A 53786-nucleotide genomic window follows, 5' to 3' on the forward strand; every position below is an offset into this window, starting at 1 on the left:
ACCTCGTTGTTCGGACGCGCATTCAAAATCTGCAACGCCTTCGCCGGCAGGACTGTCGCTTTCAGACCGACCGGACAGGACGGTGTCTTCGACGTCTACTTCCGCCACCAGAAAATCCAAACCATCGACCTCAACGCAATCAGCCGATAGCATGGCAAACTGTTCGCGATGTCTTCGCACACCTGTTCGCGATGTCTCCGGTCCAAACACCCCCTTGAGGGGGAGATGGCCGGCAGGCCAGAGGGGGGCCTCGTAAAGCGCAACCCCTGACGACAATTCCCTTGTCACAGCCGCACCGCCTTTCCACTGCGCACGCTCTCGTCGGCGGCGAGACAGACGGCGAGCGATTTCACCGCGTCGTCCATGTGTTTGGTGAGGTCCAGATCTTCGCGGATCGCCTTCAGCACGAAGGCCTGTTCGAGGTCGCAGAGATCCTGATGCCCGGGTTCGCCTGCCATCGACAGCATTTCGTCGGCCTTGACGAATTTGCCGTCGGCGCCGGTCGCAGCGCTGTGCAGGCGGATGGTCGAGGTCTTGGTGTGGGTGTCGATATCATCCGACTTCACACCCTCTTTCATGACGATCGATACGCAGCCCTTGGGCGAAATCACATCCTTCACGAAGAAAGCGGTTTCCGAAATCATCGGCCCCCAGCCGGCTTCGTACCAGCCGACCGAACCGTCATCGAACAGCACCTGCAGGTGGCCGTAATTGTACATGGACGGCGCCACCTCGTCGGTCAGCCGCACGCCCATGCCGCGCACCTCGACCGGCCTGGCGTCGGTGATCTGCAGCATCACGTCGAGATAGTGGACGCCGCAGTCGACGATCGGCGAGGTCGTCTGCATCAACTGCTTGTGCGTCTCCCAGGTCGGCCCTGAGGATTGCTGGTTGAGGTTCATGCGGAAGACGTAGGGGCCGCCGAGCTTGCGCGCCTCGGCGATCAGCCTGATCCAGGACGGGTGATGGCGCAGGATGTAGCCGATCACCAGCTTTTTGCCGTTGGCCTTGGCGGCCGCGACGACGCGTTCGGCGTCGGCCACCGTCGTTGCCAGCGGCTTCTCGACGAAGACATGGCAGCCGGCCTCGAAGGCCTTGACCGCATAGTCGGCATGGCTGTCGGAATAGGTGGCGATGCAGGCAACATCGGGTTTTTCCTGGCGCAGCGCGTCGTCGAAGGAGCGCCTGATGCCGTAGCCCGACAAACCTTCCGGCAGCGGCACGTCGGAGCGGTTGATCAGGGCTGCGATCTCGAAGCCCGGATTGGTGTGATAGGCCAGCGCATGGCTGCGCCCCATATTGCCGAGCCCGGCGACGACGACGCGAAGGGGTTGAGCCATTTCAATCTGCCTTTTCTTGCCTGCGGGCCGCGAGAGCTACTCTCACATTCGGGCCGTTCTCACCGGCGATCTGCAGGACAGCCTCTTCGCTCTCGCAACGGGCCAGAAGCCCAAAGCCGTATGTATCGACCCCTTCTTTGATCAGAAAAGATCTCCGGTCATCCGGGATCGAATGATCCAGATTGAGCGCCGCTTCAAATGCCTTGGATTGCTCGCCAGTCATCAAAGAGTCATCTCGCCAGATGATGTGGCAATTGTATTCCTTCGGCCGGCGCTCCGGCCCAAGCCGCGTGAACCACACTGCGGCGTTCAGATAGAATTGTGGCCCCCAGGAAGACTTCTGAAGGTTCAGCACACAGATCGTTTCCGGCCGCTCGCGATAGAAATTTTTGGCGCGAACGCCCCGGAATCCATAGCGGCTCCCTGTCTCGACGAGAGCCTGCACGATGGCCTCTTGCCCCTCGCTCACTTGACGGCTCCGGACGTGATGCCGCGGATCAGCTGCCGCGAGAAGATGACGTAGAGGACCAGCACCGGCATGATCGCCAGCGAGAGTGCAGCCAGGATGGCGTTCCAGTTGGTGACGAACTGGCCAAGGAAGAGCTGCGCGCCGAGCGTCACCGTCTTGGTCTCTTCCGACGGCGCCAGGATCAGCGGGAACCACAGATCGTTCCAGATCGGGATCATGGTGAAGACGGCGACGGTGGCCATCGATGGCCGCACCAGCGGCAGCACCAGCCGGAAGAGGATGGTGTATTCCGACAGGCCGTCGATGCGGCCGGCATTCTTCAAATCGTCGGACACCTGCTTCATGAATTCCGACAGGATGAAGACGGCGAGCGGCAGGCCTTGCGCGGTGTAGACCAGGATCAGCGAGGTCAGCGTGTTGACCAGCCCGCTCGCCACCATCAGCTGCAGGATGGCGACGGTGCCGAGCCGGATCGGGATCATGATGCCGAGCGCCAGGTAAAGCCCCATCAGCGTATTGCCGCGGAAGCGGTATTCGGACAGGGCAAAGGCCGCCATGGCGCCGAACAAAAGCACGAAGAACAATGAGGCGACGGTGACGACGAGGCTGTTCTGGAAATAGTGGATGAAGTCACCCTGGCCGATGACGGTGGTGTAGCCGATCAGGTCGAAGGTCTTTGGTGTCGGCGGCGTCAGCGGTTCGCTGAAGATGCCGGCACGCGACTTGAACGAATTCATGATCACCAGGATCACCGGAAACAGCGCGATCGCCGTGTAGGTCAACAGGATCGCGTGGGCGCTGATGGTGCGGGGCAGCGAACGGGTGGCGGTGCTCATCTCTTGCCCCTCAGAACTGGTAGCGACGCAGGCGCGTCTGGACGAGGAAGAGGTAGACGCAGACGCCGCCGAGGATGATCAGGAACATCATCGTGGCGATCGCGGCACCCATATTGGGATCGCCGACCTGCAACTGGAAGCCGAAGAAGGCGCGGTAGAGGAAGGTGCCGAGGATGTCGGTTGAATAGTTCGGCCCGGCGAGCGCGCCTTGCGCGGTGTAGATCAGGTCGAAGGCGTTGAAATTACCAACGAAGGTGAGGATCGAGATGATGCCGATCGACGGCAGGATCAGCGGCAGCTTGATCTTCCAGAATTGCGACAGGCCGGTGATGCCGTCGCATTCGGCCGCCTCGATCACCTCTTCGGGGATCGACAGCAGCGCTGCATAGATCAGCATCATTGGGATGCCGACGAACTGCCACACCGAGATCAGGCTGAGCGCGGTCAGCGCGTATTGTTCCTTGCCGAGCCATGGCGTGAACAGGCTTTTCAGGCCGACCAGATCCATCAGATGCGGCGCCACGCCCCACAGCGGCGACAGGATCAGCTTCCAGGCGAAACCGACGATGACGAAGGACAGGATGGTCGGCACGAAGATCGCGGTACGGTAGAAGGCGGCAAATCTCAACCTCGGGCTGGACAGAAGTGCGGCCAGAAGAACGCCGATCGGGTTCTGCACCAGCATGTGGATCATGAAGAACCAGGTGTTGTTCTTGAGCGCGTTCCAGAACCCCACCGACCAGTTGGGGTCGCCGAACAGGGTGCGGAAGTTGGCCAGCCCGACGAAGACCTGGGATTCGTTGACGTTGCGGAACAGCGACAGCTGCAGCGTGCCGGCGAGCGGCAGGATCATGATCGCCGTGTAGACGAGCACGGCCGGCGCCAGGAAGATGCCGATATGCCAGCGAAACGGTCTTTTCGGTCGTATTTCTGCGGCCATGAGTTCGGTTCCCGCCGTCTCTCGGTTCCAGACGATGTTGATGCTAGATGATGCCTCGATGCACGGCCCGAACGCCCTTGCCCAATATGGCAAGAACAAAGGCCTGCGACTGATCAGCTAGCCTTTCCCAGGAACACAAGGGTAAGGCCGCGAGGCGGTGCCGACAATCGCTATCTGAATGGGCGCTTATGAAAGCAGGTATCCGGAACCGGCCAGGCTTGCGCCGGGCCGGCTCCGTTGCCTGAGCTCTTACTTCGCCGGCTTATACCAGCTGTCGAGACCGGTCTGCAGCTTCTTGGCGGCAGCTTCCGGCGTGTCGGTGCCGTTGATGACGTTGGCCGATTCAACCCACGTTTCGTTCTCGAGGTTCGGCGTGCCACGCGACAGGATCTGGTAGGTCGAGCGGATCGTCGACTTGCACTTGCCGCGCCAGGAGACGAATTCCTGTGCCAGCGGGTCCGCCATCTTCACCGGCGCGGAGTTCAGGCTGAAGAAGCCCGGCAGCGCGTTGGCGTAGATGGTGGCGAAATCCGGCGAGGCGACCCAGGAGAGGAAGGTCTTGGCCGCGTCGGCGTGCTTCGAACCCGCATTCAGGCCCATGCCGATATCGGTATGGTCGGAGATGTAGCAGGTGTCGCCGGCCTTCTCGACCGGAGGCGGAAAGGCGCCCATCTTGAACTGGGCCTGGGTATTGAACAGGCCGATTTCCCACGAGCCGGCCGGATAGATGGCGGCGCGGCCGAGCGTGAACAGGTTCTGGCTGTCCGGATAGGTCTGGGCCTCGAAACCGTCGCCGAGATAAGGCTTCCACTTGGCCAGTTCCTCATAGGGAGCGACCCAGTCCTTGTCGGTCAGCTTCTGATCGCCCTTGATCAGCGCCGCACGACCGTCCTCGCCCTTCCAGTAGTTGGGGCCGATGTTCTGGTAACCCATGGTCGCGGCTTCCCAGAGATCCTTGGTGCCCATGGCCATCGGGATGTAGGTGCCGTCGGCCTTGATCTTGTCGAGCGCGGCGAAGAACTCGTCGCGGGTCGTCGGGATCTTGATGCCAAGCTTTTCGAAGGCGTCCTTGTTGTAGATGAAGCCGTGGATGACGGAGGCCATCGGCACGCAGAAGCTCGCCTTGCCGTCGTCGGTCTGCCAGGCGGACTTGGCCACCGGGGAGAAGTTCTCCATGCCGGGCAGCGCCGAGAGATCGGCAAGGTTGCCCTTCTTGAACAGTTCAAGCGACTTGTCGAACGGGCGGCAGGTGATCAGGTCGCCAGCCGAGCCGGCGGCGAGCTTGGCGCCGAGTGCGGCGTCATATTCGGTCGGAGCCGATGGTGCGAACACCACCTTGATGCCGGGATTCTTGGCTTCGAAGGCCGGGATCAGCTTGTCCTTCCAGATGGCAAGGTCGTCGCCGCGCCAGCTTTCGATGTTGAGCGTTACGTCCTCGGCATGGGCAAGCCCGGCCGAGCCGAGAATGCTGGTGCCCAGAAGCAGTGCCGTCAGTAGTTTCGTTGTCATGCTCAGTCTCCCTGTTGACCTTTTTCAGGTTCGGTTTTGAGAACAGGGGCTTTTGACCCCTTGCTCCCCTCGCAAGCCCGCTTCACCCCGATGGAAATCGGGATGAAGCAAGCTTTATTTCTTTGTTCGGGCATGATCTTTTCCGGAAAGCGGTTTCTACTTTTCGGGATCATGCCCCAGCGCGGAAAGTGCCGGCCGCAGCCTTTGGCCGGCCCCTTCCAGCAGTTTCTCGGCCGCATCGGCATTGTCGGCGCCGGCGGCAAGCAGAATGGCTGTCTTGACGGCGCCGCCGGTCTTTTCGAGCAGGCGCGCCGCATCGTCAGTGCTGCGCCCGCTGACGGCGGCGACGATGCGTGCCGCGCGGTCGCGCAGCTTGATGTTGTCGGCCATGAGGTTGACCATGTAGCCGTCATGGACATGGCCGAGATGGACGGCGGTCAGCGTCGACAGCATGTTGAGCGCGATCTTCTGGGCGGTGCCGGCGCCCATGCGCGTCGAGCCGGCGATCACTTCCGGCGGCGTTTCGAGCAGGATGGCGGTTTGCGCCTGGCGCAGCAGAGCCGAGTCCCGGTTGTTGGCGATGCCGATGGTGGCAGCGCCGCGACTGGCGGCTTCCTCCATGGCACGCACCGCATAGGGCGTCGTACCGCTGGCGGAGATGGCGATCAGGCAGTCACCCCTACCGATGCCGGCATTGGCGACCGCGGCCACCGCTTCCTCGGTATCGTCCTCCGGCCCGCCGGCCAGGGTGTGGAACGCCTCGTCGCCACCGGCGATGAGGATGGCGATGCGGTCGCGCTGGATGCCAAACGTGCCGGGAAGTTCCAATGCGTCGGCCAGCGCCATCAGGCCGGAACTGCCGGCCGCGGCATAGGCAAGCTTGCCACCGCTGCTCAGCCTGCCGGCGATGATTTCGGCTGCCTTGGCGATAGAGGGGATGGCGTTGCGGACGACCTTTGCGGCCTCGACCTGCGCATCGGCCAGCGAAGCAAGGATGGTCTCCGGAGCCTGGATATCCAGCCCCTCGGCATTCCTGTGCAGCGCTTCGGTGCGCGTTTCAGCCATCCGTGTTCCTCCAATGCAGAAACAATACCAAAAAAATACCACTTGTCCACACGCATTAACGAATTCGCTGCCGGGAAATCGCTCAGCCGGCGAAATGCATAGGTTTTTCAATAAAATACGGCTTAAACTTTTTGAAACAGAAATTAAGCCTTGGCTATTGGTATTTTATTGGTATTATTCGCGCGGAGGAGAAATCGCGTGAAATTCGTGCTCGGTATCGATGGCGGCGGCACCAGCTGCAGGGCCGCTCTTGCAACGGTGGACGGCGCTGTCGTCGGCCGTGCCAAAAGCGGCGCCGCCAACATCCGCACTGACCTCACTGGCGCCCGCTCGAACATTGTCGACGCGGCGCGGCAGGCGTTCATCGCCGCCGGGCAGAATCCGGAGCTGATCCCGCAGACACCAGCCATTCTCGGCCTCGCAGGCGCCAATGTCGGAACTTACCGGCAGCAACTCGAAGCCATCCTGCCGTTCAGCATCAGCCGCGTCGAGACCGACGCCGAGATCGCGCTCGAAGGGGCCGTCGGCTCCGGTGACGGCGCCATGGCGATCCTCGGCACCGGCACCGCCTATATGGCACGCAGGAACGGCAAGTCGCGCGCCATCGGCGGCTGGGGTTTTCAGGTCGGCGACCAGGGCAGCGGCGCCCGCATCGGCCGCGACCTCTTGGAACAGACATTGCTTGCTTATGACGGCGTCCGCCAGTCTTCGCCGCTGACGCAAAGCATGCTGGCCGTCTTCCGCAACAATCCGGAGGATGTGGTCGAATTCACCACCAACGCCAAGCCCGGCGACTTCGGCGGCTTCGCGCCGAAGGTGTTCGAACATGCCGAAAAGGGCGACAGCGTCGCCAACTGGATCCTGGACAGGGTGGTCGCCGACGTCGAAGCCTCGCTCTGTGCGCTCAACCTCGCGGATGACGCGCCGCTCTGCCTGCTAGGCGGGCTGGCGCCGCTTTACGCGCCACGGCTGTCGGCACGCTACCGAGCGCTCCTGAAGCCGCCGCTCGACGACGCATTGGGCGGCGCCGTGCAGATGGCGGCTCGTCTGTTCGCCAAATCGGAGGCGGCGCGATGAATGACGCCGCCGACCAGATCTTCGCCACGCTGAAGCAATCCTCGCAAAGCGGCGCGCCGCTCTACCTGCAACTGCGCAAGAGCATCGAGGACGCGGTCAATCGCGGCCTGATCGGGCCGGGCGACGCGCTGCCCTCCGAGCGCGACATCGCCACCAAGGCCGACATTTCGCGCGTTACCGTGCGCAAGGCGGTGCAGGACCTGGTCAAGGGTGGAATTCTGGTGCAGCGCCATGGCTCCGGTACCTTCGTGGCGCCGCGCATGGAACGCGTCGAGCAATCGCTGTCGCGGCTGACCTCCTTCACCGAAGACATGGCGCGGCGCGGCATGGCGGTGCGTTCGCAATGGCTCGACCGCGGCCTCTACGCGCCCTCGCCCGACGAGATGATGGTGCTTGGCCTGTCGTCGAGCGAACTGGTGGCGCGCGTGGCGCGCCTGCGCATCGCCAACGACACGCCGCTGGCGATCGAACGCGCCTCGCTGTCGGCCAGCGTGCTGCGCGACCCGGCGGGCATCGGCTCCTCGCTCTATGCGGCGCTGGAATTGACCGGCAACCGGCCGGTGCGGGCGGTGCAGCGCATTTCGGCCGCCAATCTCGGCGACAGCGATGCGCGCCTGCTCGAAGTGCCGCCGGGCATTGCCGGCCTGCACATCGAACGCATTTCCTATCTGGCGAGCGGCAAGGTGATCGAATTCACCCGCTCCATCTACCGGGGCGACGCCTATGATTTCGTCGCCGAACTGCGGCTGACAGGGCCGAGCGAAGAGGGCCGACCATGATCCCCAACACCACACATATGCAGCGTGAGATCGAGGAGATCCCGCAAGCCGTTGCCCGCCTGCTCGATAGCTCCGGCGCCGTGCTTGCCGAAGCTGGGCGCGGCATCAGGGAACGCGACCCGCATTTCGTCGTCACCGTGGCGCGCGGCTCGTCCGACCATGCCGCCACCTACATGAAATATGCCGTCGAACTGACCGCCGGCCTTGCCGTCGCGTCGGTCGGCCCCTCGATTGCTTCGATCTATGGTCGCAAGCTGCGGCTTGAAGGCTCGGCATGTCTGGCGATCTCGCAGTCGGGCAAGAGCCCCGATATCGTCGCCATGGCCGAAACCGCACGCGCCGGTGGCGCGCTGACCATCGCCATCACCAACACCGCCGATTCGCCGCTGGCGCGCGCTTCGGACTATGCGATCGACATACTGGCCGGGCCCGAGCGCAGCGTCGCGGCGACCAAGACCTTCGTCAATTCCGCCGTTGCCGGTCTCGCGCTGATGGCGCATTCCACCGGCGATGATGCGCTTCTCGCCGCACTTGCCCGCTTGCCCGAACATTTCGGCAAGGCGATCGCCTGCGACTGGATGAGCGTGCTGGCCGAAACCATCGAGAAGCAGAAATCGCTGTTCATCCTCGGTCGCGGGCCGTCGGCGGCAATGGCCAACGAGGCGGCGCTCAAGTTCAAGGAAACCTGCGGCATGCATGCCGAGGCCTATAGTGCGGCCGAAGTCATGCACGGCCCGCTGGCGCTGATCGGCCCCGACTTTCCGGTATTGGCACTGGCCGCGCGCGATGCGTCCGAGCCGTCCGTCGCCGAAGCCGCAGACGGCCTAGCGGCCAAGGGCGCACCGGTGTTCGTCACCTCAGCTCTTGCCAACCGCGCCACGCGCCTGCCGCATGTCGCCACCGGTCATCCGCTGACCGATCCGCTGACGCTGATCGTCTCCTTCTACGTGTTCGTCGAGGCGTTCGCGCGCCACCGCGGCCTCGATCCGGACACGCCGCGCAATCTTCGCAAGGTGACGGAGACGGTATGAGCGACCGTTTTGCCCTGACTGGCGCCCGCATATTCGACGGCGACGACTGGCATGAAGGCCACGCCCTCGTCGTGCGCGACAGCCTCGTCGAGGCTATTTTGCCCATAGGCGCCATTCCCTCTGATATCAGTGTCGTCGAGACCGGCGGCGGCATCCTGGCGCCGGGCTTCGTCGACATCCAGGTCAATGGCGGCGGCGGCGTCATGCTCAACGACCACCCGGATGTCGCGTCAATCGAAACCATCTGCAAGGCGCATGCGCCGTTCGGCACGACAGCGCTGCTGGCGACGCTGATCACCGATACATCCGCGATTACCGCGTCAGCCGTCGCTGCCGGCGAAGCCGCCGCGCTGCAAAAAATGGCTGGATTCCTCGGCCTGCATCTTGAAGGCCCGCATCTGTCGATCGCACGCAAGGGTGCGCATGAGCCGGCGCTGATCCGGCCGATGACGGACGCCGACCAGGCAATGCTGATCGCGGCCCGGCAGAAGCTGCCGGTGCTGCTCACCACGATCGCGCCCGAATCCGTCGAACCGGCGCGCGTTGCGGCATTGACCAAGGCAGGCGTTATCGTCAGCCTCGGCCATTCCGATACCGGCTACGCCACGGCAGAAGCCTTCGCCGAGGCGGGTGCCAGCGTGGTCACCCATCTGTTCAATGCGATGAGCCAGATCGGCAATCGCGAGCCCGGGCTGGCCGGCGCGGCGATCGACATCGGCACCTTGTCCGCCGGGCTGATCGCCGACGGCATCCATGTCCATCCCGCCACCATCAGGATTGCGCTCGAAGCCAAAAAGGGCCCGGGCAGGATCGTTCTGGTCTCAGACGCCATGGCGACGATCGGCACCGACATGACCTCGTTCACCCTCAACGGCCGCACCATCTACCGCCGGGACGGGAGTCTCAGGCTGGCCGACGGCACGCTGGCGGGCGCCGATCTCGACATGATCTCGGCCGTGCGCTTCATGCACAATGTCGTCGGTATCGATCTGTCCGAGGCCTTGCGCATGGCCTCGCTCTACCCGGCGCAGGCGATCGGCCAATCGCATCGGCTTGGCCGCTTCGCCAACGGAACTGCCGCCGATATCGTTGCGCTATCGGACGGTCTCGGCATAAGAAGCGTCTGGATCGGCGGCGGCAAGGTGTTCGAGGCGGTCGCTCCACACTGAGAGCAAGGACATGCAGACAATCGATTGTGTCGTCGCCGGAGCGGGCGTCGTCGGTTTGGCCATTGCCCGTGCGCTTGCCTTGTCGGGCCGCGAGGTGGTGGTGATCGAGCAGACCGACGCGATCGGCACCGTCACCAGCTCACGCAATTCCGAAGTCATCCATGCCGGGCTCTATTATGCACCGGGGAGCCTGAAGGCCCGGCTCTGCGTCGAAGGGCGTCGGCTTCTCTACGCCTATTGCGCCGAGCACAATGTCGCTCATTCGCGCACCGGCAAGCTGATCGTTGCCAGCGAGGGCGGCCAGATCGACGGATTGCGGGCGATCGAGGCCAATGCGCAACGCTGCGGTGTCGATGATCTCCAGTTCCTGACGCAAAGCGAGGCCGAAAGCCTCGAATCGGCGCTGACATGCGCCGGCGCGCTGTTGTCGCCGTCGACCGGCATTGTCGACAGCCATGCGCTGATGCTGTCGTTGCGCGGCGACGCCGAGGCCGCCGGCGTGTCCTTCGCTTTCCTGACAGCTGTTGCCGGGGCGACGATCGAAGCCGACGGGATCCGGATCGACACGCGCGATGCCAATGGCGAGGCTTTCGCCCTGGAGGCCCGTGCCTTCGTCAACGCCGCGGGCCTCGATGCACAAGCCGTGGCCGGCCGGATCGACGGTTTTCCAGGGGATCTCATTCCTCGGCAGTGGTTGGCGCGCGGAAACTATTTCGCGATTTCGGGCCGCTCGCCCTTCTCGCGGCTGATCTATCCGGTTCCGGTCGAAGGCGGCCTCGGCGTCCATCTGACGCTCGACCTCAGCGGCAGTGCACGCTTTGGGCCTGATGTCGAATGGATCGACCATGTCGATTACACAGTCGATCCCGGCCGAAGCGCCGTCTTCTACGAGGCGATCCGGCGCTATTGGACCGACCTTGCCGACGGCGCGCTACAGCCTGCCTATGCCGGCATCCGGCCGAAACTGTCCGGTCCCGGCCAGCCTGCCGCCGATTTCGTGATCCAGGGTCCGGCCGATCATGGTGCCGGCCAGATCGTCAACCTGTTCGGCATAGAGAGCCCCGGCCTGACGGCAAGCCTGGCGATCGCCGACCATGTTTGCGAGCTGCTTTACCCGGAATGACAGGGGCTGTGGAGCGCTCCAGCGAACGTCATGAAACCTTTTGATTTCGAGGCCGTTGTCGGGGCGCATGACAGACGCGAAACCCAGATCGAAACCGGCCGCCAAAGATAAACCGCGCGGCGCTCCGAGCCCGCGTCAGGGAAAGCCGCGGCGATCAACACCGCCCGACGAGACGCCGCGCGACAAGGCTCTGCGCGACAAGGCTCTGCGCGAAAAGAAGCCACGCGGCAAGAAAGCATCGCCCCTCGAAGCGGCCGCTTCCGAGGTCGTAGCCGAAGCGCCGCCGCCGGAAGCCGTTGAACCCGATCCGCAACTGACGGCCGAACAGGCCGAACAGGCGCGCAAGAAATATCTGTTGCGACGGTTCTGGATCAGCGGGCGCGGCTATTGGGGCCGGCACGGCGACAAGCTCGGCTGGCCACTGACGATCGGGCTGCTGATCCTGATCGGCGTCAATGTCGGCTTCCAATACGGGATCAATGTCTGGAACCGCGCTATCTTCGACGCCATCGAGAAGCGCGACGCCCACACCGTCTACTTTCTAAGCGCCGTGTTCGTGCCACTCGTGCTTGGCAGCATGAGCCTTGTCGTCACGCAGGTCTATCTGCGCATGACGATGCAGCGCCGCTGGCGGTCGTGGCTGACGACCTCGGTCATAGCGCGCTGGCTCGCCAATGGCCGCTACTACCAGCTGAACCTCGTGAAGGGCGACCACCAGAACCCCGAGGCCCGCCTTTCGGAAGACCTGCGCGTCGCCACGGAGTCGCCCGTCGATTTCGTCGCCGGCGTCGTATCAGCCTTTCTGTCTGCCTCGACTTTCATCGTGGTGCTGTGGACGATCGGCGGGGCCTTGAGCTTTACATTGGGAGGCTCGACCTTCACCGTGCCTGGCTTCCTCGTCATCACCGCGGTGATTTATGCCGCGATCACCTCCACCTCGATGTTCCTCATCGGCCGCGATTTTGTTCAGCTCTCCGAGAAGAAGAACCAGGCGGAAGCCGAATTCCGCTACGTGCTGACGCGCGTGCGCGAAAACGGCGAGAGCATCGCCTTGCTCGGCGGTGAAGAAGAGGAACGCAGCGGCATCGACAAGACCTTTGCCGGGGTGCTCAAGCAATGGGCGCTGCTGACCGGCCAGCACATGCGCACGGCGGTGGTCTCGCAAGGGTCCAGCCTGTTTGCGCCGGTCGTGCCGGTGCTGCTGTGCGCGCCAAAGTTCCTCGAAGGCTCGATGACGCTCGGTCAGGTCATGCAGGCGGCGTCCGCCTTTGCCATCGTGCAGGGTGCCTTCGGCTGGTTGGTCGACAATTATCCGCGCCTCGCCGACTGGAACGCCTCCGCACGGCGCATCGCCTCGCTGATGATGTCGCTCGACGGGCTCGAGCGCGCCGAACAGAGCGATGAGCTCGGGCGCATCAAGCAAGGCGAGACCAAGGGGGAAGCGATGCTCTCCCTCGACAATCTCTCCGTGACACTCGACGACGGCACGTCCGTGGTCAAGGAAACCGAGGTCGTGGTCGAACCGGGCGAGCGCTTGCTGGTGTCCGGCGAATCAGGCTCGGGCAAGTCGACGCTGGTGCGAGCGATCGCAGGCCTCTGGCCATGGGGAAGCGGCAGCGTCAATTTCCATCCCGACAAGCGATTGTTCATGCTGCCGCAGCGGCCTTACATCCCTTCCGGGACGTTGCGCCGGGTGGTCGCCTACCCCGCTGCCGCCAACAACTGGAAGCTCGAACAGATCAAGGCCGCCCTCGACAAGGTCGGCCTCGGCTATCTCGCCGGCCGGATCAAGGAGGAAGCGCCCTGGGACCAGACCCTGTCGGGCGGCGAAAAGCAGCGGGTCGCTTTCGCACGCCTTTTGCTGCACCGGCCCGACATCGTCGTGCTGGACGAGGCGACCTCGGCGCTGGACGAGAAGAGCCAGGATCAGATGATGGAAACGGTGATCCGCGAACTGCCCGAGGTCACCATCGTCAGCGTGGCGCACCGCGCCGAACTGGAAGTCTATCACACCCGCAAGATCACGCTCGAGCGGCGCAAGGGTGGCGCGAAACTGGTCGGGGACATCGACCTTGCGCCACGCAACCGAAAACGCAACCTGCTCCAGCGCGCCTTGTGGGGCTCCGGTACGAAGATCGAAAAGCCGCGCAAGCTGAAGTAAGGGCGCGTCGCCAGTTGTTTTGACGCAATTCCGGACGGAAAACCGTGTCACACTTTTCCGGGAATTGCTCTACGATGCGTAGAGATCCTTGTAGGCATCGCGCAAAAGGTTCTTCTGCACCTTGCCCATCGTATTGCGCGGCAATTCGTCGACGAAGATCACCCGTTTCGGGTGCTTGTACTTGGCTACCCGTTCGGCGATGGCACCGAGGATTTCAGCTCCGGTGATTTGTGCCCCCGGCGCCCGCACGACGACCGCGATGACGCCTTCGCCGAAATCCGGATGGGCGACGCCGATGACGGCGCTTTCCAGGACCCCGGCAAGCGCATCGATCTCGCTTTCGAGTTCCCTTGGATAGATGTTGTAGCCGCCTGAGATAATCAGGTCCTTGCCGCGGCCGACGATATGGACATAGCCGTCGGCGTCCATCATGCCGAGGTCGCCTGATATGAAGAAGCCGTCGGCGCGGAACTCCGCCTTGGTCTTTTCCGGCATGCGCCAGTAGCCGGAAAAGACGTTCGGGCCTTTCACTTCGATCATGCCGACCTCGCCCTGGACCAGCGGCTTGCCATTGTCTGGGTCGGCGATGCGCAGCGAGACGCCGGGCAAGGGGAAGCCGACCGTGCCGGCGCGGCGCTCGTCATCATAGGGGTTGGACGTGTTCATGTTGGTCTCGGTCATGCCGTAGCGTTCGAGGATGGCGTGGCCGGTGCGCTCGCGCCAGGCCTTGTGCGTCTCGGCCAGCAGCGGCGCCGAGCCTGACACAAACAGGCGGATGTTTTTCGTGGCCTCGCGGTCCAGGCCCTCTTGCTGCAGCAGCCTGGTGTAGAAGGTCGGCACGCCCATCAGTGCCGTGGCGCGCGGCAGCAATGAGACGATGCGGGCCGGATCGAATTTCTGTTCGAACAGCATCGAGGCGCCGGCCATCAGGATGATGTTGGTGGCGACGAACAGCCCGTGCGTGTGGAAGATCGGCAGCGCGTGGATCAGCATATCACTTGGTGTGAAGCGCCATTGATCGACCAGCACCCGTGCGTTCGAGGCCAGGTTCTCGTGGCTGAGCATGGCGCCTTTCGAGCGGCCGGTGGTTCCCGATGTGTAGAGGATCGCGGCAAGGTCGTCCGCGCCCCGCTCGACATCATGAAATTCCGAAGATTGCCGCGATGCCTGGTCCGTAAGGGATCCCCGGCCATTGCGGTCGAGCGTGACCACGACGGCACCGGATGGCTCGACCATGCGGCCGATATCCACCGACCTTGCCGGATCGCAGACGATGACGCGAGGCGCTGCGTCCTCGAAGAAATAGCCGAGCTCGGTCAGCGTATAGGCGGTGTTGAGCGGCAGGAAGACGGCGCCGGCGCGGACGCAGGCGAGATAGAGCAGCAACGCCTCCGGACTCTTCTCGACCTGCACCGCGACCCTGTCGCCAGGCTCGACGTCCAGTTGCAGCAGCGCATGCGCGAGCTGTGCCGATCGTGCCAGCATGTCGCCATAGCTGAGCGAGCGCCCATCGTCGGTTTCCATCAACAGACGTTCGGGTACCGGCATCGGGGACCGGAACGCATCGAACAGATGATTGCTCATGAAGTCTTCCTGCGGTGGGGGCAATGGTGGCGCGCCCCGCATGCTCTTCGGGCGGCATGCGTCGGCGGCGAAGAGTTCGCGTTTCCCGGCCGTGCCGTCAAGACCGCAAACGGCGATCCAGCACGTCAGATCGGCTGAAAGGGTGGGGTGCGATTGTCGGCAGGCCCGACAATAGCAGTGAACGCTACCCCCGGATCCGTTCGGCCGAAGGGGCGATCTTTGCGGCCTCGCTCTGCTTGAAGCGTTCCATGCACATGGCCGCGGTCAGCTGGTAGTGATCGATCAATGCCTGAACGGCACCGTCGGCATTACCGTCCAGCGCGCATTCGGCGATCAGCCGGTGTTCTCCGAAAACGTCGCGCCCGATGCTTTCGCCGTCATTGGCCATTTGCCGGTAGCGGTAGGCATGGTCGGAAAGCTGATCGCAGAAACCCACCAGCCAGTGCGACCGGCAGGCCGAAATCAGCGCCCGATGGAAGGTGCGGTGCAATTTCTCCCAATCCGGATTGAGCGACGACGAGAGATTTTGCGGCGAAAGACGTGAGGCACGGCCCAGGCGATGCAGCGCCAGCACCAATTTTTCTTCCCATTCGGCGGTGCGGTGGGCGATGGATTCGCGAAGCGCCCGCTCCTCGATCCAGCAGCGGGTGCGCGTCAGCTCCTCGAGCTCCATCGCGGTGACCGGCATGATGAAGAAGCCGCGCTGGTCGTGACGACCGAGAAGCCCCTCGGAGGCAAGGCGATTGAGGGCTTCACGAACCGGAGAGGCACCAGCGCCATATTTGGAAACAACCCACTCGACCCGCAGCTTGCTTTCGGTTTCAAGGGCGCCGCCGAGAAGATCATCCCGCAGTTGATGATAGACCGTACTGGCTAGCGTGCTCTTGGATCCCGTGCCGTCGTCGTTCAGGTTGGCAGCTCCGTATGTCAAAGTTGACTCCTTGTCCCCACTTTTCTTGGGCAATTCGAGTCCGAACAGATTCCTTCCGTACATGTACCATACAGTGCTTGCGTCCGGTAGCTCAAGCACAAGATGACCTTGTTGTACTTAAGCACAAAGGAATACGCCTCATTCCGCTGTCCGATCGTACAAATTCGCGTGCTTCTACAACCAGTAGAAACTTAACGTGTTTGGTATGCACGCAGGATCATCTGCTTCCCGTGTGCCCGCGCGAGCATCTTTTCTATCGCGCGCAAAGGTCAACGGGCGGCACACCCGAATCAGGCCTCTCGACCAGGCCGATGCTTCGGCGCCGAGGCCAATCACATCCGCACGAGGACCTTAGCCGGCCTGCTGGATTCGAAGCGCGATGATGGCGGTGAGCTCATGCATGTCGCCCAAAAGTGACCTCGGTTTTGGGAAAACGACATGCATAAAGAAGACCTAAAGCGCGACGCGCTTCAGCCGGCGGCCCTGTCGGCCGCCGTCCTGATCGCCTCGATGTTGGCGCGGTAGGCCTCGACACTACCGCCCTTGAAGATTGCGGCACCGGCCACCAGCACATCGGCACCGGCGGATGTGACCAAGGGGGCTGTTTCGGGCGAGACCCCGCCGTCGATCTCGATACGGATCGGCCTGCTGCCGATCAGCGCCTTTACCCTTCTCACCTTGTCGACGATCCCCGGGATGAAAGCCTGGCCGCCGAAACCCGGGTTGACGGTCATGATCAGGATCAGGTCGAGCCGGTCGAGCACATATTCGATCGTCGTTTCCGGCGTCGCCGGATTGAGTGCCACACCGGCTCTCTTGCCAAGGTTTTTGATCGTCTGCAACGAGCGGTCGAGATGCGGGCCGGCCTCGGTATGCACCGTCATGCCGTCACAGCCGGCCTCGGCGAAAGCGGCGAGATAGGGATCGGCCGGCGCGATCATCAGATGGCAGTCGAAAAAGGCCGTGGTGCGGTTGCGGATCGCCTTGACCACCGGCGGGCCGAAAGTGATGTTGGGCACGAAATGCCCGTCCATCACATCGAGATGGATCCAGTCGGCGCCAGCCGCCGCCACCGCCTCAACCTCGTCGCCGAGCTTCGAAAAGTCCGAAGCCAGCACCGAAGGTGCGATCAAGGTCTTTTTGCTCATCGTGCGGCCTTTCCGAGCGCCTTTTTATGCGGTCACTCCGGATCGACTGCCTAATGCGCGGCGGGGAACTTGTCGAGGGTGAAGACACGACGGCTCTCGGGCTTGGGTGGCGTTGTCGATCGCGTGTAGCCAATTCCAGCCTGTCCGGGCCATGAAGAAAAAAGCCCGCCGGATTGCTCCGGCGGGCTTTGGTCTGGGTTCGGGCAGATAGCTATTGCTGCTGCAGTTTCAGGATCCTGTTTGGAACCGGATCCTGTTCCTGGTCGGTCTGCTGCCTGCGCCGTGGCAGTACCTGAAGCAGCTGTCCCGGGTTGATCTCCAGCGACGGCCGGCCGCGGATCGGCCGGCAGTTTGGAAAGCGCCCGATCGTGCCTTCCGGGCAATGCCGCCTGATGATCGGCTGGCACTGGCCATTGATCATCTGAGAGCCCGGTGCGCATTCCGTCTGTTGCCTGGGCTTGCGGCATGCGCCGTTGACCACCTCGGTCCCACGCGGACAGACACAGTCGCCACTCTGGTTGTGGACCTGGCCGCGTATATCGCACTGCTGTTGCGTCGGCTGCTTGCGCCGGCAGGCATTGCCTTGCACCTCGGTACCCCTTGGGCAAACGCAATTGCCATCCCCATCGTGGACCTGACCACGGATGGTGCACTGGTCGGGCTTCGGCCGGACCGGCCGGCAGACATTGCCCCTGACTTCCGTGCCATCCGGGCAGACGCAATCGCCATTGGCGTTGTGGACCTGGCCACGGATCGTGCACTGGTCAGGCTTGGGCCGGATCGGTCGGCAGGCATTGCCCCTGACTTCCATTCCGCTCGGGCAGACACAATCTCCGTCCGAGTTCTGGATCTGGCCGCGGATCGTGCACTGCTGGGGCTTCGGCCGAACCGGTCGGCAGGCACCATTGCGCACCTCGGTCCCTTGCGGGCAGATGCAGTCGCCGTCGGCGTTGTGGACCTGGCCACGGATGGTGCATTGCTCAGGCTGCTGCGGCCTGTCGCGGACGCAGGCATTCGCTTGCCTGTCGAGATGCGTGCCGTCAGGGCAATAGCAGCTGTTGCCGTCCGAGGTCGGGACCGAACCAGGTATGGTGCAGTTCGGCTGGTCGATCTTGACGCAGGCGCCGTTCTCCAGCTCCGTGCCGCGCGGGCAGACGCAACGTCCGTCCTCGGTCCGGATCTGGCCGTCGAGCAGCACGCAGCGCTTGGGCGGCGGCACAGGAAGCGGCAGAAGGTGGGTGCCGCCGCCGGTGCACTGACCATTGCGGAAGGTGGTGCCTTCCGGGCAGACGCAGCGGCCGGCGTCGTTCATGACGAAACCTGGCGAGCACTCGTTCTTCACCTCATGGGTGATGATGAAGGGGTGGCACGCATAGGCCTTGCCGCGATCGCCCTGCACGTTGGTCTGGTCGCCGGCGAGTACGTCGCCGCCGCCTTGCACCCGTGTGTCGGGAGACAAGACACCAACGCAGTTCTGGCCGTTGACGTTGCCCTGCAGATTGGCCAGACGTCCGTCGTCGGGAATGACCACGGTGACATGATGCGACTGGCTTTCGCCGGCGCCGAGCGTCAGGTTGGCAATGCAGGAGGCAGGCAGTGTCGTCGGTTCCGGCGAGCAGCCGAAGGGCGGATCGATCGAGGTGATCGCAACGCCATCCAGGCGACCCAGACCGTCCACGCCGATCGCATCACCGATGCGGACCGGACCGGAGAAGGGGCTCGTCCCATCATTGGTGATGGTGATGTCGAACGAGCAGGGCTGGCCGAGCTTGCATTCGCGATCGCCGGTCTTTTCGACACGGATGGTCGAGCCACCGCCGCCTTTCACGCAGGCCGGATCGATCGGATGGACGACGTCGTCTCCCGGTGCCGGTCCATACGAGCCGCGCGCGCAGTTCTCGAACGGCTTTTCCGACGAAAGCGTGACGTCGAAGTGACGGCTGGTTCCAGGCGTCATGACGGAGCCTGGAATTCCACACGATACCGCATTGGCCGGCACCGGGGCACACGACCAATCCGGACCGTCTGGCATGACGGTCTGGATCGTCACGTTGGTTCCACCACTGATAAGCGTCGCCGATTCAGTGATCCGGACCGGGCCGGTGGGTGCGGTCGTGCCGGTGCTGATGACGGTGATGCGGCACGAGACAGTCGCGGCGCCGGCGAGCGAGCCATTGCACACCTTGGTGATGCGCAAGCCCGGCTGGCCGCCATTGGGATGACGGAAGCCTTCCTTGGCGCAAGCCTTGTTGTTGGTGAGGTCGACCTCACCGGGAATGGCCTTCACCTCGGCGCAGTTCTCGACCGTATCCGACCGATAGCCTGATGGCACGACCGCCTTGACGACGATCGATGTCGAAGCCCCCGGAGGCAAAACAATGCCGGGGTCGTCGCAGCGGAACTGGCCGGGGCCGTTCGGTCCGCATTTCCAGGGCGGGCTCGGCCCGAAGGTCGAGGAGGTCGGTGCACCGCCGGGATAGGCGTCGATCACCGTCAGCGGCCCGTTATAGGTCGCTGTGCCGTTGTTGATGATGTCGATGACGAAGAAGCAGACGCCGTCGGCCGTGCAGACCTCGGTGCGGGCACGCTTCTTCAGGATCAGGTCGACCTTCTTTTCCACCGGCGGCTGGCAGTCGCGGTCACGGTCGCCACGGCGGCAGATCGGGATCGAGGCGCAGCCACGGTCGTTCGACTGGCTGCCGAACAATGGCTTGCCGCTGGCGGCATAGTTGTAGGTCGCGCAGTTGCGCAGTGCACTGCCTTGCCAGCCCGCGGCCGGCTTGAAGCCGAGCTTGAGGTCGACAAAGGCACCCGGATTGAGCGTGGTCACCGGATAGGTGCAAACCATCGGGGTGGTGCCGGGTACGCAGACCCAGGGCGGATTGGGCCCTGAACTCAGCGTCGAGCCGGCCGGCAGCGTCACCTCGTCGAGCACGATCTTGCCGTTGTAGGGCGCGGTGCCGACATTGGTGACCCTGATGGTGAAGTCGCAGCCGCCGGCCATCGTGCAGCGCGGGACATCGGCATGCTTTTCCACCTTGAGGTCCGGCTCCTTGTCCCGTGGCGGACATTTCAAGTCCGGCGGGATGACGATGTCGATCGTCTGCGTGCAGCACAGGCCCCAGCCTTCCTTCGGGCCAGCATAAGTGTTGATGCCGGTGACGATGATATGGATCGTCTCTCCGGGTGACGCGCCGACGATCTTCCAGTTGAGCACACCGCCGCCCGCCGGCACCTGTTGCGTGTCGGGGATGATGGTGATGCCTGATGTGGTGGTCGAAAGCTGAACCCACTTGCCGCCCATCTCCGGGCCGACAGGCATGTGGTAGATGAAAGCACCGCCGCCGGGCACGCAGTCGACCGTGCCGCGTTCGACCTTGAAACATTCATGGTCGGTCGGGGGCGGGGGCTGCTTGTCGCATTTGGTGACGTCGATCTTGATCGACGTTTTTTCGCCGGTCAGGATGTTGCCGTCATCCGGCTTGCCGGGGTCCTGCGACGGAATGATGGTGCCCGTACCAGTGCCGACGACGACCTTGATCAGGCCCTGGTTGTCGACCATGGCTGGCGCCGGAAACGCCGCGTGGTCGATCTTGGCCGTGATCTGGAAGGTGATGACGCGTTCATTCGGTGCGCCCGAACCGTCGAGATCGGAAGCGGAGATCCGGAAATCCGAAACCGTCGCCGTATCATTGGGACCCGCCGAATTGCTGATGACAGCACTCGGCAAAGGCCCGCCGCCCGCATCGGTGCCGTCGCCGGCGACCTGCACGTTGACGATCTGCAGGCCATGCGGAAGCTGGTCCTTGAACTCGAGTTTGGCGGCCTTCAACGCGGCGACCAGGCTCGGATTGGCAAAGCTCTGCGCATTGCCGCGCAGGCCGAAGCTCAGGAAATACTCGACATAGTCGCAGCTGCGCTGGCCACCTTTCTTGGTGAAGAAAGGCACCACGCGTCCGGGCTCCGGATTGACGATGCGCTGATTGTCGAGCTGCAGGGGTTGAACATCCGTGCCCGTCGCCTGGATGTTTTGGGCAGCAACGGCTGGCAGTGCGGGCGCGAGAGCGACCGCGATACCAGCCGCCATCAGCCAGCGCGCGCCGCGCCTGGCGTATGACAGGGGTTTCATGATCGTCTCCATGACGGTTGTTTGAGTGTTGGCCACGAGCGGGGAGAATGCGAGATTTTTCATCTTCCCCTCCTCAACGGTCGCAGCTGACGGCTGGGGTGCGGAGCGGCAAGGTCATCTTGCAGCAAGGGTAGTAACCACCCTTGTCCTTGTCGGACTTCCTGTAGAAGCAAAGTCCAACATCCACTCTGTCGCCCGGATAGTGGCCGGTGATGTTGATCGTGTACGGCTTGCCGGGCGCATGCGACATGGGTGAAGTCACCCCGACACCTGGCGTCCTGGACTGGGCCTTGATCGAATCGCCGCCGAAGCCGGCATGGTCATGGAGATAGAGATCAGCCTCGAGGCCGGAAGGCGTGCAGTAATACTGGACGTCGTCGACATCGAGACACGGAGGCAGATTGCCGGGAGGTGGGAAGTCCGGCGGGTAGAAGGGGGGCAGATAGCCGCCCGGGATTTCTTCATAATAGCCGGCGCGGCCCTCGCAAGGATGCCAGACAGCGACGTCGCCGACATGACCTTCCACTTCCGGATCTTCGAAATAGCCGTCGAAGTCGACGAACCAGGAACCGAAGGGCGGCACGTTGGCCGGCTTGACCAGGTCCTTGGGCGTGATCTGGACGCCATGCACGGCGAGCGGCCCGCCAGCGGCGAGCTGCTCGGCAAGGGCTGGATTGTCACGCAGTTTGTCGCCGGTGTTGACCAGCGTCTGGGTGCAGACCGAGGTGTCGAGATTGCCGTCGGCGTCATAGCCATATTGCAGGTCGAGGCCGCCGGCCGACTGCCGGTTGCCCTGCGGGAAGCCGACCGCATATTCCTGCGGCGCTTCCACCCAGACCGATTCCGTCGCCGGATCGTCCGGGTTCTCAAGCCAGTAGCGGATGACCTCGCCTTTGCCGGAATCGGCGAAGCGGCTGTAATCGTAGCGGTTTTCCACCGGGCCGCGCTGGGCCAGATACATGAAGCCGCTGTTGTCGAAGGCTATGTCGGTGACCGCGTAATCCTTGTCGGCCTTGACCGTCAGTTCCCAGCGCGGGTCGCCGGCAAAGGTACCGTCGCGGGCAATGCCCACCGACCAGATTTCCGACTTTTCGCCGACCGAATAGTAGAGCCGGCCGCCATGATAGGAGACTGCCCAGACACGGCGTTCATCCTGCGTGTAACCCCAGGTCTCAGGGTCTTCCGAGTCGAAGGCAGCTCCCTGTATGTCCATCACCGCGCCATCGTCGGCGACGGGAGCCAGGCCATGCGCCGGTCGCCCGGCTACGCCATGGTCGAAGGTGTCGATCAGCTTGCCGTTGGCATCGATGCGATGGATCAGGCCGGTATCGAGGTCTGAGGCGAAGAACTGGCGGTGGTTGGGGTCGAAGGTGATATTGCCGATGCCGGGACCGCTGTTGGTGTCGATGTCGGCGAATTTGGCGACCTGGCCGGTAATGCCGTCGATTTTCCAGATGGTGCCCGGTCCGCCGCCATTTTCGGTGCCGAACTGGCCGTCCATGAAGGCGGCGCCCGATGTGCCGCGGCGCTGCCGCTCCGGCCTGCCATCCTTGTCGGCGTCCGGCGTGACGATCTCGATGCCGTGCAGCGAGGTGGCGGCGGCATAAAGGTTGGGAATGCCCGACGGCACGCCATCGCGCACGCCGTCATCATAGGTGAGGCCGAACACTTCGCCGATCTGGCCTGATGTCACCTCGAAAGGCGGCGGCGTGAAGACAAGCTGGCCCGATGCCGGCCCACCCAGGTGCGAAACGTCGAAAACGCGCAAGGTGGCGCGCGTGGTGTCGATGAAGGTTTCGTTGACCGGATCGACGCCGGGCGGCAGACCCTCATCGAAATTGGGGATGACGGTACCGGGAAAGCCGGTGACCGCCATCGAACCGGGATAGATGATTTGGGTGTCCTGTGCCTGGGCAGCCCCGCCAAACCACAGGCTGGCGGTGAGTGCCAGCGCCAGCAATCCGCCGCCTGCATGGGCAGCATGGCGCAAATGGCCATAGAGAGACGATGCGAACGAGCCGCGGATGCGAGACATGACACTACCCCCGTAGTCTAGGGGAGAAACGTCCCGGGCTGCCGCGCAAATCAGGGCAAGGCGCGGCGGTCCGGCTCGTTCTTCCCTGATCGAATTGTCTGCTTTCCTCACAGGCACGATACGCCTGGTCTTCCGCAGGGTCAACGGAATCAACGGAAAGCCCAGCGCATCGACCCTGTCCCGAAGGCGGTGGTCGCGCTGAGCTCCTGTTGTTCCCGGAGACCGCGGAGCCTCTGGGTTACTGGTCATGGGGGCTTCCTTTCCGGTGCGCACCATGCGGCACCTGAGCGTTGGTCGCTGACGGAGGTGGAAAGGTTCACCCTGCGAGCCAGAAGAAAGGCATCGGCTTTTCGGCCTCGGGGTCTTCTGTTAGCGTTGACTGAACTACGGGGCGGGAACCATGGCGGACACGCGCATTCTTCTGCTGCTTACGGCGCTTTTGCTGGCGGTGCTGCCTGTGCAGCCATCTGCGTCAAAGACTCTGATCTATTGTACGGAAGCCAGCCCCGACACGTTCGATCCTGCGCTGGCGTCCGGAGGTCGCGACGCATCCGCCACCACGCTCTACAATCGCATCGTCGAGTTCGAACCCGGAACCACCAAGGTGCGCCCCGGCCTCGCCGAAAAATGGGAGATTTCCGACGACGGCCTCACCTATACTTTCCACCTCAGGCACGGCGTGAAGTTCCAAACCATCGAGGGCTTTGCGCCAAGCCGCGATTTCAATGCCGACGACGTCTTGTTCACCTTCGATCGTCAGGCAAACGCGCAGAACCCGTTCCACAACTATGCCAGCCGGCCCTATATCTATTTTGACGGCATGGGGATGCCGGGCCTTGTCGCCAATTGGCGTAAACTCGACGACTACACGGTCGTCATGACGCTCAAGGCGCCTCATTCGCCGATGCTTGCCAATCTGGCGATGGATTTCGCGTCCGTGGTCTCGAGGGAATATGCCGACAGGCTGCTGACCCAAAAGCGGCCGCTCGATCTGGCGACAAAACCGGTCGGCACGGGTCCGTTCCAGCTTGTCGACTACCAGCAGGATGCGGTTATCCGCTATAAGGCCAACCCGGACTACTGGCGCGGCAGGCCGAAGATCGACGATCTCATCTTCGCCGTCACCACCGACGCCAATGTCCGCATGGCGAAACTGCGTGCCGGCGAATGCGATCTGATGCCCTATCCCAATCCGGCCGACCTTGAGGCGATCAAGGCAACGCCGGGCATCAAAATCATGCGGCAGGAGGGCCTGAACACCGGATATCTTGCCTTCAACACGCTGCAGAAGCCGTTCGACGATCCGCGCGTCCGAAAAGCGATCGACATGGCCATCGACAAGAAGGCGCTTGTCGATGTCGTGTTCCGCGGCACCGGCGAGGTCGCACGCAATCCGCTGCCGCCGACCTCATGGGCCTATGATGGGACGGCCCCTGACGATGTCTACGATCCGGATGCCGCCAGGCAGACGCTCGCCGCGGCCGGCATCAAGGATCTGCACATGAAAATCTGGGCCATGCCGGTGCAGCGTCCGTACAACCCGAATGCGCAGCGCATGGCTGAAATGATGCAGTCCGATCTGGCAAGGATCGGCGTCACCGTGGACGTCGTCACCTATGAGTGGGCGGAATACCTCGCCCGCTCGAAGCCCCGCGATCGCGACGGCGCCATGTTGTTCGGTTTCACCGGCGACAATGGCGACCCCGACAACTTCCTTTCGGTGCCGCTTGGCTGCGCCGGCGTCGGCGCCACCAACCGCGCCAACTGGTGTTTTCCCGCCTTCGACGATTTGCTCAAGCAGGCCGCCGGGATCGTCGATCCCGACGCCCGCGCTAAACTCTACATGCAGGCGCAAAGGATATTCCGGGAACAGACACCGTGGGTGGTGATTGCCCATTCCGTGGTGTCGATACCGATGCGCGAACGGGTTCAGGGTTACGTCATGGATCCGTTCGACCATCACGACTTCTCGAACGTCGACGTCAGCGAATAGCGCCCCCGCAATGCCGGCCGATCTCGATGTCTATGTGGAGAGCCTGGGCAATTTTCGTTCGGGGCGGGAGTATTCCGTCCAGTCGCTGCTGCCGCATCTGCAACAGGCCGGGATGACGGTGCGCCTGCTCGACCGCCCGGCGCGGGAGAATTTGGCGACGGCGGCTCTGCTGCACATCGACCTGACCGAGGTGCCGCAACCCTACCACGACCTCGCCCAGCGCTACGCCCGCACCATCAACGGCCGGGCGCTGTCGATCCACCGCCACCTCTATTCATCGCTCAGGGTAAGCGCCGGCGACAGCCATTCCGGTCCGGTCATCGTCAAGACAGTTCTCAATAGCAGGGGCCGGCCCGAACTGCGCTGGCGGCAGTACCGCAATCCTTGGACGCGGGCGGCGCATTTCGCCCGCAAGACCGTTGACCCCGGCTACAAGGCGCGGCTGTGCCCGCCCTACCGCGTCTACGACAATTTGGCGCGGGTTCCGGCACAGGTCTGGCTCGACGATCGCCTGATGGTGGAGAAATTCGCCTTCGACAGCCTCGAGCTGCCCATCGTCAAGTATCGCTACATGTTCCTGCTGGGCGCCGAGGTGAACATGCGGCAGGTCTACAATGATGTGCTTTGCGCCGGATCGAAGATCCTGAGCAACGAAGAGGGCGGCGCCGTTCCAGAGGAGGTGAGGGCGGTGAGGCAGCGGCTGCATCTCGATTTCGGTGCGATCGATTATTTTATCGTCGATGGCAAGGGCATCATCGTCGACGCCAACAAGACAGTTGGCTCGAACCCGGAATGGCTGAAGAAGAACCGCTTCCGGCAGGAATTCGACGACCGCATGGCCGCGGCGCTGATTGAATTCGTGCGCGGCTGATCCGATGTAAGCGGCTTGCGCGTTCCTGGGGGCTGATCGCACCGTGACGCGGTCGATGACGCCACGTAATGCCGCCAGATTGCACCGGACAAGATTGTCCGCCTGCAACGATCGTGGAAGCCTTGCGCAGAATGCTTGCGCCCGATGCCGCCTGTTCTTATATACGCGCCAAGCCGTTCGACGCCGGAATGCCGGTTGCCGGAACGGAATTTCTTGTGAACAGGGGCTTTCGTTGGAACGCCTGTACGGGTCCTGAGAGCCTGCTTAGCGGAGAGACTAGAAAAATGGCAAAAGTAATCGGTATCGATCTCGGCACCACCAACTCCTGTATCGCCATCATGGATGGCAAGGAGCCCAAGGTGATCGAAAATGCGGAAGGCGCGCGCACGACGCCTTCCATCGTCGCCATTTCGGGCGACGACGAACGTCTCGTCGGCCAGCCGGCCAAGCGCCAGGCGGTCACCAATCCTGAAAACACCATCTTCGCGGTCAAGCGCCTGATCGGCCGCCGCTATGACGATCCGGTGACGGAGAAGGACAAGAAGCTTGTCCCCTACAAGATCGTCAAGGGCGACAATGGCGATGCCTGGGTCGAGGCCGGCGGCAGGAAGCAGTCGCCCTCGCAGATCTCGGCCATGATCCTGCAGAAGATGAAGGAAACGGCGGAAGCCTATCTCGGCGAGAAGGTCGAGAAGGCGGTCATCACCGTTCCGGCCTATTTCAACGACGCCCAGCGCCAGGCGACCAAGGATGCTGGCAAGATCGCCGGCCTCGAAGTGCTGCGCATCATCAACGAGCCGACCGCGGCGGCACTTGCCTACGGCCTCGACAAGAAAGAAGGCAAGACCATCGCTGTCTACGACCTTGGCGGCGGCACGTTCGACATTTCGGTGCTTGAGATCGGCGACGGCGTGTTCGAGGTGAAGTCGACCAATGGCGACACCTTCCTCGGCGGCGAGGATTTCGACATGCGCCTGGTCGAATATCTGGCGGCGGAGTTCAAGAAGGAACAGGGCATCGACCTGAAGAACGACAAGCTTGCCCTGCAGCGCCTCAAGGAGGCGGCTGAAAAGGCCAAGATCGAGCTGTCGTCGACGACGCAGACCGAAATCAACCTGCCTTTCATCACCGCTGACGCGACCGGCCCCAAGCACCTGACGCTGAAGCTGACGCGTGCCAAGTTCGAGCAGCTGGTCGACGACCTCGTCCAGCGCACCATCGAGCCCTGCAAGGCGGCGCTCAAGGATGCCGGCCTGAAGGCTGCCGAGATCGATGAGGTTGTCCTGGTCGGCGGCATGACCCGCATGCCCAAGATCCAGGAGATCGTGAAGCAGTTCTTCGGCAAGGAACCGCACAAGGGCGTCAACCCGGATGAGGTCGTCGCGCTCGGCGCCGCCATCCAGGCCGGCGTGCTGCAGGGCGACGTCAAGGACGTGCTGCTGCTCGACGTGACGCCGCTGTCGCTCGGCATCGAGACACTGGGTGGCGTGTTCACCCGACTGATCGAACGCAACACGACGATCCCGACCAAGAAGAGCCAGGTGTTCTCGACCGCTGAGGATAGTCAGTCGGCCGTGACCATCCGCGTCTTCCAGGGCGAGCGTGAAATGGCCGCCGACAACAAGGCGCTCGGCCAGTTCGACCTGGTCGGCATTCCGCCGGCGCCGCGCGGCGTGCCGCAGATCGAGGTCACGTTCGACATCGATGCCAACGGCATCGTCAACGTTTCGGCCAAGGACAAAGGCACCGGCAAGGAGCACCAGATACGCATCCAGGCATCGGGTGGTCTTTCGGACGCCGACATCGAAAAGATGGTGAAGGACGCCGAAGCCAATGCCGAGACCGACAAGAAGCGGCGTGGGCTGGTCGAGGCCCGCAACCAGGCCGAGGCGATGCTGCATTCTTCGGAGAAGTCGCTGAAGGAATATGGCGACAAGGTCTCGGAAGCCGACCGCAAGGCAATCGTCGATGCCATCGCCGCTCTTAAGACGGCTTCGGAAGGCGACGACGCCGCCGATATCGAGGCGAAGTCGCAGGTCCTCGCCGAAGCTTCGATGAAGCTCGGCCAGGCCATGTACGAGGCCTCGCAGAAGGAAGCGGCGGAAGCCGATGCCAAGGCGGATGCCGCCAAGGATAGCGACGTTGTCGACGCCGATTTCGAGGAAATCAACGAGGACGACGACAAGAAGAAGTCGGCCTGAGCCGCCTGAAGACAGGATAATGCAGAAAGCCCGGCGCAAAGCCGGGCTTTTTTGCAACCCTTGCTGAAAAAGTGCGGGCCTTTGTAGAAAAATCATCGAAAAACACCGACGGGACAGCCACGGCCCTAGCATCCGGGCAGCACCGCTCCTAAATCGAGAAAACGTGCCGGCAAAACGACGCCACAAACATCAAGACGTTGAGCATCCGGACTGCGGGAAAAAATGAAAGCTGATTTCTACGAAACGCTGGGCGTCCAGAAAGGCGCCGACGAGAAGGAGCTCAAGAGCGCTTTCCGCAAGCTCGCCATGCAGTTCCATCCCGACCGCAATCCCGGCGATCATTCCTGCGAGCACAAGTTCAAGGAAATCAACGAAGCCTACGAAACGCTGAAGGACCCGCAGAAGCGCGCGGCCTATGACCGCTTCGGTCACGCCGCCTTCGAACAGGGCGGCATGAATGGCGGTGCGCAAGGCTTTGGCGCCGGCGGCTTCGCCGACATCTTCGAGGACATTTTCGGCGACATGATGGGCGGCCGTCAGCGCCGCTCGTCGGGCGGCCGAGAGCGCGGAGCCGATCTGCGCTACAATATGGAAATCTTGCTGGAAGAAGCCTTCGCGGGAAAAACCGCGCAGATCCGCGTGCCGGCTTCGATCTCCTGTTCGGAATGCTCCGGCAGCGGCGCCAAGCCCGGCACCCAGCCCGTCACCTGCTCGATGTGCAACGGCCACGGCAAGGTGCGCGCCACGCAAGGCTTCTTCTCGATCGAGCGCACCTGCCCGCAATGCCAAGGCCGCGGCCAGACCATCAAGGACCCGTGCCCGAAATGCGCCGGCCAGGGCCGCGTCACCGAGGAACGTTCGCTGTCGGTCAACATTCCGGCCGGTATAGAGGACGGCACCCGCATCCGCCTTGCCAATGAGGGTGAGGCCGGCCTGCGTGGCGGACCTTCGGGCGACCTCTATATTTTCCTGGCGGTGAAGCCGCACGAATTCTTTCAGCGCGATGGTGCCGACCTCTACTGCAAGGTGCCGATCTCGATGACGACGGCAGCCCTTGGCGGCTCCTTCGAGGTGACGACGCTGGACGGCACGCAGACCAAGGTGAAGGTGACCGAAGGCACGCAGAACGGTCGCCAGTTCCGCCTCAAGGGCAAGGGCATGCCGGTGCTGCGCCAGCCCAATGTCGGCGACCTCTATATCCAGACCGCGGTCGAGACGCCGCAGAACCTTACCCGACGCCAGCGCGAATTGCTGGAAGAGTTCGAACAGCTCTCTTCACAGGACAATTCGCCCCAATCGAGCGGGTTTTTCGCCCGCATGAAGGATTTCTTCGAATCCTTTGGCGAGCGTTGATAGGGCAGGAATGGCGCGTCATCAGATGAAATGCGCCGTGTCTTGGGCCATGTCTTGGGACGCGACCAAATCTATCTTATCCACGACATCGGCAGGGTCGTGCCTTGCCTTGCGCTGCTCAGGTGTTAAGTAACTTTGGGGGAGCGCTGAGGAGAGCTTGCATGACACGTGGTCCCGGACTGCGGAAGGCGCTTGCCGAAAAGTTCGACGACGAGCTCAAGTTCTTCAAGGGCTGGATCGACAAGCCGAAGACGGTCGGCTCGATCGTTCCGACCAGCTCGATCACGGCCCGCAAAATGGCTTCGATCGTCAATCCGAAGTCAGGCCTGCCCGTGCTCGAAATCGGTCCCGGCACCGGCGTCATCACCCGCGCCATCCTGGCGCTCGGTGTGCGGCCTGAAAACCTTTACGCCCTCGAATACAACACGGATTTCGTGCGCCATTTGCGCGGACTCTATCCGGGCGTCAACGTCATCGAGGGCGATGCCTTCAACCTCAACGCTACGCTCGGCGAGAGGAGCGGGATGATCTTCGATTCCGTCGTGTCCGGCGTGCCGCTGCTCAATTTCCCCGTCGCCCAGCGCATCGCCTATATAGAGAGCCTGCTCGACCGCATCCCGGCCGGTCGGCCGATCGTGCAGCTGACCTATGGCCCGATGTCGCCGATACCGGCCGGCCGTGGCAACTACACGGTCAAGCATTTCGACTTCATCTTCCGCAACATCCCGCCGACGCAGCTGTGGATCTATCGGCGCGAAGCACATTGATTTGAGCCGCCCCTGGCTGTACCTGTCCGGGAACAAGGGTGGCCAATGGCAGTGATCCCGAAAATCCTCGTCTTCGCCGGCTCGGTGCGCAGCGGCGCTTACAGCGGCAGGGCCGCTGATGCGGCGCAGAAGGAGCTTGCGGTGCAGGGCGCCGAGGTGACCCGCATTTCGCTCGCCGACTATGTCCTGCCGATCCTCGATGAGGATCTTGAAAAGGAAAAGGGCGTTCCCGAAAACGCCGTCAAACTCGGCCGCCTGGTCATCGCCCATGACGGGCTGCTGATTGCCACGCCGGAATATAACGGCTCCATCCCGCCGCTGCTCAAGAACACGATCGACTGGGTGAGCCGGGTGCGCCGAGACGGCGGCCGGCCGGTCAGGCCGCTGGCCGGCAAGGTCGCCGGCCTGTGCTCGTCCTCCAACGGCCACTTCGCCGGCATCCGCTGCATCAATCATCTGCGCGCCGTGCTGGTGCGTTGCCAGATGGAGGTGGTGACGCCGGAATGCTGCGTGCCCGACGGCGGCGACGCCTTTGACGAAGGCGGCAATTTCCGCGACGAAAGACTGCACAAATCGATGGAGCATCTATGCCGCACGCTGATCGAAACCTCGCGCATGCTGTCGACGCGGATCGAAGCGTGATTGCCAAGACCATGCAGGACCGGTTGATCGTCGGCCTCGACGTGCCAACGGTGAAAGAGGCCGAGCAAGCGGTGCGGGAACTCGACGGCGTCGTCTCCTTCTACAAGATCGGCTATCAGCTGGCCTTTGCCGGCGGGCTCGACTTTGCCAGGGAACTGGCCAGCGGCGGGACAAAAGTCTTCCTCGACATGAAGCTGCTCGACATCGACCACACGGTGGCCAAGGGCGTCGAGAACATCGTCAAGATGGGCATGACCATGCTGACCATCCACGCCTATCCCAAGGCGATGCGGGCTGCCGTGGAGGCGGCCAGGGGCAGCGACCTTTGCCTGCTCGCCGTCAGCGTGCTGACCTCGATGGACGAGCAGGACATGATCGACGTCGGTTATGAATACGACCCGCACACGCTGGTGCTCAGGCGCTCGGAACAGGCGTTGCATGCCGGCATGGGCGGCATCGTCTGCTCGGCCGAAGAGGCCGAAGCGGTGCGCCGCATCGTCGGCCCCGACATGGCGGTGGTGACGCCGGGCATAAGGCCGGCGGGCAGCGACCATGGCGACCAGAAGCGCGTGGTGACGCCAGGCCAGGCGATCCGCAATGGCTCCAGCCACCTCGTTGTCGGCCGCCCGATCGTCGCGGCAAGCGACCGCCGCGCTGCGGCGCAAGCGATCGTCGACGAAATGCGCTCTGCTTAGAGCAATTCCAGGAAAAGTGTGAAACGGTTTTCCGTCCGGAATTGCGTCAAAACACAGAGTTTCCAAGTTCGGAGAAGAACAATGCCAAAGGGATACTGGGTCGCTCGTGTCGATGTGCGCGATGCCGAAGGCTACAAGGACTATGTGGCCGCCGCCAAACCTGCCTTCGAGCGGTTCGGCGCGAAATTCCTGGCGCGCGGCGGGGCACATGAGCTGGCCGAAGGGCCGGGCCGGGCCCGCAACGTGATCATCGAGTTCGAATCGCTGGCCACGGCGCATGACTGCTACCACTCGCCGGAATATCAGCGCGCTGTCGCCATCCGCCAGAAGGTCGCCGACGGCGAGATCGTTCTCGTCGAAGGGGCCTGAGGCGGCCTATTCGGTCGAATCCGGATAACGCAGGAAGATCCCATTCAAAGGCTCGGGTCGCTTCAGGCGCAGTCCTGCGGCTCGAACGACCGTTCAGCCGGCCTATCGCCGGTACGCGCCTATCAGGCCGTGACCGCCTATCCCAAATAGGGTTCGCCGGGGTATTTCGAGGCATGCACGGCTTCGAGTTGACATGCAGGTATTTACCTGCATATTATTGTCTCACAACAGAGTGAGGCTGATGGACGCCGACAAGGTTTTCAAAGCACTGGGCGACCCGACACGCAGAAGGCTGCTCGACCTTCTCTGTGAGAAGAACGGGCAGACGCTTGGCGAGCTTTGCGAACATCTCGACATGGCAAGGCAATCCGCCACCCAGCACATCGACCTGCTGGAGGCGGCCAATCTGGTTAGCACGGTCAAGCGTGGCCGCGAAAAGCTGCACTTCATCAACCCGGTGCCGCTGCACGAGGTCTACGAGCGCTGGGTGCGAAAATTTGAACGGCAGCGGCTCAGCCTGCTGCACGACCTGAAACAGGAACTCGAAGGAGACGACCAATGACCGCCAGAGAGACGACCAGTTTTGTCTACGTGACCTACATCCGCTCGACGCCGGAGAAGGTGTTCGAGGCCATCACCAGGCCCGATATCGCCAGGCGCTATTGGGGCCACGAAAACGTCTCCGACTGGAAGCCGGGATCGAAATGGGAACATATCCGCGCCAATGATGAGCGGACCGTCCAGATTGTCGGCAAGGTCGTCGAGGTCTCGCCGCCAACCCGTCTCGTCATCACCTGGGCGAGCCCTTCGCAGGCCTCCAATCCGGCAAGCTACAGCCGGGTGACCTTCGGCATCGAGGAATACGACGCCATGGTCCGGCTGACCGTCACCCATGACGAACTCGAAGCCGGCTCCGGCATGGCAAAAGGCATCAGCCAGGGCTGGCCGGTTGTGCTGTCCAGTCTGAAATCCTTGCTCGAAACCGGCAGCGGCATCGACGTTTTCGCCAAGCCGAAATCAGCCTGATTGCAAAGGGGATGACAATGACCAAACGCTATAAGGGCGGCTGCGCCTGCGGAGCCATCCGCTACGAATCCAGCGGCGAGCCGATCTTCCAGAACCACTGCCAGTGCCTGGATTGCCAGAAGCGCGCGGGCACCGGCCACGGATCCTACCTGACCTTCGGCCGGCGCGCCGATATGGCAATCACCGGCGAGGCGAGCACCTGGCGGGTGGCTGGCGCCAGCGGCAACGAAAAGATCCACGCCTTCTGCCCGACCTGCGGCACGCCGGTCTATTTGACATTCATCGCTATGCCGGACCTGATCGCGGTCCACGCCACCAGCCTTGACGACCCAGGCGTATTCGAGCCGCAGGTGGTCACCTATACGATATCAGGTCATGGCTGGGATACGATCGATCCCTCCCTGCAGGCATTCGAGCGAATGCCTCGGGGATAAGGCCCTGGGACCGATCCAGCGGCGGCCTATGCCGCGCCAGCGCATGGGCGAGCCGAGAGGCAAAGCTGAACGCGGTCACGACGGTGAGGTCGAATTCAGACGGCTCGTGGCGGTCTCGGCCATGGCGTCGGCAAGCTCCAGATCCCATTGCGAGCGGCAATAGGCGCGGAAGTCGAAGCAAGGCAGGCCGGGGCACACCTCGAATTCGATGAGATGAACCGTGTCGTCGGCCTCGACCCGCAGGTCGACGGAGAACACATCGCGCAGGCCAAGGCCGCTGATCAGCTGGCTGGCGATCGCCCTGATCCTAACGTCCGCGATCGGCTGCAGATCGGCAACGGCGACGAGCTCCGGCTCGACATACTGTCCCGCCGCCTTCGCCGCTTCACCGGTTTCGCCGTAGAGCGCCATGCTGTCGGCCATGGTCTGGAAATCGGCACCTGAATCGACAAAGGCCACACCAAGCGCCTCGACACCAACTTGCGGCGTCAGCCCGAGGAAGCTGGCGCGCACGTTGCGGCCGGCGACATAGGGCTGGACGACGACGTCGTCGCGATAGGCGGCGAAAACGCGCCGGCTAAGCTCCAGCGCATGGCCGAGATCCGCCACGCGCGAATCCGGCCAGATGCCGATCTTGGCGCCGAGCCGGTTGGGCTTGACGAACCAGCCGGCGGCGGAAGCCGGCGGCTCGACCAACCATTTGCCATCCCGAGCAAGGCCTGCCTGCGGCACCGGCAGGCCGAGCGCGCCAAGCACGGCGCCGGAGCGGAACTTGTCCTGGCAGAGCGCGAACAGTGAATCATCGGCGCCGATCGTCCTCAACCCCTTGAGCCGGGCCAGCGCTGGTGCCGCGCCGCCGCGGAAATAGGCGATGCCGTCAGACAGCGTCCAGACCAGCGTGTTCTCCGGATCCTCGCCTTCCAGCACGTCGGCGGCATCGTCGAGCGCCACCGGCGCAAAGGCGAGACCCCGCGCTTCACAGGCGGCGGCAAGCGCATCAAACTCGAGAGCCAGATCGGTCGACTGCGCCAGATAGGACGAGATTTCGGTGGCGCGCTGCTGAGGATAGCCGTCTGATATCAGACGGTCGAAGCAAGCCTTTTCCGGCTCGTAGACAAGGATCAGCTTTGGCTTGCGGCTCGACATGAGATGAACACTTCCCGGCAGTGGCATCGCTTAACATCGCACGGCCGACGCAAACGGCTTTCGCGAAACCGACCCGTGCCGGGCGCTTGGGTGACATCTACGCTATGGACAGGAGATGCGCCGGGGCGCCGGGCCTTGCTCAGGCGATCAGCACGCGCGGTTCGAAGCGGCCGTTGACGGGAATGTCGATGAGGAAGGTCATGCCCGCTTGCGGATCGAGCTGGCGCTGTTTTTCGTCCTTGCCTTTCCAGGCCGATGTCACCGCCAGCCGGTCGGCCTTGGCGCCGACAAAGGCCGGGCAGGACGCCTGCGTCACCGGCATGGGAATTTCGCGCAGCAATGTGCCATCGGGCGAATAGGCCTTGACCGCCTTGCCACCCCAGACGGCATTCCACAGCACGCCATCGCGGTCGACGACGGAGCCATCGACGTAGCCCTTCGAGGCGCGATGGTCGACAAAGACTTTCGACTCGCCAACCGGCAGGCCCGTCGCCGGATCGCAGGCGGTACGCATCAAAAGGCCGGTCGCGGTGTCGGTGTAATAGGCGATGGTGCCGTCCTGCGAAAAACAGATCGAGTTCGACACGGTGATGCCGGTGTAAAGCGTGCGCAGCTCGCCCTTGAAAACCCAGTAGATCGAGCCCGCGCCCTTGCTCTCGTCCTTGGCCATCGTGCCGACCCAGAAGGCACCGCAGGGGTGGACACGCGAATCGTTGGAGCGTGTGAGCGGGTTGTCGGCCTCGATCGGCGTGTGCAGTGTCATCTTGCCGTCCGCGACGTCGCGGACGAAGAGGCCGGTCTCGGTTGCGATCAGCTGGCGATGATCGTCGATGATGGCGATGGCACTCGCCATCTGGCCAAGCTCATGGATCCTCAGCGCGCCGCCGGCCACCGGTTTTTCCAGAAGCTGGCCGTTGACGATGTCGAACCAGAACAGTGCGTCGGTGGCAGGGTCATAACTCGGCCCTTCGCCGAGCTGGCAGACATGGTCGGAAAAAACCGAAACCTCACCCATCATGCGTCTCCGAAGACCACATCCCAGGCCGCGACGGCGGCGTGCGCCCGCGCGGCCACTTCGTCGACGCTCATGCCGGGCTTGAACAGGCTGGAACCAAGACCGAAGACCGTGACGCCGACCGCCTTGTAGCCGGCAAAATCCTTTTCAGAAACGCCGCCGACGGCGCCGACCAGCGTCTGTGCCGGCAGCACCGCCCGGATGGCGGAAATGCCTGATGCACCGAGCGCGCTGGCCGGAAAGAATTTCAGCGCCGAAGCGCCGAGCCGGATAGCCTGGAACGCCTCTGTCGGCGTGAACACGCCGGGCATGGTAACCATGCCGTAATGCCTGGCGCGCGCCATCACCTCGGCATCGATGTTGGGGCTGACCAAGAGCCGGCCGCCGGCCTGTTGCAGGCCGTCGACATCGGCCGCCGTCAGCACCGTGCCGGCGCCGACCAGGGCCGACTTCGGCAGCACCTGGACAATCCTGGCGATCGACGAGAAAGGCTGGGGCGAGTTGAGCGGCACTTCGATCGCCTCGATGCCGGCATCGAACAGCGCCTGCCCCATGGCAATCGCTTCAGTGGCTTTCAGGCCGCGCAGGATGGCGACCAGCCCACGCTTGAGTTTTGGAAAGGCTGCGGTCTCGGTCATGCCAAGGCTCCGGTTCTGGCGATCATGCCGTTTTCGCGTGCGGCTTCGATGAGGCCGGCGCGCACCGCCTCGTCGGCGTCGACGGCCCGGACGGCAAGCCCTCCGAGGTCGAGTGCGGCTTGATAGAGCACGGCGAGCGCGCCGGAAGCGATCAGCACGACCGGCGCATCGCCGGCGCCATAGCGGCGCTTCGCCGAGGCGATCTCGCCGCCGATCAAAAGCGCGGACAGGCAGGCCGCCGCATCTTCCGCCTTCAGGTCCTGCAGGAGCCCGGCGGCGCGGATGGCAAACAGCTTCGAGGTGACGTCGCCGCCTTCGCCAAGCGCCCGTTCGCACCATTGCTGGAAGAATGGACTGTCTGCGGTGACCGGAGCCGGATGCTCGCCCAGCGAATGCTTGAGGATCGAATGCGCGGCCAGTACCGAAAACAGCTCGCCGGTCGGCCAGGTGCCGAAGCCGGCAACCGCGCCATCCTCGACCAGCACCCATTTCGAATGCGTGCCCGGCATGCAGGCGAGATGCCGCCCCTTTGCCGGCAAGCCAGCACCGGCAAGCTGTGTTTCCTCGCCGCGCATGACATCTGGCGCATCAGCCAGGCGCTGGGCAAGACCCGGCACAATGCGGATGTCGCGTTTCTGATCAGCCACCCGGGCGGCACCACCGAGAATAGCACTGAGCGGCGCCGGCACGGTCACATAGGGCGCCTCGATCCAGCCCTGGCGAGAGCCGGCCATGCCGCAGATGATGACGGGCAGCGCCTCAGGCGCGCCCATGGCGGCCAAATGGCCTTCCAGCACGTTGGAAAAGCCTTTTTCGCGCGCGGTGATCAGGCCGTCGTCGCCGCGGCGCTCGGCAAGCACCTTGCCGCTACCATCGATCAGCCATGCCCGGAGCCGGGTCGTGCCCCAATCGAGAGCCGCGACTGCCGGAGCGTTGCTGGCCGGGCTCACAGGAAACCTCCGTCGACAACAAGCATTTGCGCGGTCAGCATGCGCGAGGCATCCGAGGCCAAGAACAGCACCGTGCCGACCATGTCGTCCGGCCGCATGACCTCCTTGATGCACTGCTTGGCGACATGGGCTTCAAGCGCCCCCTCGGTCACCCAGCGTTCTTGCTGCCGTTCGGTGATAACCCAGCCGGGCGCGACGGCGTTGACGCGGATGCGGTCGGGACCGAGCTTGCCGGCCAGCCCCTTGGTCAGGCCGAGGATACCGGCCTTGGCGGCGGTATAGGCCGGCATGTCGGGATGGTTGATGAGGTAGGATGTCGAGGTGAAGTTGATGATCGAGCCGCCGCCGGCCCGCTTCATGCCCGGCGCCACCGCCTGCGCGGTGAAGAAATGTGGCCTGAGATTGATCGCCTGGTTGTTGTCCCAGAATTCCACCGTCACGTCCTCGATGGCGTGACGCTCGTCCCAGGCGGCATTGTTGATCAGCACCGTGACATCGCCATGCGCTTCTGCTGCTTTGGCCGCCGAGGCGCGCAGAGCGTCGATGTCGCGCAGATCGGTCTTGAGGTAGAGCGGCCGCCTCTTGAAGTCTCTCTCGATGCGGTCGGCAAGCAGCGTGCTCGGGCCGTCGGCGATGTCGATGAAGGCGACATTGGCACCCTGGCGGATAAAACCCTCGGTCAGAGCCGCGCCGATCCCGGATCCGCCACCGGTGATCAACACCGAGGCTCCCTTGAGGTCGGCAAAATCCGCCGATGGCATCATATTGTTATCTCCGCACTTAACCGGCGCGCATCCTAGCCAGAGAAGTCGCACGGGCAAGGGCGAAACGTCGGATTTGCCGGCATATGTCAGACAAAACGACAATGCGCCGCACGCGGCGCAAGGTCACCATGACGGGACACCGCAGGGATTACCGGTCAGATCGCCTTGGCGCGCAGCGCACCACGGAAGGTATCGCGGAGATAGCCGAGCGTGGCGTCGGCATCGACCGGCTTGCCGAACAGGTAACCCTGCCCGCCGGCGCAGCCGAACTGGACCAGGCGATCGGCCTGCGCTTCCTCTTCGATGCCTTCGGCGACCACATCCATGCCCAGCCCCTCGCACATGGCGAGGATGGCGCGGATGATGTGTTCGGACGGCCGGTCGTCGAGAATGGAGGAGACGAAGGCGCGGTCGATCTTGAGCTTGTCGAAATGGAATTCGCGCAGGCGGCCGAGCGAGGACTGGCCGGTGCCGAAATCGTCGAGCGAGACGCGGATGCCGACGCGGCGCAGGTCCTCGACGATCTGCGCCGCCGAGGCCGGGTCGTTCATCAGGCCGGTTTCGGTGATCTCGATCTCCAGGCGGCGCGGATCAAAGCCGGTGCGGTCGAGGATCGCCAATATATGCAGGCCGGTGTTCTGGTCGACGAGCTGCGAGGGCGACAGGTTGAAGGACAGGAACAGGTCCTTCGGCCAGCTCCTCGCCGCCTCGGTCGCCTTGCGCAGCACCAGCTGCGACAGCGGGCCGATGATGCCGCGCTCCTCGGCGATCGGAATGAACACAGTCGGCGGCACCGCGCCGAGGTCGCGATCGGTCCAGCGCGCCAGCGTCTCGAAGCCGATGGTGCGGCGAGTGTTGAGATCGACGATCGGCTGGAAATGCGGCTCAACCTCGCCGGCGGAAACGGCGCGGCGCAGCGCCTGCTCGATGCGGGTGACCCGCTTGGCCGCTTCTTCCATTTCGCGGGTGTAGACGACGACCCGGCCCCGGCCGGAACGCTTGGCGTGGTAGAGCGCCGTCTCTGCCTTGTTGACGAGGATCTCGGTGGTCTCGTCGCCGGAATAAAACAGCGAGCAGCCGACCGAGGCCGACAGCCTGGCGGTGCGCTCGCCGACATCGTAAGGCGCCGACAGGATCTCGATCAGCATGCGGGATTTTTCCGCCGCCGCCTCCTCCGAGAACACCAGCGGATAGAGGAAGGCGAATTCGTCCGCGCCGATGCGGCAGACCGTCGAATGGCCATCCATCGAGGCGCGCAGGCGCATCGCGACCTGGATCAGGATATCGTCGCCGGCCTTGTGGCCGAACAGATCGTTGATCGGCTTGAAGCCGTCGAGGTCGAGAATGCCGACGGTAAAAGGCGCGGGATCGTCGGCACGATCGCTGATCAGGCGGTCGACCTTGTCGAAGAAGCGGCGATGGTTGCCAAGCCCGGTCAACGGATCTGTAAACGCCAGATCCGTGCTCTCCCTGCTTGCCTGACCGGTGCCAAACGAAGTTTGCATCGGTGTCCCTGTTTTTTGACGTCGGAATTTATTTCCGAGACTGGCAGCAAACCCTTTAGGAAACGTATCCCGAAAATCGATTTTTCGCAGCTAAATCATCATCCCGGAGAATGGTATCCGGTTTGCAAAAAAACCATGCTTGGCTGCAAGTCAGATGCTCTCGGGACGCCCGCCGAAAACCTGCATCAAGCCTTTGTCTTCGCGCAGATATTCAGCCGCTGGACTTGACGCGATAGAGCTCGAGCGGGGCGCCACGGGTCTCCGTCACCGGCTCCAGCCAATCCGGCACGTTGCCGCGCATCAGCCCGGCGAGGAAACCGTCCGGTGCCTTGGCCGCGAACAGCTGGCTTTCCGGATTGTCGCGGCAGAGCGCGATAAGGCCGACATGGTGGCTTTCGACGATGGCTTTCGCATCGGCGGCCGAACCCAGCAAGGCATCGAACACCAGCAGGTTTCCGGCGACGTTGCGATGGTAGGGCCCGGCGAAGACGCGATGACCGGTGAAGGCGAGGATGGGCGAGCCAAGATTTGAGATGGCAAGCACCGTGGTGGGGGCCATCCGGCCGAGTGCCGCGAATGACGCCTTGCTGTTGCACGGCGCATCGATGCTGGCGTTCTGGACAGGTGCGCCGGCCTCGAAAGCGTTCGATGCGGCCTCCGCGGCGCCCGACCAGATTGCATTGACCGAAATCAGCCAGGCTGCGGCCATCCTGAGCACCGAACCGCTGGACGGGCTGGTCTCGGCCCGCTGCCGCCATTTGGCGATCCAGGCCGAAAGCGGGATCACGGCAAAGGCGATCGAGAAGGTCGAGCCGCGCACTTCCCAGGCGCTGACCAGGACCGCCACCACCAGCAGCGCGCCGACGAGGCTGTCCTGCCGCCGCCAGCCGCCATGGCTGAAGTGAAGCGCCATCAGGATGATCGCCACCAATGGCGTGGCAAAGCGCGCCACCGCCCTAGCCGGGTCATCGGAGACGAGCTGGACGATAGACTGCGCCTCCTCGATATAGCCGAGCCACATCTGCTGCAGACGCGGGTCGAGATGGGCATAGGGCGCCGCCAGGCATTGCGGGAACAGCAGCACCACGACGAGAGCGAGTGCCGCGGCAAGCACGCCAAGCGAGATCACGCGCCGGGTGGCCGTTGCGTTGGCGGCTTTCCATGAAGTGATGATCGCCAGTCCAGCGCCGGCCAGCCCGGCGACGGCGAACTGCACGATCGAGAACGTGTCGCACTGGGCTTGGCCCCAGGATGACACCGGGACGGTGGTGACGAAGACGACGGCCGAAACGCCGGCGACGCCGAGGCCGAAATCCCTGGCGATCAGCCTTTCGCCGTCACCCCTCGCGAGAAACAACAGCGCGACGACGGCGCCGAGGGTCCCGGCATAGGGAGCGCTTTCCATGCCGATGGCGAGCGTCAGCGTGGCGCAGATGCCCGCGACGAAGGCAGCCCACCGGGACGTAGGTGCCTCGAGCAGCAGAGCGAGGCTCGCCAGCGTCAGCATCAGCTGGACATTGTGATGATCGAGCGCGCCGGGGGAGAAAATGCCGATGTAGTACAGGGCCGCGCCACCAACGACGGCAGCGGGCAGCACCGCGTGTGCGCCGGCGAAAGCGCGTGCGGCGCGGATGATGAAGAACATCGCAAGCCAGAATTGCAAGGCGGGCCAGAGTATCTGCACGATTTGTTCGGCCAAGGCGGTGCTGCCGGTGAGTGCCGACACGGCAAGGATGCTCAGCGCCAGCGGCGCGTCGAGCAGCCGCGACCAGTGCATGATGAAGCCGCCCTCCAGCCCCATCCGGTACTGGTGCAAGTCGAACCAGCCCTGGCCGCCCATGAGGTCGCGGACTTGGACCAGTTCCAGCAGGCTGTCATTGTCACCAGCCGGATTGGCCAGTTGCGGGAACCCGGCATGGGCATTGAGAGCCAACAGTACCAAAGCGGCAAGCAGCGCGAACGCGATATCGGACTTCCCTGAGGAAGTTCCCCTTGCTGTGCCCATCCCGATCGCCCTTGGCGGGAATGCCGGGCCTTATCAGACCAATCGGCACTCATGAAGTCGGTCTTAAACCTAGCCTTAACGGCTTCAATAAATAGTAAAACCGCCTGAACGGGGCCGGTTTCCGGCGTGCGACCTGTGGTCGACAAGGCATTCGGAGACGAAAATGCCGCAATACATCAGACATGAACCCGTCATCGCCGTGCTCCTGCCTTGCTACAATGAGGAGCTGACCATCGCCGAAGTGGTGCGGCGGTTCCGCGAAACGCTGCCTGCGGCGACCATCTATGTCTATGACAACAATTCGAAGGACCTGACGGCGCTGCGCGCCCGGGCGGCCGGCGCCATCGTGGTTCGCGAGCCGCGCCAGGGCAAGGGCAATGTGGTGCGGCGCATGTTTGCCGACATCGACGCCGACATCTATCTGATGGCCGATGGCGACGGCACCTATGCGCCCGAGGACGCGCCGCAGCTGATCAACACGCTTGTGACCGAGCGCTCCGACATGGTGGTGGGCACCAGGCGCGGCGTCACCGACGATGCCGGCAGGGCCGGCCATGCTTTCGGCAACCGCGTCTTCAACAGCCTCTACAAATGGCTGTTCGGCAGCGATTTCACCGACATCTTCTCCGGCTACCGCGTCTTCACCAGGCGTTTCGTCAAGAGCTTTCCTGCCGTCTCCGGCGGCTTCGAGATCGAGACCGAAATGTCGGTGCACGCCTCGCAGCTCAAATTGCCGGTCAGCGAAATCGCGCTCGACTATGGCCGCCGGCCGGAGGGATCGTCGTCAAAGCTGTCGACCTTCCGCGACGGCGCGAAAATTCTCTGGATGTTCGCCATGCTGATGAAGGAGACGCAGCCGCTGCGCTTCTTCGGCGCCTTTTCGCTGTTCTTCCTGACTTCCAGCCTGTTGCTGATGGCGCCGGTTCTGGTCGAGTTCGCCGAAACCGGCCTCGTGCCGCGCATGCCGACCTGGGTGCTGTCGGTCGGCCTGCTGCTCTTGTCGATGCTGGCGGCGGTGACCGGGCTGATCCTCGATTCCGTCTCGCGTGGCCGCGCCGAACAGAAGCGTATCTTTTATCTCTCGATGCCTTCGGGTCGGGTCGAGCGGCGCGCTAGCGAAGTGGTGCAAAAGCCGCAGCCGGGCAAGACGCCGCGCGCGGCCTGAACGATGCAACGGCTCGTCCGCTTTGTCTTCGCCGGCGGTATCGGTTTCGTTACTGATGCGGCAGCACTCTGGCTGCTGCTCGCCGTCACGCCGCTCGGGCCGTTCACCGCCCGCGTGCTGTCGATAGGCTTCGCACTCTGCGTCACCTGGCAGCTCAACCGGCATCTGACCTTCTCGCCGTCGCGCCGTGGCGTGGCAAGGGAAGGCGCCCGCTATGGCGGCGTCGGCATCGCCACCAGCATCGTCAACTATCTCGTCTATTCGGCTATCCTGCTTGCGCTGCCGGAGGCACCGCCGCTGGCTGCCCTTGCCGTCGCCTCCCTGGTCGCCATGACGCTGTCTTTCCTCGGTTACTCACGGCTGGTCTTCGACCGTTGATGCATGTCGCCCAAAAGTGGCTTCCCGGTTTTGGGGCAACGACATGCATAAAAGGAAAGGCTGCTGGCCCGATTGGCAGAAGGCGCCGCGACCCTTATATCGCTCTCGTCGACTGCGCTGGGAACCCGCCATGAAGCTGAAAATCGCCGTCCAGATGGACCATATCTCCACCGTGTCGATCGCCGGCGACACTTCGTTCGCGCTTTCGCTGGAAGCGCAGCGGCGCGGCCATCAATTGTTCCACTACACGCCCGACCGGCTGTCGCTGCGCGACGGCAAGGTGTTCGCCCGCATCGAGGAGATGCAGGTGCGCGACGAGAAGGGCAACCATTATTCGCTGGGCGACAAGGTGCGCACCGACCTGTCGGAGATGGACGTCGTCCTGCTGCGCCAGGATCCGCCCTTCGACATGAACTACATCACCACGACGCATATCCTCGAACGCATTCATCCGAAAACGCTGGTGGTCAACGACCCGGCCTGGGTGCGCAACAGCCCGGAAAAGATCTTCGTCACCGAGTTTTCCGATTTGATGCCGGACACGCTAATCACCAAGGATCCGCTGGAAGTCGCCGCCTTCCGCAAGGAGTTCGGCGACATCATCGTCAAGCCGCTCTACGGCAATGGCGGCGCCGGCGTCTTCCATCTACTCGAGGGCGACCGCAACCTCGCCTCGCTGCTCGAAATGTTCGGCCAGCTGTTTCGCGAGCCCTATATCGTGCAGCGCTATCTCAAGGACGTGCGCAAGGGCGACAAGCGCATCATCCTGATCGACGGCGAGCCTGTCGGCGCCATCAACCGGGTGCCGGCAGAGCACGATTCCCGCTCCAACATGCATGTCGGCGGCCGCGCCGAGAAAACCGAGCTGACCGAGCGGGAGCGCGAAATCTGCGCCCGCATCGGACCATCGCTGAAAGAACGCGGCTTCATCCTGGTCGGCATCGACGTCATCGGCGACTTCATGACCGAGATCAACGTGACCTCGCCGACCGGCGTGCGCGAAGTCGCCCGTTTCGGCGGCGCCGACATCGCCAGCCTGTTCTGGGACTGCGTGGAGGAAAAGCGGCGGAAGTCGGCCACGTAATATGCGTTGTTACGGAGGACTTTGGTGGGTCCAGAGAAGCATCGAAAGAAACTCTTTATCGAGTAAGACTGCCGAGAAAGCGGCTCATCACATCAAACTCTGTCCCGGAAGCGCCGAGGCCTCAGTTTCCGAGGAAGGAGACCGATAAGTCTGGTCTGCAATTTTCGCTGTGGTGTTGCCCAGTCTTTCAGCAGAAAACCCGCATCGGGGTTCTTTTCCAGCAATTCAAAAGCCGCAGACAGTCCGATCAGGTCGACCAAGGTCCTGCGCATTGAGTGGCGGGAGATCAAATGCTCCAGTCCCGGCGCCACTTCGCACCAACGATTGGCCAGTGCCCGCCGTACCGCTATTTCGATATCAGGCGACCTCCTGCCGATGGCAACTCCGGCACCCAGGACGCGCCCATCCGCCCAGCCATTGCCGCCGTGAAGCCGATAACTGCCAAGAGCCCGCCCAATCCTCACGGTTCCGCCGATCATATGGGCGGCACGAGCCACATAATCGTCGGCACACATCCTTATTTCGTCCGGATCAGATGGACGCATGATTTCAAGCGGAGCTCGACGAAACATCATCCCCGATGTGGTTGACCAAAACCAACCCACTGTACCCCGATCAACAAATAGCAAAGTTGGGTCAGCTTCGGTATCGACATGCAGGTAGCCGCTCATTTTCGGCATCGATCGCGGGTCATTCACGTGGAATACGGGGTGACCGCCCGCAAGCAGGTTGCCGGCCGCATCTATCAACACCTGGTCGGAGCTCGACATCGCCGCGATACGGGTGTGGCTGAGATGCGCTCTCGCATGGCATTCTATGAAGTCAGGATGCCAAGCATCGTCACCGTCAAGAAAGGAGATCAGAGGTCCGGCTGTCGCGTCAAGCCCGGTCATCATTGTTGCCAACTGCCCGCCATTTTGCAGCCGGGGCAGAAAGCGGAAACGACTGTCGCCAAGCTGGGACAGACACTCTTCAATCCTTCGGCGGGAACCGTCGGTCGAAAAATCATCGACCACGACGCACTCGAACGCAGTGTACGTCTGCGCCGCTACGGATCGGATCGCCGTGTCGATGAATGCCTCTTGATTGAAACAGCCTACGCAAACGGATACGGTTGGTAGCGCGATGTGAGAGCCAGCCCCGCTTGGGAGGATGTTTTCTTTCAAGAGGCGTTTTCTCCGTACACGAAATTTGATCGCCTGAGATATTCCGTCGATCAAATGGCGATGTCTTCTTTGCCAAATTTCTCTCTGTCGAAGCGAGTTTTTCTCCCGCACCCATGATCGCAATTGCCGCATGTTGACTCTACAGCACGGGTATCGCCCGCCTGCCAAATTCGAGATTGTCAGAGCCATACTACGTCATGGCCGTAACCTCAGAAAAGGGCACCCTTCCGCGAAATCGCAACCTGCTCTTCAGGCAAGTTTGCTGTCGGACGATCCGTTCATATCCTATTCGGGAATGTCCGGTACGCCCCTCGGATTAGCAAGTCATATGCCTTTCCTTCCACGCAGCCACCGTGCCTGGTTTCTCATCTCGCCAACCTGGTCCATCGAAACCAGTTCTAGCGTCAAAACCATTCGGACCTATGCCGTTCTGCATAGACTCAGGAACCCCCGTCACTCGCTGATCTTCCTGTCCAACACTCAGGCCGAGGCTGATCTGTTGAAACAGTCCGGCGAGGCCGCCGTCCTGCACAACAAGACTTCAACAACCTCCGAACACATATTCAGGCCTCTCGATGACGTCCCTGTAGAATTTGATGCAATCTACAATGCGCAACTGGCTCCGTGGAAGCGCCATGACTTGTCGCTTGGCATCCAGCGTTGCGCATTTGTCTTTTATCGAAGTTCAAGCGAGTCTTCTACGACGGACTCGGAAAGAGCAAGAATAAATCGGCACAGGGAACTCGCGCCGCATCACGTGTTTATCAACGAGTTTGACGGCACCGGCAAGCCTGTCCGATTGGCACCGGCTCACGTGAACACGCATCTAAATCGTGCAGCCGTGGGAATTTGTCTCTCTGAAGTGGAGGGACCAATGTTCGCCAGCACAGAATATCTTCTCGCGGGGCTTCCCGTGGTCACGACGCCGAACCATGGTGGCCGAGACCTTTATCTGGATGACGACTATTCGCTTACAGTTCCACCCGATCCTCGATCCATCGCGGAGGCCGTCTTAGCGCTGAAGGCGCGACGAATTCCCCGGGCTTACATTCGTTCGCAAACTTTGAAACGAGTTGAACAAGACCGCGGGCGGTTCATAGACCTCGTAAATGAGATTTTTCTGGAAAGCGGCTCTTTGCACCGACTCGCCATGCCTTGGCCTTTCCGATATCCTGTCATGGAGTGGCTTCCACCCCAGATCGCAATCGATCGATCCCTTTCAGGTTCGGTCGATGCCTTCGTAACCACTTAGACGGCAACAGCCTCGGATTGCCGGAGGAACGGGTCGCCCTCCTGACGCGGTCGAGAGCAAGCGGAAGCAGCCGTTTTCATTTTGTCTTAACCATGTTCCGTTTTTGCAACCGGGTACAACGCGGCTGCAACCAGAACGGCTGCGCGTTCCTGTAATGTTCTTGATTTGGTCAAGAAATCGTGATTACTTCCCGAAGAGGCCGCTCCTGGTCTGATCGCACAGGCTGGGGCAAGCCCATATCCGGGGTACAAAAATGGTGGCGCGGGTTCGCACGGTCGCTTTCCAGGGCATAGAGGCCGTGCCGGTCGACGTGCAGGTGATGATCGCGCCCGGCAAGGTCAACATGCATATTGTCGGCCTGGCCGACAAGGCGGTGGCCGAAAGCCGCGAGCGCGTGCAGGCAGCGCTCCACGCGTCCGGCCTGTCGATGCCGTCGAAGAAAGTCACCGTCAATCTGGCGCCCGCCGACCTGCCCAAGGAAGGCAGCCATTACGATCTGCCGATCGCGCTTGGCCTGATGGCCGCGCTCGGCGCCATTCCGGGCGACATGCTGGCTGGCTATGTTGTGCTGGGCGAATTGTCGCTCGACGGCACGATTGCAGCGGTTGCCGGTGCCTTGCCGGCGGCGATCGGCGCCAATGCCGAGGGCAAGGGCCTGATCTGTCCGTTCGCCTGCGGGCCGGAAGCGGCATGGGCCGGCAAGGACTTCGACATATTGGCGCCGCGCAGCCTGATTGCCATCGCCAACCATTTCCGTGGCACGCAGGTGCTGTCGCGCCCCGAAGCCGGCATCCATGCCGCGGCACGCGACCTGCCCGACCTCGCCGACATCAAAGGCCAGGAGACGGCCAAGCGGGCGCTGGAAGTGGCGGCGGCCGGCGGCCACAATCTGCTGATGATCGGCCCGCCCGGCTCGGGAAAATCCATGTTGGCGCAACGGCTGCCGTCGATCCTGCCGCCGCTGGCGCCGAAGGAATTGCTCGAAGTCTCGATGATCGCCTCGGTGGCGGGCGAACTCGGCGAAGGCAAGCTGACAGACCGGCGGCCGTTTCGTGCCCCGCACCATTCGGCCTCGATGGCGGCGATGGTCGGCGGCGGCATTCGCGCGCGGCCGGGCGAGGTGTCGCTGGCGCATCACGGTGTGCTGTTCCTGGACGAGTTTCCCGAATTCACGCCGCAGACGCTCGATGCGCTGCGCCAGCCGCTGGAGACCGGCGACTGCATGATCGCGCGCGCCAACCACCGCGTCACCTATCCGGCGCGCATCCAGCTGGTGGCGGCGATGAACCCGTGCCGCTGCGGCATGGCCGGCGAGCCGGGCTATCGCTGCCTGCGCGGCGATCGTTGCCGCACCGACTATCAGGCGCGCATCTCCGGTCCGCTGCTCGACCGTATTGATCTCAGGATCGAAGTGCCGGCGGTGTCAGCCAGCGACCTGATACGGCCCGACCGGGCGGAAAAGAGTGCCGATGTGGCGCTACGCGTCGCCCGCGCCCGTACCATCCAACGCGAGCGTTTCGAGCGGCTCGGCGTGACCAGCGCCACCACCAACGCGCATTGCGCGCCAGCTATCATCGAAGACATCGCCATGCCCGACGCCGCCGGCCTGTCACTGCTCAGGGACGCCAGCGAAAAGCTCGCCTTTTCGGCCCGCGCCTACCACCGTGTGCTGAAAGTGGCGCGCACACTGGCTGATCTCGACGCCAGCGAAACCGTCGGCCGCATCCACCTGGCCGAGGCGATCTCCTATCGCATGAGCTCGGAACGCGTGGCGCAGGCGGCTTAGGTGCTGTCGCGTTTCAATTCGGCATCCTGCGGCCGATCTGCCATCGCTGAGCAGTAGAACGGACCATTGTCCTTGTCCGTTTTCAACCACCGAGATCGCGTGCACATCTCATTTAGGTAATCGGCGCTCGTTTGGTTAGAAAATTAGAGATGCCTGCGTCAAACGATTGTCCACTGACGTGCTCCCCGATTTTGGACCGCCCGGCTGGGGAATTCCCAGGGGTAGTGACGTAGAGAAAAAGAAACTCAAGCACGGTAATGTGTTCAAAAAGTACGCCGGTTCCACCTCACCTACGGTGGCCGCTCCAAGGCGGTTCTCGCTGTTGCAGCTGATGCTTCTAAAGGCGATTAAAGCCGACATTCAAGCTCTGCTTGCGGCACAGGAATCGACTGACGTTTGAAAATTGTCGTGACGGGCGCACGGTCAGCCGCCGGCTGAGCGGAATCGGGCCTATTATCCCGCCTGCTTCGCCTTCAGCTCCAGCCGCCGCGCGTGCAGCACTGGCTCGGTGTAACCGTTGGGCTGGCTGGTTCCCTTGAACACCAGGTCGCAAGCGGCCTGGAAGGCGATCGAAGTGTCGAAATCCGGCGCCATCGGCCGGTAGAGCGGATCGCCGACATTCTGGCGGTCGACGATGGCGGCCATGCGCTGCAGGGAATCGCGCACCTGGATCTCCGAACACACTTTGTGGCGCAGCCAGTTGGCGATGTGCTGCGAGGAAATACGCAGCGTGGCGCGGTCTTCCATCAGGCCGACATCGTTGATGTCGGGCACCTTGGAGCAGCCGACGCCCTGGTCGATCCAGCGCACGACATAGCCCAGAATGCCTTGCGCATTGTTGTCGAGCTCGCGCTGGATTTCGTCCGGCGTCCAGTTCGGCCGCACGGCCACCGGCACCGACAATATGTCGTCGAGCTTCGCCTTCGGCCGGCTCTTCAGCGCCGCCTGCACAGCATGGACGTCGACCTTGTGATAGTGCGTGGCATGCAGCGTCGCCGCTGTCGGCGACGGTACCCAGGCGGTGTTGGCGCCGGCCTTGGGGTGGGCGATCTTCTGTTCCAGCATCGCCGCCATCAAATCCGGCATCGCCCACATGCCCTTGCCGATCTGGGCATGGCCGGCGAGCCCGCATTCGAGCCCGGTGTCGACATTCCAGGCCTCATAGGCGGAAATCCAGGCGGCCTGCTTCATATCGCCCTTGCGGATCATCGGGCCGGCTTCCATCGAGGTGTGGATCTCGTCGCCGGTGCGGTCGAGGAAGCCGGTGTTGATGAACACCACGCGTTCTTTCGCCGCGCGGATCGCCTCCTTGAGGTTGACGGTGGTGCGCCGCTCCTCATCCATGATGCCCATCTTGATGGTGTTCTTCGCCATACCGAGCAGGGCTTCGACGCGGTCGAAGATCTCGACGGCAAAGGCGACCTCTTCGGGCCCGTGCATCTTCGGCTTCACCACATACATCGAGCCGGCGCGGGAGTTCATCCGCCGCCCCTTCGCTCCGACATCGTGCAGCGCGATCAGCGCCGTCATCGCCGCGTCCATGATGCCTTCGGGCACTTCGTTGCCGTCACGGTCCAGGATCGCCGGATTGGTCATCAGGTGGCCGACATTCCTGACCAGCATCAGCGAGCGACCGGGCACGATGAGCTGGCCGCCGGCGGGCGCGATGTAGGCGCGGTCGGGATTGAGCTTGCGGACAAAAGACTTGCCGCCCTTGCTGATCTCTTCGGCCAGGTCGCCCTTCATCAGGCCGAGCCAGTTGCGGTAGACGACGACCTTGTCCTCGGCATCGACGGCCGCGACGGAATCCTCGCAGTCCTGGATGGTGGTCAGCGCCGATTCCAGGATGACGTCGGCGATCCCAGCCGGATCGGTGCGGCCGATCTGGTTGGCGCGGTCGATGACGATCTCGATATGCAGGCCGTTTTTCACCAGAAGCACGGCTTCCGGGTTGGCGGCGTCGCCGCGATAGCCGACGAATTGCCTGGGGTCGGCCAGCGTCGTCGAACCGGCCCCGGCGCTGAGCTTCAGCGCGCCGTGCGCCAGCGAAAGGCCGTTCACTCCAGCCCATTTGCCTGATGTCAGCGGTGCGGCCTCGTCGAGGAAGCTCTTCGTCCAGGCGACGACCTTGGCGCCACGCGCGGGGTTGAAGCCCTTGCCCTTTTCCGCGCCGCCCGTTTCGGGGATGGCGTCGGTGCCGTAGAGCGCGTCATAGAGCGAGCCCCAGCGTGCATTGGCGGCATTGAGCGCATAGCGCGCATTCATGACAGGCACGACCAGCTGCGGCCCGGCAACGACAGCGATTTCCGGATCGACATTGTCAGTCGACACGCTGAAGGCCGGTCCCTCGGGGACCAGGTAGCCGATCTCCTTGAGGAAGCCCTTGTAGGCCTCCATGTCGATGGGCGCGCCATTGTCGCGATACCAGCCGTCGAGCTTTTCCTGCATGGCGTCGCGTTTAGCCAGCAGCGCCCGGTTCTTCGGGGCGAGGTCGTGGACGATGGCCGAGAAGCCGTTCCAGAAGGCCTCCGCTTCGATACCGGTGCCGGGTAAGGCCTCGTTGGCCACAAAATCATGCAGCTCGCGGGCAATCCGCAATCCGGCGATCTCGATGCGATCGGTCATAAGCTTGTCTCCAGACGGAAGGCTCGGGCGGGCCTTTGGCATGTCAGGTCTACAGGGTCAATTCGGCTTAAGGTGAAGGGGACGTTTAGGCAAGGTTGGCGACGGAGCGTCCTTCTCCCCGTTTACGGGGAGAAGATGGCGGCAGCCAGATGAGGGGCGGCGCAGAGTTACGTGAAATGGCGGTACGGCGAAATCGCGTTTCGGCAGCGCTGCCCCTCATCCGCCCTTCGGGCACCTTCTCCCCGTGAACGGGGAGAAGGAAAGGGCGCTCACACCGCAATTCTTGGCCTTCCCGAGGCCACCGCAACCACATGCGCCTCGATGAACATGCGCTGGGCTTCGACGGTCGAAACCCTGAACTCTGTCGCCACGTCGATCTCGGCGCTGTCGGTGCCGGCGTCCCGGGCGCGCTGGGCTACAATCGCCCGCACATCGGCCTCGGCGGCCGCGATCGCCGCCGCCTCGTCGAGGAAATCGCGCACAGTCTCACCCGAGGCCAGCCGGAACAGCCCTTCCTTGGGCTGGCTGACCCGCGCTTCGGCCGAGACCCTGACCTGGCCGACGACGGCGCCAAGCGCGTTGGCGACATCGGTGTCCTCCGGCACCACGCACTCATTGCCGACCAGCGGCGCCAGTCCCGCATAGTGCAGCGGCGCCGAGGCGCCGAGGCCTATGACCGGACGGTCGAGCGCGACGGTAAGGCGGGCGATGCCGGGATGGGAGTCGACAGCACGCTGCACCAGTGCGTGCGCCACGGTGGCGGCGCCGTCGAGCCCGTCCTCGGCGAAAGCCGTTTCGAGGATGTATTCCGCCGACCAGCGCGTCAGCGTCACCAGCACCCGCTCCGAGAGCACCTCCGGCGACGCCGCAATGGGCTGGCCACGGCCGTCGCGCTTGCGGGCAAACAGGTCGGCGCCAAGGCGCGCGGTGGCGGCATCCCAGTTGGCCTGCTTGCCCAGCACGTGTGCTGCGTCCGACGGGGTGAAGCCTGAGATATGCACCAGCCCGCGCGAGACCAGCCGGTTCAAGGTGGCGTTCTGGGCGTTCGATGTCAGCAGCCTGTCGAGGGCAAGCGGGGTCGCGCCGATCGCCTCGTAGAGCCGTGCTTCGGGAGCGGTCAACCCGGCGGCGAGCCTATCCGGCACGCCGGTGCGGACCGCGAAGCGGCCATCCATGCGGCCGGGGTTGGGCGCCCGCAGCTGGCGTTCGAGTTCCGATTTGACGGCGTCACCATGCGCCATGCCGGCCAGCGCCAGCGGCACCAGGCGGCGCGGCCCAAGCAGGATCTTCGGGTTGAGCGCGCCATCTTCCAGCGCCACCTCGGAATCGCCACCGAGGCCAAAGGTGCGCATGGCGACGGCCTCGACCATGGTGCGGAAACCGCCGACCGTGGCGCCTTCCGGATCAAGCCGCGGCCGACCCTTGTCGAGCACCGCGACATCGGTGGTGGTGCCGCCAATGTCGGAGACCACGGCATTGTCGAGTCCGGTCATGTGGCGGGCGCCGACCAGGCTGGCGGCCGGGCCGGAGAGGATGGTCTCGATCGGCCGCTGGCGGGCGAACGCCGCCGAGACCAGCGCGCCATCGCCGCGCACCACCATAAGGGGGGCAGCGATGTTGCGGGCTTCCAGAAACCCTTCGGTTGCCGCCACCAGCCGGTCGATCATCGAGATCAGCCGGGCGTTGAGCAGCGTCGTCAGCGCCCGGCGCGGGCCGCCGAGCTTGGCCGACAGTTCGTGGCTTGCCGTGACCGGCAGGCCGGTCTTGTCGCGGATCAGCTCGCGGGCGGCGATCTCATGCGCCGGATTGCGGGTGGCGAAATAGGCGCAGACGGCAAAGCCGGACACCGAAGCGCCGAGCTCCGGCAAGATGGCCTCAAGCCCGGACAGATCGAGCTTGGCGGCATTGCCGTGGACATCGTGGCCGCCTGGGCAAAACACCACCGGATCGGTGCCGAGTGCGGTCTTCAGCCCATCGCGGGCGAGGTCGGCTTCGGAAAAGCCGATCATGACCAGCGCCACGCGGCCGCCCTGGCCCTCGACCAGCGCGTTGGTGGCAAGTGTCGTCGACATCGACACCAGTTTGATCGCTGCCGGATCGGTGCCGGCCTTTTCAAGCACCGCATCGACCGCCCCGGAAATGCCGACAGCTAGATCATGCCTGGTTGTCAGCGCCTTGGCCTTGGCCAGCACCTTGCCCTTGTTCGGCCCTTGCTGTGGACCTTCGGTCTCGGACCACAGCACGGCATCGGTATAGGTGCCGCCGGTGTCGATGCCGAGGAAGAGGGGTTTTGGCTTGGTCTTGGCGGTCATGGAAAGGTCCGGGAATTCTCTTGCCACGCCCCTTAGCCGATACAGGCTGTCGGATAAAGGCGATACAGATGGGCCAAAGGGTGGGCGGGGTGGAGGGTTCTGCCGAGATGCCGGCGCGAGGCCCCCCTCTCTGTCCTGCCGGACTCCCCCCAAGGGGGGAGATTGGCTGTATGGACACCGGCGCCGATCCTGCGGCGTTGGCGAGTGGCGAAACCTGAGATGCATCAAATCTCCCCCCTGTTTGGACCGGAGACATCGCGAACAGGTGTGCGAAGACATCGCGAACAGTTTCGTGCGCTTTGCGCGGGGAGGTTCGTG

43 protein-coding genes are annotated in these 53786 nt (G+C 63.2%); 22 read left to right on the plus strand and 21 right to left on the minus strand.

Going from position 1 to position 53786, the window contains the following annotated elements; genetic code table 11:
* Positions 1-284: 284 nt before the first annotated feature.
* The 6 genes from A3A9_RS0132090 to A3A9_RS0132120 all read right to left on the minus strand — a co-directional run bounded on the left by A3A9_RS0132090 (position 285) and on the right by A3A9_RS0132120 (position 6159).
* Positions 285-1340, minus strand: coding sequence for a Gfo/Idh/MocA family protein (locus A3A9_RS0132090; protein WP_027062268.1), 1056 nt, complete (start codon positions 1338-1340; stop codon positions 285-287).
* Position 1341: 1 nt separating this feature from the next.
* A complete protein-coding gene (locus tag A3A9_RS0132095; protein ID WP_027062269.1) occupies positions 1342-1809 on the minus strand; it encodes a DUF4304 domain-containing protein in 468 nt (155 codons plus the stop codon).
* Positions 1806-2645, minus strand: coding sequence for a carbohydrate ABC transporter permease (locus A3A9_RS0132100; protein WP_027062270.1), 840 nt, complete (start codon positions 2643-2645; stop codon positions 1806-1808). Before A3A9_RS0132100 ends, A3A9_RS0132095 begins: the two co-directional genes overlap by 4 nt.
* Positions 2646-2655: 10 nt before the next feature.
* On the minus strand, positions 2656-3585 hold the full coding sequence (locus A3A9_RS0132105; RefSeq protein ID WP_027062271.1) for a carbohydrate ABC transporter permease: 930 nt from the start codon (positions 3583-3585) through the stop codon (positions 2656-2658).
* 249 nt (positions 3586-3834) lie between these two features.
* A complete protein-coding gene (locus A3A9_RS0132115; RefSeq protein WP_027032249.1) occupies positions 3835-5094 on the minus strand; it encodes an ABC transporter substrate-binding protein in 1260 nt (419 codons plus the stop codon).
* A gap of 156 nt (positions 5095-5250) precedes the next feature.
* Positions 5251-6159 carry an N-acetylmuramic acid 6-phosphate etherase gene (locus A3A9_RS0132120; RefSeq protein ID WP_027062272.1) on the minus strand — a complete coding sequence of 303 codons (909 nt, stop codon included), beginning with the start codon at positions 6157-6159 and terminating at the stop codon, positions 5251-5253.
* Between the two features lie 198 nt (positions 6160-6357).
* On the opposite strand from A3A9_RS0132120, the gene A3A9_RS0132125 reads away from it, so the two are divergent.
* The 6 genes from A3A9_RS0132125 (at position 6358) to A3A9_RS0132150 (ending at position 13499) form a co-directional block, all read left to right on the plus strand.
* Positions 6358-7236, plus strand: a complete 879-nt coding sequence (locus tag A3A9_RS0132125; RefSeq protein ID WP_027062273.1) for an N-acetylglucosamine kinase — start codon at positions 6358-6360, stop codon at positions 7234-7236.
* Positions 7233-8015, plus strand: a complete 783-nt coding sequence (locus tag A3A9_RS0132130) for a GntR family transcriptional regulator (RefSeq protein ID WP_027062274.1) — start codon at positions 7233-7235, stop codon at positions 8013-8015. The genes A3A9_RS0132125 and A3A9_RS0132130 overlap by 4 nt, the downstream gene beginning before the upstream one ends.
* Complete coding sequence (locus A3A9_RS0132135; protein ID WP_027062275.1) at positions 8012-9046, plus strand: SIS domain-containing protein; 1035 nt, start codon at positions 8012-8014, stop codon at positions 9044-9046. Before A3A9_RS0132130 ends, A3A9_RS0132135 begins: the two co-directional genes overlap by 4 nt.
* Positions 9043-10215, plus strand: coding sequence for an N-acetylglucosamine-6-phosphate deacetylase (nagA, locus tag A3A9_RS0132140; RefSeq protein WP_027062276.1), 1173 nt, complete (start codon positions 9043-9045; stop codon positions 10213-10215). Before A3A9_RS0132135 ends, nagA begins: the two co-directional genes overlap by 4 nt.
* A gap of 10 nt (positions 10216-10225) precedes the next feature.
* The gene (locus tag A3A9_RS0132145; protein ID WP_027062277.1) at positions 10226-11338 is read left to right on the plus strand and encodes an NAD(P)/FAD-dependent oxidoreductase; all 1113 of its coding nucleotides are present in this window, start codon (positions 10226-10228) and stop codon (positions 11336-11338) included.
* 67 nt (positions 11339-11405) lie between these two features.
* Complete coding sequence (locus A3A9_RS0132150; protein WP_027062278.1) at positions 11406-13499, plus strand: ABC transporter ATP-binding protein/permease; 2094 nt, start codon at positions 11406-11408, stop codon at positions 13497-13499.
* Between the two features lie 69 nt (positions 13500-13568).
* Here the strand turns inward: A3A9_RS0132150 and A3A9_RS0132155 are convergent, their stop codons facing one another.
* The 5 genes from A3A9_RS0132155 to A3A9_RS0132180 form a co-directional block, all read right to left on the minus strand.
* The gene (locus A3A9_RS0132155; RefSeq protein WP_027062279.1) at positions 13569-15083 is read right to left on the minus strand and encodes a malonate--CoA ligase; all 1515 of its coding nucleotides are present in this window, start codon (positions 15081-15083) and stop codon (positions 13569-13571) included.
* Between the two features lie 184 nt (positions 15084-15267).
* Entirely contained in the window at positions 15268-16014 is a 747-nt protein-coding gene (locus A3A9_RS0132160; RefSeq protein ID WP_027062280.1) for a GntR family transcriptional regulator, read from the minus strand.
* 470 nt (positions 16015-16484) lie between these two features.
* Positions 16485-17162 carry a ribulose-phosphate 3-epimerase gene (gene rpe, locus A3A9_RS0132170; RefSeq protein WP_027062281.1) on the minus strand — a complete coding sequence of 226 codons (678 nt, stop codon included), beginning with the start codon at positions 17160-17162 and terminating at the stop codon, positions 16485-16487.
* A 211-nt stretch (positions 17163-17373) separates the two neighbouring features.
* The gene (locus A3A9_RS41420; RefSeq protein WP_027062282.1) at positions 17374-21354 is read right to left on the minus strand and encodes a hypothetical protein; all 3981 of its coding nucleotides are present in this window, start codon (positions 21352-21354) and stop codon (positions 17374-17376) included.
* 10 nt (positions 21355-21364) lie between these two features.
* Positions 21365-23326 carry a hypothetical protein gene (locus A3A9_RS0132180; protein ID WP_082222316.1) on the minus strand — a complete coding sequence of 654 codons (1962 nt, stop codon included), beginning with the start codon at positions 23324-23326 and terminating at the stop codon, positions 21365-21367.
* A 400-nt stretch (positions 23327-23726) separates the two neighbouring features.
* On the opposite strand from A3A9_RS0132180, the gene A3A9_RS0132185 reads away from it, so the two are divergent.
* The 11 genes from A3A9_RS0132185 to A3A9_RS0132235 all read left to right on the plus strand — a co-directional run bounded on the left by A3A9_RS0132185 (position 23727) and on the right by A3A9_RS0132235 (position 33677).
* On the plus strand, positions 23727-25319 hold the full coding sequence (locus A3A9_RS0132185; protein ID WP_027062284.1) for an ABC transporter substrate-binding protein: 1593 nt from the start codon (positions 23727-23729) through the stop codon (positions 25317-25319).
* Positions 25320-25329: 10 nt separating this feature from the next.
* A complete protein-coding gene (locus A3A9_RS0132190) occupies positions 25330-26190 on the plus strand; it encodes a hypothetical protein (RefSeq protein WP_027062285.1) in 861 nt (286 codons plus the stop codon).
* 284 nt (positions 26191-26474) lie between these two features.
* On the plus strand, positions 26475-28391 hold the full coding sequence (gene dnaK, locus A3A9_RS0132195; RefSeq protein ID WP_027062286.1) for a molecular chaperone DnaK: 1917 nt from the start codon (positions 26475-26477) through the stop codon (positions 28389-28391).
* A 222-nt stretch (positions 28392-28613) separates the two neighbouring features.
* Positions 28614-29744, plus strand: a complete 1131-nt coding sequence (dnaJ, locus tag A3A9_RS0132200) for a molecular chaperone DnaJ (protein ID WP_027062287.1) — start codon at positions 28614-28616, stop codon at positions 29742-29744.
* A 161-nt stretch (positions 29745-29905) separates the two neighbouring features.
* Entirely contained in the window at positions 29906-30511 is a 606-nt protein-coding gene (pmtA, locus tag A3A9_RS0132205) for a phospholipid N-methyltransferase PmtA (RefSeq protein ID WP_027062288.1), read from the plus strand.
* Positions 30512-30556: 45 nt separating this feature from the next.
* The gene (locus A3A9_RS0132210) at positions 30557-31153 is read left to right on the plus strand and encodes an NADPH-dependent FMN reductase (RefSeq protein ID WP_027062289.1); all 597 of its coding nucleotides are present in this window, start codon (positions 30557-30559) and stop codon (positions 31151-31153) included.
* 11 nt (positions 31154-31164) lie between these two features.
* On the plus strand, positions 31165-31848 hold the full coding sequence (gene pyrF / locus A3A9_RS0132215) for an orotidine-5'-phosphate decarboxylase (protein ID WP_033838946.1): 684 nt from the start codon (positions 31165-31167) through the stop codon (positions 31846-31848).
* A gap of 81 nt (positions 31849-31929) precedes the next feature.
* Complete coding sequence (locus A3A9_RS0132220; protein WP_027062291.1) at positions 31930-32217, plus strand: DUF1330 domain-containing protein; 288 nt, start codon at positions 31930-31932, stop codon at positions 32215-32217.
* Positions 32218-32458: 241 nt separating this feature from the next.
* Entirely contained in the window at positions 32459-32779 is a 321-nt protein-coding gene (locus A3A9_RS0132225; protein ID WP_027062292.1) for an ArsR/SmtB family transcription factor, read from the plus strand.
* Complete coding sequence (locus A3A9_RS0132230; protein ID WP_027062293.1) at positions 32776-33243, plus strand: SRPBCC family protein; 468 nt, start codon at positions 32776-32778, stop codon at positions 33241-33243. Before A3A9_RS0132225 ends, A3A9_RS0132230 begins: the two co-directional genes overlap by 4 nt.
* A gap of 17 nt (positions 33244-33260) precedes the next feature.
* Positions 33261-33677 carry a GFA family protein gene (locus A3A9_RS0132235; protein WP_027062294.1) on the plus strand — a complete coding sequence of 139 codons (417 nt, stop codon included), beginning with the start codon at positions 33261-33263 and terminating at the stop codon, positions 33675-33677.
* Positions 33678-33752: 75 nt separating this feature from the next.
* On the opposite strand, the gene A3A9_RS0132240 is transcribed toward A3A9_RS0132235, so the two are convergent.
* The 7 genes from A3A9_RS0132240 to A3A9_RS0132270 form a co-directional block, all read right to left on the minus strand.
* On the minus strand, positions 33753-34823 hold the full coding sequence (locus tag A3A9_RS0132240) for a hypothetical protein (protein WP_027062295.1): 1071 nt from the start codon (positions 34821-34823) through the stop codon (positions 33753-33755).
* 139 nt (positions 34824-34962) lie between these two features.
* Complete coding sequence (locus A3A9_RS0132245) at positions 34963-35838, minus strand: SMP-30/gluconolactonase/LRE family protein (RefSeq protein ID WP_027062296.1); 876 nt, start codon at positions 35836-35838, stop codon at positions 34963-34965.
* Positions 35838-36476: a 2-dehydro-3-deoxy-6-phosphogalactonate aldolase gene (locus A3A9_RS0132250; protein ID WP_027062297.1), complete on the minus strand. Its 639-nt coding sequence runs from the start codon at positions 36474-36476 to the stop codon at positions 35838-35840. Before A3A9_RS0132250 ends, A3A9_RS0132245 begins: the two co-directional genes overlap by 1 nt.
* Complete coding sequence (locus A3A9_RS0132255) at positions 36473-37426, minus strand: 2-dehydro-3-deoxygalactonokinase (RefSeq protein WP_027062298.1); 954 nt, start codon at positions 37424-37426, stop codon at positions 36473-36475. Before A3A9_RS0132255 ends, A3A9_RS0132250 begins: the two co-directional genes overlap by 4 nt.
* A complete protein-coding gene (locus A3A9_RS0132260) occupies positions 37423-38190 on the minus strand; it encodes an SDR family NAD(P)-dependent oxidoreductase (protein ID WP_027062299.1) in 768 nt (255 codons plus the stop codon). The genes A3A9_RS0132255 and A3A9_RS0132260 overlap by 4 nt, the downstream gene beginning before the upstream one ends.
* Before the next feature lie 155 nt (positions 38191-38345).
* On the minus strand, positions 38346-39695 hold the full coding sequence (locus A3A9_RS0132265) for a putative bifunctional diguanylate cyclase/phosphodiesterase (protein ID WP_027062300.1): 1350 nt from the start codon (positions 39693-39695) through the stop codon (positions 38346-38348).
* Between the two features lie 211 nt (positions 39696-39906).
* Positions 39907-41700, minus strand: a complete 1794-nt coding sequence (locus tag A3A9_RS0132270) for a hypothetical protein (protein ID WP_033838943.1) — start codon at positions 41698-41700, stop codon at positions 39907-39909.
* Positions 41701-41863: 163 nt separating this feature from the next.
* Between A3A9_RS0132270 and A3A9_RS0132275 the strand changes: the two genes are divergently transcribed.
* From A3A9_RS0132275 to gshB, 3 genes are all read left to right on the plus strand, one after another.
* Positions 41864-42865 (plus strand): glycosyltransferase, encoded by a 1002-nt coding sequence (locus tag A3A9_RS0132275; protein ID WP_027062302.1) that lies wholly within the window; start codon positions 41864-41866, stop codon positions 42863-42865.
* 3 nt (positions 42866-42868) lie between these two features.
* Positions 42869-43243 (plus strand): GtrA family protein, encoded by a 375-nt coding sequence (locus A3A9_RS0132280; protein ID WP_027062303.1) that lies wholly within the window; start codon positions 42869-42871, stop codon positions 43241-43243.
* 130 nt (positions 43244-43373) lie between these two features.
* Positions 43374-44327, plus strand: coding sequence for a glutathione synthase (gshB, locus tag A3A9_RS0132285; RefSeq protein WP_027062304.1), 954 nt, complete (start codon positions 43374-43376; stop codon positions 44325-44327).
* Positions 44328-44419: 92 nt separating this feature from the next.
* On the opposite strand, the gene A3A9_RS41970 is transcribed toward gshB, so the two are convergent.
* The gene (locus tag A3A9_RS41970) at positions 44420-45493 is read right to left on the minus strand and encodes a glycosyltransferase family 2 protein (protein ID WP_161634563.1); all 1074 of its coding nucleotides are present in this window, start codon (positions 45491-45493) and stop codon (positions 44420-44422) included.
* A 328-nt stretch (positions 45494-45821) separates the two neighbouring features.
* Between A3A9_RS41970 and A3A9_RS39985 the strand changes: the two genes are divergently transcribed.
* Positions 45822-46745 carry a glycosyltransferase gene (locus tag A3A9_RS39985; RefSeq protein WP_051371339.1) on the plus strand — a complete coding sequence of 308 codons (924 nt, stop codon included), beginning with the start codon at positions 45822-45824 and terminating at the stop codon, positions 46743-46745.
* A 253-nt stretch (positions 46746-46998) separates the two neighbouring features.
* Positions 46999-48531: a YifB family Mg chelatase-like AAA ATPase gene (locus A3A9_RS0132300; RefSeq protein WP_027062305.1), complete on the plus strand. Its 1533-nt coding sequence runs from the start codon at positions 46999-47001 to the stop codon at positions 48529-48531.
* Between the two features lie 453 nt (positions 48532-48984).
* Here A3A9_RS0132300 and A3A9_RS0132315 read toward each other — a convergent pair whose 3' ends face one another.
* On the minus strand, positions 48985-51156 hold the full coding sequence (locus A3A9_RS0132315; RefSeq protein WP_027062307.1) for a malate synthase G: 2172 nt from the start codon (positions 51154-51156) through the stop codon (positions 48985-48987).
* A 269-nt stretch (positions 51157-51425) separates the two neighbouring features.
* A complete protein-coding gene (locus A3A9_RS0132320; protein WP_027062308.1) occupies positions 51426-53468 on the minus strand; it encodes a hydantoinase/oxoprolinase family protein in 2043 nt (680 codons plus the stop codon).
* Positions 53469-53786 lie beyond the last annotated feature (318 nt).

The sequence above is a fragment of the Mesorhizobium loti CJ3sym genome, assembly GCF_000472785.1.
GTDB classification, from domain to species: domain Bacteria; phylum Pseudomonadota; class Alphaproteobacteria; order Rhizobiales; family Rhizobiaceae; genus Mesorhizobium; species Mesorhizobium loti_E.

Coding starts and splice junctions, on each gene's coding strand:
- A3A9_RS0132090 (WP_027062268.1), bottom strand. CDS start 1,340: ATGGCTCAACCCCTTCGCGTCGTCGTCGCCGGGCTCGGCAATATGGGG.
- A3A9_RS0132100 (WP_027062270.1), bottom strand. CDS start 2,645: ATGAGCACCGCCACCCGTTCGCTGCCCCGCACCATCAGCGCCCACGCG.
- A3A9_RS0132105 (WP_027062271.1), bottom strand. CDS start 3,585: ATGGCCGCAGAAATACGACCGAAAAGACCGTTTCGCTGGCATATCGGC.
- A3A9_RS0132115 (WP_027032249.1), bottom strand. CDS start 5,094: ATGACAACGAAACTACTGACGGCACTGCTTCTGGGCACCAGCATTCTC.
- A3A9_RS0132120 (WP_027062272.1), bottom strand. CDS start 6,159: ATGGCTGAAACGCGCACCGAAGCGCTGCACAGGAATGCCGAGGGGCTG.
- A3A9_RS0132130 (WP_027062274.1), top strand. CDS start 7,233: ATGAATGACGCCGCCGACCAGATCTTCGCCACGCTGAAGCAATCCTCG.
- A3A9_RS0132135 (WP_027062275.1), top strand. CDS start 8,012: ATGATCCCCAACACCACACATATGCAGCGTGAGATCGAGGAGATCCCG.
- nagA (WP_027062276.1), top strand. CDS start 9,043: ATGAGCGACCGTTTTGCCCTGACTGGCGCCCGCATATTCGACGGCGAC.
- A3A9_RS0132145 (WP_027062277.1), top strand. CDS start 10,226: ATGCAGACAATCGATTGTGTCGTCGCCGGAGCGGGCGTCGTCGGTTTG.
- A3A9_RS0132150 (WP_027062278.1), top strand. CDS start 11,406: ATGACAGACGCGAAACCCAGATCGAAACCGGCCGCCAAAGATAAACCG.
- A3A9_RS0132155 (WP_027062279.1), bottom strand. CDS start 15,083: ATGAGCAATCATCTGTTCGATGCGTTCCGGTCCCCGATGCCGGTACCC.
- rpe (WP_027062281.1), bottom strand. CDS start 17,162: ATGAGCAAAAAGACCTTGATCGCACCTTCGGTGCTGGCTTCGGACTTT.
- A3A9_RS41420 (WP_027062282.1), bottom strand. CDS start 21,354: ATGAAAAATCTCGCATTCTCCCCGCTCGTGGCCAACACTCAAACAACC.
- A3A9_RS0132180 (WP_082222316.1), bottom strand. CDS start 23,326: ATGTCTCGCATCCGCGGCTCGTTCGCATCGTCTCTCTATGGCCATTTG.
- A3A9_RS0132185 (WP_027062284.1), top strand. CDS start 23,727: ATGGCGGACACGCGCATTCTTCTGCTGCTTACGGCGCTTTTGCTGGCG.
- A3A9_RS0132190 (WP_027062285.1), top strand. CDS start 25,330: ATGCCGGCCGATCTCGATGTCTATGTGGAGAGCCTGGGCAATTTTCGT.
- dnaK (WP_027062286.1), top strand. CDS start 26,475: ATGGCAAAAGTAATCGGTATCGATCTCGGCACCACCAACTCCTGTATC.
- dnaJ (WP_027062287.1), top strand. CDS start 28,614: ATGAAAGCTGATTTCTACGAAACGCTGGGCGTCCAGAAAGGCGCCGAC.
- pmtA (WP_027062288.1), top strand. CDS start 29,906: ATGACACGTGGTCCCGGACTGCGGAAGGCGCTTGCCGAAAAGTTCGAC.
- A3A9_RS0132210 (WP_027062289.1), top strand. CDS start 30,557: ATGGCAGTGATCCCGAAAATCCTCGTCTTCGCCGGCTCGGTGCGCAGC.
- pyrF (WP_033838946.1), top strand. CDS start 31,165: ATGCAGGACCGGTTGATCGTCGGCCTCGACGTGCCAACGGTGAAAGAG.
- A3A9_RS0132220 (WP_027062291.1), top strand. CDS start 31,930: ATGCCAAAGGGATACTGGGTCGCTCGTGTCGATGTGCGCGATGCCGAA.
- A3A9_RS0132225 (WP_027062292.1), top strand. CDS start 32,459: ATGGACGCCGACAAGGTTTTCAAAGCACTGGGCGACCCGACACGCAGA.
- A3A9_RS0132230 (WP_027062293.1), top strand. CDS start 32,776: ATGACCGCCAGAGAGACGACCAGTTTTGTCTACGTGACCTACATCCGC.
- A3A9_RS0132235 (WP_027062294.1), top strand. CDS start 33,261: ATGACCAAACGCTATAAGGGCGGCTGCGCCTGCGGAGCCATCCGCTAC.
- A3A9_RS0132240 (WP_027062295.1), bottom strand. CDS start 34,823: ATGTCGAGCCGCAAGCCAAAGCTGATCCTTGTCTACGAGCCGGAAAAG.
- A3A9_RS0132245 (WP_027062296.1), bottom strand. CDS start 35,838: ATGGGTGAGGTTTCGGTTTTTTCCGACCATGTCTGCCAGCTCGGCGAA.
- A3A9_RS0132250 (WP_027062297.1), bottom strand. CDS start 36,476: ATGACCGAGACCGCAGCCTTTCCAAAACTCAAGCGTGGGCTGGTCGCC.
- A3A9_RS0132260 (WP_027062299.1), bottom strand. CDS start 38,190: ATGATGCCATCGGCGGATTTTGCCGACCTCAAGGGAGCCTCGGTGTTG.
- A3A9_RS0132265 (WP_027062300.1), bottom strand. CDS start 39,695: ATGCAAACTTCGTTTGGCACCGGTCAGGCAAGCAGGGAGAGCACGGAT.
- A3A9_RS0132270 (WP_033838943.1), bottom strand. CDS start 41,700: ATGGGCACAGCAAGGGGAACTTCCTCAGGGAAGTCCGATATCGCGTTC.
- A3A9_RS0132275 (WP_027062302.1), top strand. CDS start 41,864: ATGCCGCAATACATCAGACATGAACCCGTCATCGCCGTGCTCCTGCCT.
- A3A9_RS0132280 (WP_027062303.1), top strand. CDS start 42,869: ATGCAACGGCTCGTCCGCTTTGTCTTCGCCGGCGGTATCGGTTTCGTT.
- gshB (WP_027062304.1), top strand. CDS start 43,374: ATGAAGCTGAAAATCGCCGTCCAGATGGACCATATCTCCACCGTGTCG.
- A3A9_RS39985 (WP_051371339.1), top strand. CDS start 45,822: ATGCCTTTCCTTCCACGCAGCCACCGTGCCTGGTTTCTCATCTCGCCA.
- A3A9_RS0132300 (WP_027062305.1), top strand. CDS start 46,999: ATGGTGGCGCGGGTTCGCACGGTCGCTTTCCAGGGCATAGAGGCCGTG.
- A3A9_RS0132315 (WP_027062307.1), bottom strand. CDS start 51,156: ATGACCGATCGCATCGAGATCGCCGGATTGCGGATTGCCCGCGAGCTG.
- A3A9_RS0132320 (WP_027062308.1), bottom strand. CDS start 53,468: ATGACCGCCAAGACCAAGCCAAAACCCCTCTTCCTCGGCATCGACACC.